Source organism: Novosphingobium sp., assembly GCF_036803765.1.
Lineage (GTDB): Bacteria > Pseudomonadota > Alphaproteobacteria > Sphingomonadales > Sphingomonadaceae > Novosphingobium.
On the sequence record NZ_DAIRTS010000021.1, the window covers coordinates 1 to 56,238 of the forward strand.

A 56,238-nucleotide genomic window follows, 5' to 3' on the forward strand; every position below is an offset into this window, starting at 1 on the left:
CCCCCATGGTGGCCCGCCCCCCGGCCGCGCCGGGATGATCGGGAACCAGACGCACCGTGCGGATTGCCACATTGAACGCCGCCTCGCTAGTGGCCGGGCCATCCTCGCGGCCCGGCACGTCGATATGCCCGATCGCGCCGCAATAGAGCCCGCGCGCATCGCGTTCGACCTCGTCGATCAGTTCCATCGCGCGGATCTTGGGCGCGCCGGTGATCGAACCGCAGGGGAAGATCGCGCGCAGCAAGTCGCGCACGTCCGCCCCCGGCTGCAACTGCGCGCTGACCGTCGTCACCATCTGGTGCACGGTGGGATAGCTCTCGATCGCGAAGGGATCGCGCACCCGCACCGTGCCCGGCACCGCGACGCGCGCGATGTCGTTGCGCATCAGGTCGACGATCATCAGGTTCTCGGCGCGGTCCTTGGCATTGCCGGCGAGCGCGGCCTTGCGCGCGGCATCCTGTGCCGGAGTGTCTCCGCGCGGCGCGGTGCCTTTCATCGGCTTGACCGTGACGCGGTCACCCTCGAGCCGGAAGAACAGCTCGGGCGAGACCGAAAGGTGCCAGTGCGCGCCGTCCCACAGCACCGCACCATGCCCCCCACGCGAATCGCGGCGCAGCGCGGCATAGATCGCCAACGGATCGCCGCTCCACGAACCGGCCAGTTCGAAGGTCAGGTTGGCCTGATAGATATCGCCGGCGCGGATCGCCTCCTGCACTCTATCGAAAGCACGGGCATAGCCGGCGGGCGTCATCTGCGGGTCGAGCGGACCGAGCCGCCCGGCCCCGCTCGCCTCGCGATCGAGCCAGCGTTCGGCGTCGGCTGCAGGCATCCGCGTCATCTGTGCAAAGCGCGCGAACCAGACCAGCGGCCCCGCCGCGCCGCTGCGCTTGTCGGCCAGCCCCTTGAGCCGCGGCTCCAGCGCCAGCCCTGCCTCGTAAGCGATCGCCCCCGCCCACCAGCCGGGCGTGGCGCCGATCTGCGCCAGCGCGGCGTCCACCTCGTCGGCGCGGCGGGCGATCACCAGGTCCTCGACGCCCTCGTAGAGGCGGGCAAAACCGTCATGCCCCTCGCGGGCATCGTCGAGCAGCAGGAAGGGCGCGCGTGTCATCGTCGTGGCGCTTTAGCGGCAAGCCGAGGCGGATGCAAAAAGCCCTCGCGGGCAATCGCTGGGCGTCCTAAACGGGGCGTCAACCACGCGGCGCCAACCACGCGACGCCAACCATACGACGTATATCGGACGGGAGCAGACGGGCATGGACGATATTTTCCTCGGGCTGGGCGCCAAGGGCGAGCGCGAGGCGCTGCTGCTGTCGCGCGCCAACCGCCATGGCCTGGTGGCGGGCGCGACCGGCACGGGCAAGACCGTCACGTTGCAAGGCATGGCCGAGCAGTTCAGCCGCGCCGGGGTGCCGGTGTTCCTCGCCGACGTGAAGGGCGATCTTTCGGGCATCGCCATGCCCGGCAACCCGACGTTCAAGCATGCCGCCAGCCTCGAGCAGCGCGCAAAGGACCTCGGCATCACCGACTACGCCTATGCCGACAATCCGGCGGTGTTCTGGGATCTCTATGGCGAGCAGGGCCACCCAATCCGCACGACGATTTCGGAAATGGGGCCGCTGCTGCTGGCGCGGCTTATGGGCCTCAACGAGACGCAGGAAGGCGTGCTGACGATCGCGTTCCGCTATGCCGACGACAACGGCCTGCTGCTGATCGACCTGTCCGACCTCCAGGCCGTGCTCGCCGCCTGTGCCGAGAACGCCAGCACGCTGGCCACCAGGTACGGCAACGTCACCAAGGCCAGCGTCGGCGCGATCCAGCGCCAGCTGCTCGGCCTCGAAAGCCAGGGCGCGGACCGCTTCTTTGGCGAGCCGGCATTCGAGATCAACGACTTCCTGCGCACCGACGAGAACGGGCGCGGCATGGTCAACGTGCTCGCCGCCGACAAGCTGATGCAGAGCCCCAAGCTCTACGCCACGTTCCTGCTCTGGCTGATGTCCGAGCTGTTCGAGGCGCTGCCCGAAGTGGGCGATCCCGAGAAGCCCAAGCTGGTGTTCTTCTTCGACGAGGCCCACCTCCTGTTCGACGATGCGCCCGATGCGTTGATGGACAAGGTCGAGCAGGTGGTGCGCCTGATCCGCTCCAAGGGCGTGGGCGTCTATTTCGTCACGCAGAACCCGATCGACATTCCCGAGAAAGTCGCTGGCCAGCTCGGCAACCGCGTGCAGCATGCCCTGCGCGCCTTTACCCCGCGCGACCAGAAGGCGATCCGCGCCGCAGCCGAGACATTCCGCACCAACCCCGAACTCGACACCGCCACCGCGATCACCGAGCTCAAGGTCGGCGAGGCGCTGGTCTCCACGCTCGATGCCGAAGGGGCGCCGGGTGTGGTCCAGCGCACGCTGATCGCCCCGCCGCGCTCGCGCCTCGGCCCGGTCTCGCCGGCCGAGCGTGCCGCAATCCAGGCATCGAGCCCGTTCGGCGGCAAGTACGACACCGCGGTCAACCGCGAGAGCGCCGCCGAAGTCCTGGCCCAGAAGGCTGCCGACGCCGCCGCCGCCGCGCAGCAGGTCGAGGAAGAGGGCACCGCCGCCCAGCGTGCGCAGCCACGCCAGTCGCCCTCGCTGTGGGGCAAGGCGGGCAAGGCCGCGATCGGCGCGGTCGCCTCGTCAGCCGGCGCGGTGATCGCCGCCGAACTGACCGGCAAGAAGTCGCGCGCCTCGCCGGTGGCGAGCGGCGCCTCGGCGATTGTCGGCTCGATCGCCACGAGTCTGGGCGGTGCCGCCTTCGGCCGATTCGCGCGCGGGCTGCTTGGCGGCCTGTTGCGTTAAGCTTGCTTGATGACCTGGGCCTCGTGCCAGACGACGGCCTGGGCTACCTTGATGCAGTCCATCCCCGCGTCATAGGTCATCGACGGCGATCCATAGAGCCGCCAGCCCTGCGCCAGCGCCTCCGACACGCGGTCGCAGAACGCGCGGTCGTCGCGACCGGTGAGCAGGCGATAGATCGGGCGGTCTTCGGGCGTCTGGTGCATGGCGGCAGGATAGCGCAGCGATGGCGCGGCGCAAGCGGCCCCTCCACCACCCGCTGCGCCGGCGGTCCCCCTCCCCGCCTGCGGCAGGGAGGATCGTTGGGATCCTCCCCATCTTGATGGGGAGGTGGCAGCGCGCCAGCGCTGACGGAGGGGCGAGGCCCTGCCCTGCTGAGGCGTTGCCCAGCTTAAGCCAGAGACCCCGCAGCCGCCTCCAGCGCATCGGCCAAAGCCTCGGGCATGGACAGATAGGGGCTGTGGTCCGCTGGCAGCGTGACAACTTGCGCGCCGGGTGACATCGCGATCATGCGCTGCTGGCTGGCGATCGGGATGGTGCGGTCCTCGGTGCAGGCGACGTAAGTACGCGGCAGCGCGCCCCAGCGTTCGGGCGTCACGGCAATCTTTTCGCTGCGCGGGCCGTGCGGTTCGGTGAGCAGCCGCGGCAGGATCGCGGCCACATCGTCGGAGGGCGACAATTGCGCGAAGACCGCGCCGGCATCGCCCGTGGTGTCGATCTCGGTCCCCGCGCCGTCGGCGACCTTGAGGATGATCGCGTCGAACGCCGGGTTCGGGCCTTCCATCTCCTTGAACTCGGCCCGCGAGACCCCGGCGGGGAGCATCATCGCGCAGATGTAGACGAGCGCGTCCATGGCATCGGGGTGGGCTTCGGCGGCAGTGCTCACCACCAGCCCGCCGCGGCTGTGCCCCGCCAGCACGACCGGCACGTCGAGCCCCAGTTGCTTGCGCAAGTCTGCACAATGCTGCGCAGCAAAGTCACCCCAGCCTGCCAGAGTCACCGCCGCCAGTTCCTGCGCGGTGCCACCCATGCCGGGCAGCGTTGGCGCAATGACGGTATGGCCGCGCGCCTCGAGCAGAGCGGTCACCTTGTCGAAACACCAGCCCCCGTGCCACGACCCATGAATCAGAACGAAACCTGCCATATTCCGAAACTCTTGCCTCCTTCAGCGCACGTGCCCGGTCCAGGTGCGAAGACCCGGCGCCGTGCGGTCCTCGCCCGCCAGCGCCGCTGCCACGCCCGGCCGCGCGGTCATCCGCTCGCGCCAAGCCACCAGGCGCGGCGCCCGCGTCGCGATGTCCAGGTCGGGGAACATGCGTTCGACCATCATCCCGCAATGCGCATAGAAGTTGATGTCCGCAAGCGTATAGGCATCGCCCGCCAGCCACGCGGTCTCGGCCAGCTGGCGCTCGACCTTGTCGACGGCATAGGCGATCTTGTCGGTGGCATTGGCGAGATCCGCCTCGGAAAAGCCCGAGCGCGCGGTCGCCCACTTCTTGCGCTGGTCGGGCAAGGGGATATTGGCGAGCAGCGCCTCGAACTCGCCGTTCTCGATGTTGCGCGCGATTACGCCGACCATGCGGTGCCAGCCGTGCATCGAGACGTAGTTCATCACATGCTCGTCGACGAACTTGTTCCAGTAGCGCATCCGCGCCGCCCCGACCGCATCGCGCGGACGCAGCGGGCCATCGGCCGGCTGGGCATCGGGGAAGACATCCTCGAGGTATTCGTTGATGACCGTGGTGTGCGTGATGATCGTGCCGTCGTGATCGAGCACGGGCACTTGACCCTCGGGATTGACCGCCACGAACCACGGCTGGTGCTGCTCGAACTTGTGCAGGTCGACATAGCGGCTGGTGTAGTCGAGACCCTTTTCCTTGAGCGGGATCATCGACTTGAGCGAGTTGGCCACCGGTTCGGCATGGTAATAGGTCAGCGCCATGGCGATTGCCTCTTGGGGTTCAGAGCGAAAGGGTGCCGAGCAGGCCGCCATCGACGGCCCAGCTCTGCGCGGTGACGTGCGCTGCCGCATCGGACAGCAGGAAGGCGGCAACCTCGGCCAGTTCCTCGGCGCTGCCGGTGCGGCCCTGCGGCACGCGCGCTGCCATCGCCGCCATGGCATCGGGCGGCAGCGCGTCGAGCATCGGCGTCTCGATGAAGCCGGGCACCACGCAGTTGCAGCGCACCCCGAACGGGGCAAGCTCCAGCGCGACACCGCGCGCGAGGCCGAGCACCGCGTGCTTGGAGGCGACGTAGGCGGCGTTCATTGCCATGCCGCGTTCGCTGGCGAGGCTTCCGGTCACCAGGATCGCCCCGCGCCGGCGCGCCTTCATCGCCGGGGCGACATGCGCGATGGCGTGGAACACCGAGGTCAGGTTGACGGCGATAACCTGGTCGAAGGCCTCGTCGGCATAGTCCTCGACCGCGGCAAAGGTGCCGCCGGTCCCGGCGTTGCAGAACAGGCCGTCGATCGGCCCGCGCTGCGCCACCGCCGCATCGAGCGCCGCCAGCAGCTGCGCCTTGTCGGCGACGTCGGCCGCGGCCCAGCCGGCCTGCGCACCGAGCGTGATGCAGGCCTGCTGCAGCAGTTCGGCGCGGCGGGCGATCAGCGTGACCATGCCGCCCGCCGCCACCACGCGCGCGGCGGTGGCCCTGCCTATGCCGGTGGATGCGCCGGTGATGACGACGTGGCGGCCGGCAAAGTCCATCGCCTGGTCAGCCAAGACCCAGCAGCTTGACCGCGTTGTCCTTCATGATGCCGGGCAGCACCTCGTCGCGGAAGCCGACCTGGCGCGCGGCCTCGAGCCACTTTTCGGGACGGATCAGCGGGAAGTCGCTGCCGAACAGCATCTTCTTCTTGAGCTGGGTGTTGGCGTACTGGATGATCTGCGGCTGGAAGTACTTGGGGCTCCAGCCCGACAGGTCGATGTAGACGTTGTCCTTGTGCAGCGCCATCGACAGGCTCTCGTCGACCCACGGCCACGAGGGATGCGCGAGGATGATCTTCATGTCGGGGAAATCGACCGCGACATCGTCGACCAGCATGGGCTGGCCGTACTTCAGCCGGATGCCACCGCCGCCGCGCATGCCGGTGCCCATGCCCGAGTGCCCGGTGTGGAAGATCGCGGGCAGCTTGTAGTGGGCGATCACCTCGTAGATCGCGTAGCCGACCTGTTCGGCCGGGTGGATGTTCTGGCAGATGTGGTGGAACTTGAAGCCCTTGACCCCGTAATTCTCGATCAGGTCGCGCGCCTCGCGTGCGCCGTACTTGCCTTTGTGCGGGTCGATCGAGGCGAAAGGAATGCAGACGTCGTCGTTCTCGGCGGCGAATTCGGCGATCTCGTAGTTCGACACGCGCTTTGCACCGATGCCGCTCTCGCAATCGACCGTGAACAGGCAGAACGCGATGTTCTGGTCGCGATAGATCTGCGCGATCTCGGGCATCTTGGGCCGCTCGCGCGGGGCGCGGAAATAGCTCGAGGCGGCATCGAAGAACTTGCCCATCACCGGGTCTTCGGGATCGTGGCAGGAGACCTCGGCATGGACGTGCACGTCGATGGCGGTGATCTTGTCGAGGTCGATGGGCATGGGTCCTGGTCCTTGGGGTACTTGAAGTCGTCGTTCCCGTCCGTCGCCCCGGGCGTGTGACCCGGGGCGACGAAAACAGGGAAAAGGTCGTTCTAGAGCTGAATGATGACCGTCTTGGTCTCGAGATAGGCCTCGATGCCCTGGCGGCCCTGTTCGCGGCCGAGGCCCGATTCCTTGTAGCCGCCGAACGGCAGCGCGGTGTCGATCATGGCGTGGCAATTGCCCCACACGGTGCCCGATTTGATCTTGGCGGCCAGCTTGTGCATCGTCGCGACATCCTTGGTCCAGATGCCGGCGCCAAGGCCGAAGCAGGTGTCGTTGGCCATGCGCGCCACTTCGTCGAGATCCTCGAAACGCTGCGCGACGACCACCGGGCCGAAGATTTCCTCGCGCACAACGCTCATCTGCGGGTTCACGTCGGCCAGGATCGTCGGGTTGACGTAGTAGCCGCCATCCGCCGCCGGAGCGTCGCCACCCATGACCACGCTGGCGCCGTCACGCTTGCCGGCCTCGATGTAGCCCATCACGCGCTCGTGCTGTTCCTTGCTGACCAGCGGCCCCATGTGCGCCTCGGGGTCGAGCGAGGGGCGCGGGCTCCAGAACGGGGCCGTGGCGGCCATGCCCTCGAGCACCTGGTCGAACACCGACTTGTGCGCGAACAGGCGCGAGCCGGCGACACAGACCTGGCCCGAGTTGAAGAAGATCGCGCCCGCCGCACCCGGAGCAGCCTGCGCCACGTCGACATCGGGCATGACCACGACCGGGCTCTTGCCGCCGAGTTCGAGCGTCACGCGCTTCATCGACGCGGTGGCGTTGCGGTTGATCAGCTTGCCGATCTCGGTCGAGCCGGTGAAGGCCACCTTGTCGACGTCGGGGTGCTTGACCATCCGGTCGCCCGCGGTGTGGCCATTGCCGGTGATGATGTTGATGACGCCGGCGGGGAAGCCGGCCTCGACCACGAGGTCGGCCAGCTTGAGCGCGGTGAGCGAGGTCTGCTCGGCGGGCTTGAGCACCAGGGTGCAGCCTGCCGCCAGGGCCGGCGCGATCTTGAGCGAGGCCATCAGCAGCGGGAAGTTCCACGGCACGATCTGTGCGCAGACGCCCACCGGCTCGCGCACGGTATAGCTGAACACCTGGCCGCCGGGCATGGTATAGGGCTGGGTCGTCTCGCCGGCCACCTTGCTGGCCCAGCCGGCCATGAAGCGCAGCTGGCTGATCGCGCCGGGGATGTCGATCGCACCGGCCATCGTCTTCGGCTTGCCGTTGTCGATCGCCTCGAGTTCGGCGAACAGGTCGGTGTTGGCCTCGAGCAGGTCGGCCAGCCGGTTCATCGTGCGATCGCGCACCATCGGCGGCAGGCCCGACCAGCGGCCATCGTCGAACGCGGCGCGCGCGGCGGCGACCGCCCGGTCGACATCGCGGTCGGAGGCGTCGACCACATGCCCGACGATCTTGCCCGAGGACGGATCCTCGACCTCGATCACGGCGTCATGGCTGCTGTCCACCCACTCGTTGTTGATGAACAGCTGGGGCTTGCGCGCCAGGAATGCGCTGGCAGCGGGCGAATAGGCGCGCTGTTCGCGCGAAATGGTCGTCATCTCGTTCATGGCCGACTCCTCTCCGGTATTCTGTAATGCATCATAACATTTTTTAGCATGGTCGCCAGCGTCAATTGCGCGAGACACCCTTGCCGATGCGCTTGCCCATCTTGGCCTCGAGCGCCTTGTCCTCGTTGGCGCGGCTGATGAGGTACTGGCGGATCGCCTCGGCATCGTCGGCGGTCAGCACGCTTTTGAACGAGACCATGCCCGCCTCGTGCAGCGCGCCGTCGAGCACGATCATCTTGAGGCCCTCGGCCGAACCGATCGCGCCCGAATGGCGCAAGTCCGGATTGACGCCGCCCGCCACCGCGGCATCGCCGTGGCAGACATTGCAGTAACGGCCATAGAGCGCGCCGCCATGCGCCACCTGCTGCGGGGTGCCCGTCAGCGGCGGCGGGTCGAGCGGCCCGGCGTTGCTGGGCGGCGGGGCAGGAAGCTGGCCCTTGGCGCCGAGCTTGAATACCAGCAGGCGGCTGATGTTGCGCGAGGCGCCGCCCTTGTGCGCGAGGATGCCGGTGGCCACGTCCCAGACGCCGCCCCAGCCGACCATGACGGCCACGTATTGTTCGCCGCCGATGCTGTAGGTCATCGGCGCGGCGATGATCCCGCTCTGCGCCTCGAACGACCACAGCTTCTGGCCCTTGTCGGCGCTGTAGGCGACGAACTGGCCCTGGGCATTGCCCTGGAACACGAGGTTGCCGGCGGTGGACAGGATGCCGCCGTTCCACGGGCTGACCTGATCGACCTTCCAGGCGGCCTTGTTCGCGACCGGATCCCACGCGATGAGCGCGCCGGTGGTGCCAGCCATGGCGCCGGCCTGGACCTCGGGGATCGGCGGCATCGCGGTCGAGTAGCCGTCGATCCCGGTCTGGAACCCGATCGCGCTCGATTTCCAGTCCTTGGCCGCAGCATACGGGAATCCGGCGACATTGGCGGGAATGTAGAGCAGCCCGGTCCTGGGGCTGAAGCTCTGCGGCTGCCACGAATGCGCCCCGCCCGCGCCGGGCATGCCGATGAACGGCTTGTCGCCCTTTTCATAGCGCGCCTCGGGGTTGATCGCAGGCCGCCCGGTCTTGGGGTCGATGCCCGTGGTCCAGTTGACCGGCACGAAGGGCGCGGCCTGGATGAACTGCCCGGTCGCCGCATCGAGCACGTAAGCATGCCCGTTCTTGGGTGCATGCAGCACGACATGGCGTTGCCGGCCGCCGATCGTCAGGTCCGCCAGCGTGATCTGCGCGTCGGAGTCGAAGTCCCAGCGGTCCTCGGGCGTTTCCTGGAAATGCCAGGCATAGGCCCCGGTGTCGGCGTTCACCGCCACGATCGAGGAGGTGTAAAGCGCGTCGCCATTGCGGCCGGTCGGCGCAGGGTTCCACGGCTCGGCATTGCCGGTGCCGAACAGCAGCAGGTTGGTCTTGGGATCGTAAGTGATCCCGTCCCACACCGTGCCGCCGCCGCCCAGCGTCCACCAGTCTCCGGTCCAGGTCTGGGCGGCCGCCTCCATGGCCTTGTTCTCGAAACCCTTTTTCGGGTCGCCGGGAACGGTGTGGAACTTCCACACCTCGGCCCCGGTGTTGGGATCGTAGGCGGCGATATAGCCGCGCGCCTTGAACTCGCCGCCACCCGCGCCGATCACGATGCGGCCCTTGACCACGCGCGGCGCGCCGGTGATCGAATAGGTCTGGCGCTGCGGCACCACCACCTTGTCGAACACCACGCGGCCGGTCTTCTGGTCGAGCGCGATCAGGCGCCCGTCGAGCGTGCCGACGTAGATCTTGTCGCCATAGAGCGCGGCGCCGCGATTGACCGCATCGCAGCAGGCATCGACCAGCGTCTCGCGCGGGACCTTGGGGTCGTATTCCCACAAGACCTTGCCGGTGCGCGCGTCGTAGGCCTTGACCATCGACCAGGCGGTCGTCGTGTAAAGCACGCCGTCGTGCATCAGCGGGGTGGCTTCCTGGCCGCGCGCGGTGTCGAAGTCGACCGACCAGGCGAGGCCGAGCTGGCCGACGTTCTGCGCGTTGATCTGCTCGAGCGGGGAGAAGCGCTGCTCGCCCTGGTCGCGGCCGTAGCTCAGCCACTCACCCTCGGGCGCGGTGGCCAGCAGGGCATCGGTGACGCCGGCCACGGCCATCTTTGCGGGCGTTCCAGCCTCGCCCTTGCCGCACGCGGCGATGGTGAGGGCCACCGCCGCTGCCGACACCAGCCCGAGGCTGGCCATGAACCCTTTGCGCATCCCGTCATCCTCTCCATGGACCCGCCTGTTGTTCAGGTCGGGCAATCGTCGTGTCGGTACTTTTCCTGCCAGCCCTAGTTGGCCAGCCTAGGCCGGCCAGTGTCGTCCGCGTTCAGTTCACCATGCGATCGCTGTTGCCCCAATACTTCGCGCGCAGGGCCTTCTTGTCCATCTTCCCCGCCGCGGTGCGCGGGATTTCGCTGACAAACTCCACCGACTTGGGCGCCTTGACCCCGCCCAGCCGGCCCTTGGCGAAGCTGATGATCCCGGCAGCGTCGATCCCGTCGGCAACGACGACGGCGTGGACCTGCTCGCCCCACTTTTCATGCGGGATGCCGAACACGCAGGCCTCGCGCACCTCGGCCAATTCGGTCACGGCCGCCTCGACCTCGGCGGTGAAGACGTTGAAGCCGCCCGAGACCACCATGTCCTTCTTGCGGTCGACGATATAGAGATAGCCCTTGTCGTCGAACTTCCCGACGTCGCCGGTGTGGTGCCAGCCGAACTTGCGGATCTCGGCGGTTTCCTCGGGCTTTTCGAAGTAGCTGTGCGTGACCAGCGCGCCGCGGACGCAGATCTCGCCCGCCTCGCCCGCCGGAACCTGATTTCCGTCGTCGTCGAGCAGCGCGACCTTGATCGAGCGCGTCGGCTTGCCGCACGAGGCCAGCTTCTCGGGCGCCTCGCGGGCGAAACGCGCCACGTCCTCGGGCGGGAACCAGGCGACGATCATCGGGCATTCGACCTGGCCATAGGACTGGCACATGCATGGCCCGAAGATTTCCACCGCCTGGCGCAGCTTCTCGGGCGAGCAGGGGGAGCCGACGAGGATGAAGATGCGCAGGCTCGCATAGTCGTGGTCGCCGATCGCGGGCGAGGCCAGCAACTGGTACAGCGCCGTTGGCGGCAGGTACATGTGCGTGACCTTGTAGTCCTCGATTGTCGCCAGCACGCGCTCGGCATCGAAGCCGGGCAGGATCACCTGCGTCGCCCCCAGGCTCAGCGTCGACAGCGCGATCGGGCCGGCCGCATGGGTGATCGGTGCCGAGACCAGCGCCACCGGGCTGTCGGTGCGCCCGCCCATGCCATCGGCGGCGGTCTCGATCATCGTGCCCCAGCCGAGGTTGGTGACGTTCGCGCCCTTCGACGGGCCGGTCGTGCCGCCGGTGGGGAAGATGCCGACGAGGTCGGACAGGTTGCCGAAGGCGTCGATCTCGGGTTCGACGAAGTCGGCGGCAGTGACATCCGCCATGAATTCCTCGAGGCTGGGATCATCGCCCATGCGCCGGTCGAGGCAGACGAAATGCTGCATCACCGGGCACAGCGCCTTGAGCTGCGCGACCTCGTCGGCCTTGCTCGAGTGATAGACCAGCCACTTGCAGCGCACGTAGTTGATATAGGCGGCATTGGCGTCGATCGCGTTGCGCGTGTTGACCGGGATCCACTTGCCATTGGCGCGCCACATCGCCAGCAGCACGACCAGCAGCATGCCGTCGTTGGGGCCATAGAGGCCGAGCAGGTCCTGGTTCTCGAAGCCGTGCTTCTGCATCGCGGCGGCGATGCGCTCGCTCAGCGCCTTCGTTTCCGCGAAAGTCAGCTTGAGGCCGGTCTCGGTATCGACCACCGCCAGCCGCTGGGGATCGCGGTCATGACCCCGGTCGAAGTAATCGATGGCACGCATGGTCTCTCCTCGTCCGACTGTGGTCCGGATCGGGAGATGGGCTGGCCACCAGGGCCTCAAAGCACGGTATCCACGTGGACGAACCGGCGCACCTCTCCCGATTCCGGTTGCCCCGGTATTTGTTAGCAACACATACTAAATCGCTATCCGGATCGGTCAAGGGGCGCTCGCGCGGCGTTTCACGTTTGCTGCACTATAAGGCAAATGCGAGCGGTATCGCGCGCACTTGAGCGCATGACTTTCAGGATGAGGGCGAATGGAGGCGCCAGCGTGCTTCGACAAGCTCAGCACGAACGGCCAGGATCAGTTTCTCCTCCCAACTCCGTTCGCCCTGAGCCTGTCGAAGGGCCCATCCGGCGCGCCCTCGCCCTCTCACCCGCGCGACAAGGTCCAGCGGAACAGATTGCGCCGCCCCGACAGCGGCGCCGTGACGCGCTGGTCTTCGGCGCGGCGCAGACCCGCACCCCGCGCCGCACCGCGCAAGGCGCACCAGTCCGCCCAGCCGGTCAGACCCGCGACCGATCCGCCCTCGAGCGCCGCCAGCCGCGCCCGCAGCGCCAGCGGGCCGAGCGCGAGGTCGTGGCGGGTGGCGAGCGGGTAACCGCTTGCGAAGGCCCGGCTCTCGGGCACCCGGCTGTCGAACACCACCAGCGCGGGCAAGGCCGTGGCGGCAGCGCGCGCCGCGCCGGGCATGGCGCCGACACCGGCGGCCAACGTCCCTGCGCGCAGCAGCCCGCGCCGGTCGATCACGCCGCGCATCAGCCCGCCTTTCCGAGATACTTGGCGACGGCATCGAGTTCCGTATCGGTGATGTCGACGCGGGTCTGCACCGGCATCGCGCCCTTGCCGTTGCGCACCACCGCCTTGACGTAGTCGGCGGTGAGGTCGGTGCGGTTGGCAAGCAGGCCCTGGTCGGGGCTGCGGCCCATCATCATCTGCTGCTTGGTGACGAGATTGGTGCCCATGCCGCCGGCCAGGTGGCAATACCCGCAATGGGCCTCGAACAGGACGCGGCCATCGCCACCGGCCTTCAGGCGATCGCCAGCCGGATAGGCGGGGCGGAGCTGGTACGGCGGCGGCGGCCCTGGGGGCGGACCATGCGGAACAGGCGCCCCGGCCTGGGCCAGCGCGACCGAGGCACCGAGCACCAGCGCGGCGGCGGCGACAACCAGGCGGCTCATGCCTTTCCTCCCTTGGCCGATGCGGCGCCCTGGGCTGCGGAATAGCGCTCGCTGGCATAAGCCGCAGGCCAAACGCCCTGCTTGCCAGGCGCGATGATGCCGTTGGGATCCAGCGCGGACTTCACCTTCTCGTCGAAGCGGCGCAGCGCGTTGTTGTTGAAGTTGAAGGTGTCCATCACCGGGTCCATCCAGCCGAGGTGCGTCCGGTACTCGCCGTATCCGGCCTTGGCGGTCTCGGCGATCAGCGCGTTGAACAGCGATTTCATGTTCTCGACCATCGGCGCGTCATCGCGGTCGTACATCAGCATGTTGATGTTGTTGGCAAAGCGCCCGCCGATGGTGAAGCTGGCGTAGAAGTCGACATCGTGGTCGGCGATGATCTTGCGGCTGCGCTTGAGCTGGCCCAGCACGTGCGCGCTGGTTGCGGGCACAACCGGCGAGAAGCCCATGTGCGCGCCGCGCCCGCCGATCCAGTCCGACATCTGCAGCGGCACCGCGGAGGGCACGCCCATGGTGATCTCGTACTGTCCGATCGCATCGCCCTGGCGCCACCAGTTCTCCTGTGGGGCTGCGGCCAGGTGGCGCTTCATCGCCGTCTTGACGATCTCGGCCCTGGCCTTGATCACGCTTTCCTCGCCATAGAGGCGCAGCGCCACCTGCCAGTAGCCCAGCTTGTACTGCTTGAGCAGCTCGGCCACGCGCCATTCGGGGATCGCGCCGGGCTTGTCCCAGAAGTCGTGGCGCTGGCCCTTGAGCACCATCTTGCCCAGCCAGCTGGGGATGAACACGTTCTGGTCGATCAGGCCCGAGATCTTGAGCGGCGCGATCGTGTCGACCACCCAGCCGATGTCGCCTTCCTCGGGAATGTCGAAGATCAGCTCGAGCGAGGCCTCGGGCGCGGGCTGGAGCCACAGGCCGGCCTTGGTCACCATGCCGAGGTTGGATTGCGTGAAGGCGAGGTCGAAGGTCGGGCCATAGCTGAACGGAAAGAGATGCCAGGCGGGGTTGTTGTCCATCGCCCCCATGCCCGTGCGCAGCAGGTCACCGTCAGGCAGCACCACTTCCATGCCGCACAGGTTGCGCGCGTGCAGGCCATAGGGCGTGTAGCCGATGCCGTGGTCGAGCGCGTTGCCGATGACCGAACCCCAGCCATTGCCCGGCACGCTCATCCACAAGGGATGCTTCTCGCGCAGGATCGCATCGTGGAGGTCGAAGAACCCGACGCCCGGCTCGAGCACGCAGGTCGCCAGCTTGGGGTCTATGTCGAGGATGCGGTTCATCCGCCCGAGATCGAGCACGATGGCGCCGGCCATGCGCGGCGCGGCGGTGCCGTAGCCCAGGTTCTTGCCACGCGAGACCGGCCAGAGCGGGGTCTTGTACTCGTTGGCGAGCCGCACGATCGCGCGCACTTCCTCGACACTGGCGGGCGCGACCGCGGCGGAGGCGGCCCACTGCCCGGCATCGCCCGGGGAATAGATGTCGGAATAGGCGTCGCGGTCGCTGTCGCTGGCCATGACCCAATCCTTGCCGACCACGCCGGCATAGGCTTTGAGCGCGGCCGCGAACGTCTGCGGACTGACGCGCGGCGGCAGGTGCAGTTTCACCGGCAGGTTCTCCCAAGGCGACTCCCCCTGTGCGAGGAAGTTCTTTCTAACAATTGTTATTGTTTTGCCGTGAAGCCACCGCGCCGTCAAGCAGGCTTTCGCTTTTTGGCCGGGTTGAATTTTCAGGTCGCCAGGCCGCCTGTGCTTCCCTATGGTGCGCGGCAGGGGACCAGGAACAGCCAAGAGCGCCACGCCTGGACCATGACCGACCGATCCCGATACCACCCTGCCCGCACGCTCGCGCTGGCACCGCTCGTGCTGATGGCCGCCGCGTGCGACCGCCCGCCCCCTTCCGCGATCGGCACCGTCGCGGCGGCGCCCGAGGCGGGCTTTCTGCGCGGCGATGCGCCCGACGATCCCGCCTTGTTCGCCCGCGCGCTGTTCAACGATGATGGCACGACCGGGGCCGTGCCCGCCAACGGCGACTTGCGCGAACGCTATTTCACTCCCGAACTGGCCGGCCTGCTCGCCGACACGGTGCGCGACGACCCGACCAAACTGCAGTCCGACCCGCTGTGCCTCTGCACTTCGCCCACCGCGCTCAACCAGACGATCGCGATCGCCTGGCCCGATCGCGACCATGCCTTGGCGCGCGTCACCGTCACGCGCCAAGGCGTGCCCGATGGCGCCACCGCCCGCCTCGTCCTGGTGATGGCGCGCGGCCCCGAAGGCTGGCGCGTGGCCGACGTGCGCTACCCGGACAGCGGAGAGAGCTTGCGCCAGATCCTGGCCAAGGCCAACGGCGACGACCTGCAATTGCGCGCGCCGGACTGAAGGGCTGCGTGGCGGAAGCGTGCTTCGACAAGCTCAGCACGAACGGAGGTTGTTTCTGAATCCAGGAACGCCTCGCTGATCGCCCCCCGTTCGCCCTGAGCCTGTCGAAGGGCCCCTCGGTCACAAGCCACCGTCACGTCAGCGCGTAATACTTCACGTGATTGCCGTCCGGTCGCCGCTCGCCGACGCCAATGAAGATATGCCGGGTCAGCCAGTCGTGCGGCCCCTCGCTCGTCTCGAACGTGGGCTGCGCGCGCAGATAATATTCCGCGTGCGGCACCGGCGCGCCTCCGGCAAAGGCCCAGGCGCGCAGGCGGTCCATCACCCCCGGCTCGCGCCCCCACAGGAAGCCTTTATTCTGCATGTAGATCAGCGTGCCGTCATCGACCTCGAGCACGTAGCGCGCGTCGAACACCGCGGTGTCGTCAGGCCGGAAGAAGGCATAGTCCCCGCCTGAATTGGGCACCGCGCGCCCTTTCAGGCGCGGCCCCTCGAACGTGCCCTCGTCGACATAGACCGCGCTGCGCATTCCGCCCGAGGGCAGGTCGGGGATCATCTGCACCCGCGTGAACCGAAGCGTGCAGGCAAAGGCAAACTCCAGCCGGGGATTGTCGAGCGTCGAGAAATCCATTGCGATCGGTGGCCTTCAATAGTTGGAGAGGATCGTCAGGCTGGGCGCGTCGAGCGGCTTGCCCGCCTTCTGCTTGGCCAGTTCGTCGGCGCGCGTCTTGCCCTGCAGGTCGATGAGGTAGGCGTGGATCGCGTCGGCGTCACCGGGCGAGAGCACGTCGTCCCAGCGTGGCATCCCGCCCGGCAGCAGCGCCCCCTCGAGCACGATCTGGCGGAATGCCTCGTGCGTGCCCGGCTGCATCCGCCGGAGATCGGGCGCCATAGAGCGATGGATATTGGCATGGCAGATCGCGCAATTGGCAAAGAACAGCCCCTGCCCGCGCGCGATCGTCTCCGCCGTCACGCCCGCGGCCTGCACAGGAGCGGGTGGTGCCACCTCCAGCGGGGGCAGCAGCGGCGGCTGGGGGACCGGCTTGCCGCCGAGGCGGAACACCAGCAAGCGGTTCTGGTTGCCGCGCGCATAGGCCGCCGAATAGCGCGGGGTGAAGCTCCACCCGCCACCGCCCCACCCGGCCTGGACCGCGATATATTGCACGCCCTTGATGCTGTAGGTCATCGGCGCGGCCATGATCGGGCTGCCGGTGTCGATCGCTTTCAAGACTGCACCGGTCCGGGCATCGCGCACCACCAGCTTGCCCGAGAGCGAGCCGTGGACGAGCAGGCCCGAGGCCGTCGCCAGCACCCCGCCGCGATCCTGCCAGCCCTCGCTGTCCACCGCCCAGACGGTGCGTCCGGTCAGCGGGTCCATGGCGCGGAACTGGCTCTTGCCGGGATTGCGCACCGCCTCGGCGTAGGCGGGCAGCGCCTTGACCGCCGCGGCCATGGGCGGCGGCAGCGTCTCCACCGCCTCGCGCACGTCGGGGGTGAAGATCAGCGCGGCATCGTTGTTGAGCGCACGGGCGCGATAGGGCTTGGCGCCCGGCGTCATGAAGATGAGATTGCCGATGTCGGCGACCGAGCCATAGTAAAGCCCGGTCTGCGGGCTATAGGCCGCCGGAAACCAGTTGCGCGCACCGACGGTCGAGGGAAACACGATCTTGGGCCCGTCGGTATAGTCCGAGGCCGCGGGATCGAGGATCGGCTTGCCCGTCGCCGGGTCGATCCCCTTGGCCCAGTTGACCCGCGCGATGGCATTGGCCCGCAGCACCTTGCCGGTGCGGCGGTCAAGCACATAGAGGAAGCCGTTCTTGGGCGCGTGGATGATGACCCCGCGATCCTTGCCGTCGACCTGCATGTGCGTCAGGATCATCGGCTGGGTCGAGGTGAAGTCCCAGTTGTCGCCGGGCGTCTCCTGGTAATGCCAGACCATGCGTCCGGTCCCGGGATCGAGCGCGACGAGCGAGCCGAGGTAGAGGTTGTCGCCACCTGCGGGGGACCGCTTCGACCGGGCATAGGGCCCGCCGTTGCCGGTGCCGACCAGCACGTAGCCGGTTTCGGGGTCGTAGTTGATCGCATCCCACGGCGCGCCGCCGCCGCCGATATCCCAGCGGCTTTTCGGGTCCCAGGTCTTGAGCGCCGCGTCCAGCTCGGGCCGCTCCTGCGGGCCCAGCGCCGGGTCGCGCGGCACGACATGCCAGCGCCAGCGGATCGCACCGGTGCGCAGGTCCATCGCCGTGACATAGCCGCGCACGTCGTATTCGGCACCGCCCATGCCGATCACCACCACGTCGCCCGCCACTTCGGGCGCGCCGGTCGAATTGTCGCCGCGCTTGCGATCCTCGATGAAGTCGGTCTTCCACACCACGGCGCCAGTCCTGGCATCGAGTGCATAGAGCCACCCGTCGAGCGCGGCGATCAGCACCTTGCCCTGCGCGACCGCGAGGCCACGGTTGACCATGTCGCAGCACGCGGTGCGATTGCGCTGCATGTCGACCTCGGGCTCGAACCGCCACAGCTCGCGCCCGCTTGCCGCATCGAAGGCATAGGCGCGGCCGGCATTCCCCGCGACATAGAGCACGCCATCGACCATCACCGGCGTCGCCTCCTGCCCGCGCGCGGTGCCGAGATCGGCTTCCCATGCGAGGCCCAGCGTGCCCACGGTCTGCGGGTTGATCGCGGTCAGCTTCGACCAGTGCGTCTTGCCGGCATCGCCACCGGGCGCCGGCCACTGCGCACCGGCGCCCTGGTTCAACGGCGTGGCGGCGGGGAGCGCCAAGGCTGCGAGCGTTGCGAATGCGAGCGTGCGCCAGCGTGCTTCGACAGGCTCAGCACGAACGGGGGTGGGGGCGATTCCACCAAAAGAACTGCCTGCATCGATCCCGTTCGCCCTGAGCCTGTCGAAGGGCCGAGCCGCGCGCGCGCGTGCTTCGACAAGCTCAGCACGAACGGAGGTGGGGGCGATTCCATCAAAAGAACCGCCTGCTTCGATCCCGTTCGCCCTGAGCTTGTCGAAGGGCCCCTCGGCCAAGCGCCACACCCGCTCCACAAAGCGACCGACCGAGAAATACCCCATCACAGCGCATCCCATGGGGAGGGCATGCGATAGGGCACGGTGATGAAGTTCGCCTCAATCTGTTCGATCATGCCGTGGTCGATCTTGAACAGCTCGGCGATGTAGAAGCTGTGCGGGCGGCGCACCGGGCTTTTCACCGTGCGGCCGTCGGTCAGCTGGTATTCGTCGATCCGGCCCGAATGGTCGATGAAGCCGAACGCCAGCACCAGCCCGCGCTCCTCGTCGACCAGCGGGAAGCGCCGCGCGCGCAAGGCGTCGTCGTAGCGGTAATTGCCCATGCGGAACTGTTCTTCGCAGCCCAGCGCCGAGACAGGAACGATCTTGGCGAATTCGGGGTTGCGGGTGGTCTGAACGCCGTTTTCCACGCGCTGGCAATCGGGGTGGAAGCGCGTGTGGATCGTGCCGTCGTTCTGCTGCAGCGTGTCGAAATAGCCGTTGGACAGACGCACCATCTCGGCCCGGTCAACCGGTTGTTCGGCCTCGCGGTGCAGGATCGGCTTGTCCCAGTAGCGCGGGTTCTCGAACTTGATGCCGCTGTCGCTCTGCCGCACGATCAGCAGCTCGGCCTCGGCCACCTGCCCGGCCTCGTCCAGCCGCAGCCGCACGGTCAGCGCCGATTCCTCGATCGCCTCGACCAGCGTGCCGAAATAGCCGACCTGGCGGGTGCGCGTGTCGGCGAAGCGCAACTGGTAGTCGCCCAGCCGGATGACCGTGCCCCAAACGCCATCATCGGTCGCCAGCATGACGTTGTTTTCGGAAAAAAGCGCGCCGGGCGCCCAGTTCACTGCCGCCGGATTGCCGGTATCCAGCGCGGCCAGGAACGCATCGAGCGCAGCATAGAGGGCCTCGCGGTCCATTCTCTCTCCCTTTTCGTCATGCAGACGCCAACAAGTCTTTGACGCGGTTATGCGTCCGGCATATCCTATCAATTGTTAGAATAAAAGGGGAGAGTGACCCATGGCCCGGACCGAGGCCGAACAGGCCCTGCACGACCGCGTGCTGGCGATGTACCGCGAGGTGCTGATCGCCATGGATAGCACCGCCGTCGATCGCTACATCGCGCCCGACTACATCCAGCACAGCTCGCTTGCGGAGCCCGGCGTCCCGGCGCTCAAGGCGTTCCTGGATCGCGTGCGCGCCGAATCGCCCGATGCGCGGCAGACCATTCACCGCAGCTTCGTCGACGGCGACCATGTCGTGGTGCACACCCATGTCGAGCGGTGGCCGGGCGATCCGGGCCTTGCCGTGGTCGACATCTTTCGCTGCGCGGGCGACATGATCATCGAGCACTGGGACGTGATCCAGGACGTGCCGACCGATCCCGTCAACCGGCACTCGATGTTCTAACCCTGGAAAGGCACGCCATGCGCTTTACCGACAAATGCGTCGTCATCCTTGGCGGCAACGCCGGGATCGGGCTGGCCGCCGCGCGCCAGTTCGCCGCCGAGGGAGCGCGTCTCGCGTTGACCGGGCGCAATGCCGAAACGCTGCACGCCGCAGCCGAGGAACTGGGCGCACTGGCCGTGCGCGCCGACATGGGCGACGTGGGCCAGACCCGCGCGGCATTGGGCGAGATCGAGGCCGCGCTCGGCGGGATCGACGTGCTGTTCGTCAACGCCGGGGTCGGTGGCTTCGCCATGGCGCCCGACGTGACCGAGGCGTTCTGGGACGAAATCCACACCGTCAACCTGCGCGGTGCGTTCTTCGCGATCCAGCAGGCGCTGCCGCTGATGCGCGATGGTGGTGCGATCGTCATCACCGGCTCGATCGGATCGGTCGCAGCGGTGCCGGGCAATGTCGCCTATGCCGCCGCCAAGGCCGGCCTGCGCGCGATGGCGCGGATCGTCGCCAAGGAATTGCTGCCGCGCCGCATCCGCGTCAACCTCATCAGCCCCGGCCCGACCGACACCGAGATCTTCAAGCGCGACGCCACGCCCGAGGCGATCGCGGGGATGAAGGCGATGTTCGCCGAAGTCGTGCCTCTTGGCCGCATGGGCACCGCCGAGGAAGTGGCCAGCGCCGCGCTGTTCCTGGCGAGCGCCGAGGCCGCGTTCATCAACGGCGTCGATCTCTATGTCGACGGCGGGTGCCTGGAGCTGGGGTAGCCGTCGACGGGGCCGCTCACCCCTCCAGCATGCGCAGCACGCGCTGTTCGAGGTCGTTGACCGCGAAGGGCTTGGTCAGGACGTTCATGCCGGGCATCAGGTTGCCATTGCCGATCACCGCGTTCTCGGCATAGCCGGTGACGAACAGCACCGGGATGCGCGGGCGCAATTCGCGGCCGGCCTCGGCCAGCTGGCGCCCGTTCATCCCCCCGGGCAGGCCCACGTCGGTCACCATCATGTCGAGGTGGCAATCGGAACGCAGGATCACCAGCGCCGAGGCGGCATCGTCGGCCTCGAGCACGGTGCAACCCAGGTCCTCGAGCGCAGTGACGATCAGCATGCGCACGATCGGCTCGTCATCCACCACGAGGACCGTGCCCCGCGAGGCGCCGGCCGACGGATCGGACGAGGCCACGGCATGCGCGGCCGGATGCTCGGGCTCGGCATGGCCGTAGTAGCGCGGCAGGTAGAGGCACACGGTCGTGCCGACGCCCTCTTCGGAATAGATGCGCGCGTGGCCGCCCGACTGGCGCGCGAAGCCGTAGATCATCGACAGGCCCAGGCCTGTGCCCTGCCCCAGCGGCTTTGTGGTGAAGAACGGATCGAACGCCTTGGCGATGACGTCGGCCGACATGCCGACGCCTGAGTCCGACACGCAGAGCGAGAGGTACTGCCCGGCAGGAATGTCGTGCACGGCGGCGGCCTGGGCATCGAACCAGCGGTTGGCCGTCTCGATCGTGATCCGCCCGCCGTCAGGCATCGCGTCGCGCGCATTGATGCACAGGTTGAGCAGCGCATTTTCCAGCTGGCTGACGTCGACCAGCGTGGTCCACAGCCCTGCCGCGCCGACCACCTCGACCGCGATCTCGGGTCCCACGGTCCGGCGGATCAGGTCCGCCATGCCGTCGACCAGTTCGTTGACGTCGGCCGGGTGGGGATCGAGCGTCTGGCGACGCGAGAAGGCCAGCAGGCGATGCGTGAGGGCGGCGGCCCGGCGGCTCGCCGACTGGGCCATCGCAAGATACTTCTCGACTTCGGCGAAGCGTCCTTGCGCCAGCCGCGTGCCGATCATTTCCAGCGCGCCCGAGATGCCCGCGAGCAGGTTGTTGAAATCGTGGGCAAGGCCGCCGGTCAGCTGGCCGACGGCCTCCATCTTGTGGGCCTGGCGCAGCTGCTCTTCGGCGCGCATCAGTTCGGAGGTGCGCTCGGCCACCCGCTGCTCGAGCGTTTCGATCAGGCGGCGCAATTCGTTGGTGACGCGGTCGCGCTCGGCCTCGAGCGCGCGGCGCCCTTCGAGGTCGATCAGGACCCCGGGGAAGCTGATCGGCGTGCCGTCCTCGTCGCACTCCACCCGGCCGACCGCCTCGATCCAGCGATACTGGCCATCGGCGCCGCGTACGCGATACTGGTTGCGGAACGGCCCGGGTTGCGCAAACGCGGCCGCGACGGCCGCGGCCTGTCCCTCGCGGTCGTCGGGATGGATGTTGGCCTCGAGCGCCGATCGCTCCAGCACCGTCTCGGCTTCGCCGGCGATGCCGAAGGCGGCGCGAAATCCATCGTCACCCGTCAGCACGTCGCTGCGCAGGTCCCAGATCCAGGTGCCCACGATCGCATTGGCCGACAAGGCGAGTTGCACCCGCTCGACGTTTTCGCGCGCGATGGCCTCGCTGCGGCGCATCGCCGCCTCGGCGGCCTTGCGCGCCGAAATGTCGCGGAACAGCACCGAGACCTGGCGATCCGCCTCGCTGCCGACGCGTCGGGCCGACACCTCGATATAGCGGCGGGCGGTGACGAACTCCTGCTCGAACCGGATCGGCTCGCCAGACCGCAATACCTTGCCGTAGAGGTCCAACCACACCTCGGCCTCGTCGGGGGCGATGTCGCGCAGTGTCTTGCCGATGATCCCGGAAATGCCGGTGTGTCGCTCGTAGCCCGAATTCGCCTCGATGTGGCGATAGTCGCTCAGCGGCCCATGCTCGCCATCGAAGAACTCGATGATGCAGAACCCGTCGTCGATCGCCTCGAACAGGGCGTGATAGCGGCTGGCAAACGCATCGCCCGCCCGCAACCTCAGGACTTCCGCCTCGAGTTCCGTGCGCGACAGCGCGGTCAGGGATGTATCAGACACTGTGCAGCCCATTCATCTAACGGCGCAATCCTGTGCGCCTGCAGCATGTACAAAAGATACGCGCCGGGCCGCCAATGGTGCCCGGCGCGTTTTCGGGGCTGTCGAAACGGCCTTCTCCAGACCTTACAGATATTTGCCGTAAAGCCCGAGCATCCGGCCCCAGGCGCGGTCGGCCTGCGCGAGGTCGAACACCGGCGCGTCGATCGTGCACCAGCCGTGCTGCGCGGGATAGACCTCGACCTCGGCCGGGCGCCCGGCGGCCATCGCGGCATCGCGCAAGGCGGTCTTGTCGGTCGGCGCGCGCGCGTCGTCATTGCTGGCGATGGCGAAGAGGTAGGCGGCCTTGGTCGCGGCCAGCAGCTTGTGCGGGCTGTCGGCCTGATCGTTGACGAGGTTCGCACCATGGAACGAGGCGGCGGCGCCGACGCGCGCGGGGCGGGCATGCGCGGTACGCACGGTGAAAGGGCCGCCCATGCAATAGCCGCAGGTGCCGACCTTGCGGCGGCCGTCGACTTCGGGCTGCTTGTCCAGCCAGTCGACGAACAGGCCGCCATCGGCCTCCACCCTCGCGGTGGTCAGCGCCTCGATCATCGGCTTGAGTTTCGCCTGCCCCTCGGGCGTGCGCCATGCAGCGAAGCTCGGCAGCACCGGCGCCGGGCTGCTGCGATAGTACTGGTTGATCGCCAGCACCGCATAACCGGCCGCCGCCAGGCGGGTCGCCATCGTCTTGTAGGCATCGCGCAGGCCGCCGATATCGGGCCACATCAGCACCGCGGGATGGCGACCCTTGGCCGGGGCGACGAAATAGCCGTCCGCCTTGCCGTCGGACGTGGTGATGGCCACGTCGCGGGCCTTGGTTGCGAGCCCGCCGGGCGCCGCGGCCACGCAGCCCGGCGCCAGCGCGAGCGTCGCCGCGCCTGCGCCGATCGCGGCAAAGGTACGCCGGTCGAGCGCCATGGCCTGCTTGAGGTCCTGTTCGGTCAGATCATCACACATGGCGCCGCATCCTCGTTACCTGCCCCGTCCGCGACGGGTTGTAGGCCAGACCCCGCGCGCGCGCCAGTCGCCCGGGGGTGTGAATTTGCCCCGACCAGGTCGTAAACGACCTAGGTCAGATCCGCGAGGCCGACCTGCACGCCAGCCTCTGCCTGTGCCATCGCCGCGCGGCGCAGGCGCTCGATCTCGGCGCGCGCCGGCGGGACCGGTTCGTCGGGCAGGGCCGCGACGCTGGCCTCGTAGATGCCGCGAAAGTCGTCGGCGAATTCGGGATGCGTGAGGATCAGGGCATCGCCGCGGTCCATGCCGCGCACGATCTTCTGCCCGACCTCGTAGGGGTCCATCCCGGCCTCGAACGCCGTGCCGAATTGCCGCAATTCGGCCTCGGATACGGCAGCGAAGCCGCTCTGCGCAAAGCTGTCGGGCCGCTTGAGCGCGGAATCCCAGGCGTTGGTCCGGGTCAATGCCGGGCAGCACAGCGAACAGCCGATGCCGTGCGGCGCCAGGTTGTAGCGCAGCGATTCGGTCAGCCCGCGTACCGCAAACTTGCTGGCGGTGTAGATGCCCGCCTGCGGCCCCGGCAGGAAGGCGGCCATGCTGGCGACGTTGACCACCGCGCGGCGCCCGCGGGCAGCCTTGATTGCGGGCAAGGCGGCGACGAGGCCATTGGCCACCCCGCCGAAGTTCACCCCCATGATCCAGTCGTAGTCGTCGTGGCTGGCCAGATCGGTATCGCCGAACACGCTGACCCCGGCATTGTTGACCAGCACGTGCAGCGCGCCGAAATGCGCGACGGTCTGCGCGACGACCTCGGCCCAGCGGGCACGGTCGGTCACGTCGAGCGTCAGCATGAGCGGCGGCGCGCGCCCTTCGGCCGCGAACTGCGCGGCGACCGCCTCGGCCTGCGCAGGGTTGCGGTAGGTCAGCGCAATCCGCAGCCCCGCGTCGTCGAGCGCGCGGGCCACGCCCAGCCCGATCCCGGTGCCGCCGCCCGTGACCAGCGCCACTTGGCCCCGCCAGCCCTCCACTGGCGCGCCGGCGCCCTGCGATGCGTCTGCCATGCTTCGTTTTCCTCTCGCCTTATCGTTCACAATTGTTAGTGTGCCATACAAACATGGCCAATGGGAGAGTCGAAAATGAGCGATGCCGAGCAGCGTCTCGCCGCCCTGGAAGCGCGCGTCACCGCGATCGAGGACGTCAACGCGATCCGCCGCCTGCAATGGGCCTATGGCTATTACATCGACTACAACCGGCCCGAGGAAGTCGCCGGGCTGTTCGCCCGCGACGGGGCGGTGGTGTTCCTGTCGGGCGAGTACCGCGGCTACGAGGGGATCATGCGCCTCTACGGCACCTGGTTCCAGAACCTGTTCACCGGCGGCCGGCGCGGCCCGGTCAAGGGCCTGCTGCTCGACCACTTCCAGTTGCAGGACGTCATCACCGTCGCGCCCGACGGGCACACCGCCAAGGGCCGCTTCCGCGGCATCCTGGCCGGCGGCTGGCACGATGCCATCCTCGATGCCAAGCCCGAGGGCATGCCCCAGCAGTTCTGGGAATCGGGGATCTACGAGAACGACTACGTCAAGGAAGATGGCGTCTGGAAGATCCGGCGGCTCGACTACATGATGCAGTGGCAGGCCGACTACGAGACCGGCTGGGCCAAGACCACCGCGCATCTTCAGCCGGCGGTGCAATGCTATCCTGAAAATCCCATCGGTCCCGACGTGATCCTGCCCGAGACCGAGGTGCGCGAGACCTGGCCGCACCGCCAGGAAGTGCCGATGAGCTTCGCCCACCCCGTGCTCGCCGCGGCCTTTGCGGTGGGTGACTTCACCCCGATGCAGAAATCCTGGCCCTGACTCGGTCCAGAGCACCGGCGTCCCAGCACGCCGGCGGGACGATCCATCACGTCCCCGCCGGCGGCTCCCAGTTGGTCATGCGTACCAGCAGCCGTGCGGCGGCGCGCCGGAAGGCGGCGCGATCGCGCTGGCCAAAGCCCGAAAACAGGTTGCGACTCACCTCTGCCATGGCCGGGACCGAGCGCGCGTACATCGCCTGCCCGGCGGGGCTGAGGCGGAACGGCTTGCGCCGCCGGTTGGCGAGATCCTCGCCCGGCTCGACCAGCCCTTTCTGGTGCAGCGCAACAAGCGCGCGGCTGACGTTCATCGGCTGAATCCCCATGATCGCCGACAGCTCGTGCCCCGCCAGTTCGCCCTCGCCGCCCAGCGCCAGGATGATGCGCAGGTCCGTGGGACCGAGATCGAGCGGTTCGGCCACCCCTGCGCGCATCGGTTCGGAGACGAATGTCGCCAGTTTCAAGAGGTCTACGAGCAGGGCGGCATCGTCGTCGACGCCATCGAGGGCATTGCGCGGGGGTTCGGCATGCGCGGGCTCGGCACGCGATGGGGGGGAAGCGGGTGAACGGGTCGGCATCGCGCCTGTTTATGCGCCTTGGGGGCATGCCCGCAAGCCTTTCGTCCCATGCTGCAATGCACTGCGAATCGCCCGGATTCCGCGCAGTTTTCTCGCACCTCAGCTACGATCGCGCTTGTGTTCCGATTGCATCACTTGTTATTATCGTGACGACAACGCAAACGCCCCCTTGCGCTCTCGTAGTTAGTATGTCTAACTAACAAACATAACGGTTCCGGAAAAGGACCGCATCAGGAGAGGGGCTATGGCCAACACGATTCCCAACACGCAATTCGTGCGCCTTTTTGCCGCCGGCAGCGCGGCGGCAATGGCACTGGCATTGGCGACACCCGGCCATGCCGAGGAAGCCGCGCCGCAGGATACCGCCGCCCCCGCGCCCCAGGCCGCCGCACAGGATGCGGCTGCCCCCAGCGACCAGGGCATCCGCGAAATCGTCGTCACCGCGCAGTTCCGCAACCAGCGCCTGCAGGACACCCCGCTCTCGATCACCGCGGTCGACGCCGGCCTGCTCGCCGCGCGCAACCAGACCGACATTTCGCAAATCGCGGCGCAGGCGCCCAACGTCCAGCTGACCCAGATGGGCGGCGCGTTCGGCTCCTCGATGGCCGCCTACATCCGCGGCATCGGCCAGTACGACTTCAACCCCGCCTATGAACCGGGCGTCGGCATCTACGTCGACGACGTCTACTACGCCACGCTGACCGGCTCGGTGATGGACCTGCTCGACCTCGACCGCGTCGAGGTGCTGCGCGGCCCGCAGGGCACGCTCACCGGGCGCAACTCGATCGGTGGTGCGATCAAGCTGTTCTCGGTCAAGCCGCAGCCCGAGGATTCGGGCACGATCGAGGCCGTCTACGGCTCGCGCGACCGCGTCGACCTGCGCGGCAGCCTCAACTTCAAGATCGCCGATGGCCTCTCCGCGCGCATTTCGGGCGTGTACAAGCGCCAGGACGGCTACGTGAACATCGTCGACTTCGGCTGCAAGAACCCCGGCAACGCGCTCGGCATCAAGTCCGGCGCCAACGTGCCGACCGACTGCATCACCGGCAAGCTCGGCGAAAAGAACTACTCGGGCCTGCGCGGGTCGCTGCGCTACAATCCCAACGACAAGATCGACTGGGTGGTCACCGGCGACTACACCTATGAAAACCGCTCCAACGCGGCCAGCGTGATCTCGACAATCGACACGACCAAGACCGATGGCATCGACTTCCGCTGCGGCCCGCGCTGCACCTATGCCAGCTGGTACCTCGATGCCGGCGGCCAGGCGGGGCAGGCCTATACGATGCCGCGCAACACCCTGTTCAGCGGCTGGGGCGTGTCGAGCAACCTCACCGTCGGCCTGACCGACGATCTCAAGCTCGTCTCGATCACCGCCTACCGCAAGTACAAGCAGATCTTCGGCACCGACGACGATTTCACGCCCGATCCGAACCTCGCCGGCGGTGGCTACAACGACCTGCGGTTCCACTTCTTCAGCCAGGAACTTCGCCTCAACGGCAAGATCGGCGACTTTGCCGACTTTACCCTCGGCGGCTTCTACAACGACCAGACCTCGGTCTACTTCACCCGCCAGGACATCCGCTACATCGGCCACGGCGCGCCGTTCCTGTTCCTGCAGTTCCAGGGCAACGACCCGGTCAACGCCAACAGCAAGGCCGCATTCGGCACCGTGTTCCTGCACCCGACGGAAGGCATGACCATCACCGGCGGCCTGCGCTACACCAAGGAGCACAAGGACTACACCTTCGTCCGCAAGAACTGGAGCGGCGGCAAGCTGACCGACATCTTCGGCGTTGGCGCGCTCGATGGCACGGTCGCCAACTACAACGGCAGCCGCGTCGACTGGCGCCTGTCGGTCGACTACCGCTTCAGCCCCGAAGTGCTCGCCTATGCGACCGTCAGCACCGGCTTCAAGGGTGGCGGTGTCACCGCGCGTCCGTTCTCGCGCAACCAGGCGGTCAACGGCACCTTTACGCCCGAGACGCTCACCGCCTACGAAATCGGTCTCAAGACCGACCTGTTCGATCGCAAGGTGCGCCTCAACCTGTCGGGCTTCGTCAACGACTACAAGAACATCCAGCTGCCGTTGGCCGACTGCTCGGTCCTTGACGGCGTGCCGATCGGCACCGATCCGCTGCCCTGCGCCGCGATCGGCAATGCCGGCGACGGCAAGATGTGGGGCGTCGAGGCCGAACTCAGCGCGCATCCGGTCGAGGGCCTCGACATCGATGGCACGCTCAGCTGGATCGACGGCGAGTGGAAGCGCATCGGCGTGACGGTGGGTCGCTCGATCCAGCTGGCCGACCCGATCGTGACCCCGCACTGGCGCGGCAGCTTCGGCATCCAGTATCGCATCCCGGTCGAGGGCCACGGCTCGCTGACCCCGCGCTTCGACCTCGCCTATACCGGCAAGCAGAGCATCGGGCGTCTCTCGGGCACCCGCCCGCTCGACTACAACCCGTCGTATGCCGTGGGTAACGCGCGCATCACCTGGAAGAACGAGGGCGAGGATCTCGCGGTCTCGCTCGAGGTGCAGAACCTGTTCGACAAGTACTACTTCCTGCCGCTGCGCTTCCAGGCGCTCTATGCCTCGGCCGGTACCGCCTACAGCAACGTCGGCCGCCCGCGCGAATGGGCGCTCAGCGTGTCGAAGAAGTTCTGATCGTCGGCGAGATCGCCAACATGATCGGTTGAAAAGGGGAGTGGCCTGTCACGGGCCGCTCCCTTTTTGTTTGGCTGTTTGCGCGAATGGCTGGGGTCGTGAGGCACGGGCTGGCCCTTCGACAGGCTCAGGGCGAACGGCGGCTGGCTTGGACTTTCCCATCCCCGTTCGGGCAAAGTTTATCGAGGGCCTAGGCTGGCTTACCTTTTCCACCCCGTTCGGGCTGAGCCTGTCGAAGCCCCATGCCGACGGGCGCAGCGTCGCGCACTTGAACAGGCTCAGCGCGAACGGTGATTGGGAAAGAGCCGCATAAGTTTCATTCGTTCGTCCCCAGCCTGTCGAAGGACGCTGACACCGCCCCGGCGACGACGATCCCACTTGCGCAATCAATAACAATTGTTATCGTCAGGCCATGTCCAGCACCCTCCTCCCCACTGGCCTCCCCACCGGCGTTGCCATCGCCCATCCCGACCGCCTCTACATCGGCGGGCACTGGATCCCGGCTCAAAGCGGCCGGCAAATCGAGGTGGTGTCGCCCGACACCGAACAGGTCGTCGCCCGCGTCGCCGAGGCGGACGAGGCCGACATGGATGCGGCGGTCGCTGCCGCGCGGGACGCCTTCGATCGCGGCCCCTGGCCCACGACTTCGCCCGCCGAGCGCATCGCGGCCTTTCGTCGCATGCTCGACCATCTGCGCCCGCGCGCGGACGAACTGGCGCGGGCCTGGACGGCCCAGATTGGCGGGCTCGCCAGCTTCGCCGGGCCAATGCACCAGGGTGCGCTCATGGCGCTGGACGGGATCGCCGGCTTTGCCGAGCGGTTCGCCATCGTCGAGCAGCGCGAAACCCACGCCGCGGCCGCCGCGCTCGTCGTGCACGAACCAGTCGGTGTCGTCGCCGCGATCGCGCCGTGGAACGGGCCCTTCGGGATCATGGCCAACAAGGTCGCCTATGCGCTGCTGACCGGCTGCACCGTGGTGATGAAGCCCTCGCCCGAAACCCCGCTCGAGGCCTACATCATCGCCGAGGCGGCAGAGGCGGCGGGCCTGCCGCCGGGCGTGGTCAACCTCGTCCCCGGCCATCGCGAGGCGGCCGATCATCTGGTCAACAACCCGGGTATCGACAAGGTCACGTTCACTGGATCGACCCTGGCCGGAAAGCGCATCGGACAGGTCTGCGCCGGGCGGGTCGCGCGCTGCACGCTCGAACTCGGCGGCAAGTCCGCGGCGATCGTGCGCGACGACTTCGCCATTGAGGAGGCAGCGCGCCTGCTCGCCGGCACGATCACCATGATGAGCGGCCAGGTTTGCGCCATGCTCAGCCGCGTCATCGTGCCGCGCGCGCGCCACGATGCACTGGCCGAAGCGATCGCCGCCGAAATGCGCAAGGTCGTGATCGGCCACAGCGACGATCCGGCTGCCCGCCTCGGCCCCGTCGCGATGCAGCGCCAACTGGAGCGGATCGAGGGCTACATCGCGCAAGGCCGCGCGAGCGCGGATCTCGTCACTGGTGGTAGCCGCCCTGCCCATCTCGAGCGAGGCTACTTCATCGAGCCCACGCTCTTCGCCAACGTCGACAATGCCAGCACCATCGCGCAGGAGGAAATCTTCGGCCCCGTGCTGTCGCTGATCCCCGTCGCCGATGAGGAGGAAGCCATCGCGGTGGCCAACGCCAGCGCTTATGGCCTCAATGGCTCGGTGCTGACCCACGATGCCGAGGCCGCATACCGGATCGGTCGGCGCATCCGTACCGGCGGCTTCGGCCAGAACGGACTGCGGATGGATTTCGGCCTGCCGTTCGGCGGCTTCAAGCAGTCCGGCATCGGCCGCGAGGGCGGGCCGGAAGGCCTCATGCCGTACCTCGAGACCAAGACCATGCTGCTCGACGGTCTGCCCTCCACCTGGTGACGTTCGAGCGGCACGACGGACATTGCAGAATTGCCATGTTGCGCAGCGCAGTTGCCGCTTGAAAGCAGTGCTGCACTGCGGCAAGTCGATGGCCCATGGATAGCCACACCCTAACCGCCGTCATTCTCGGCATCGTCGAGGGACTGACCGAGTTCCTCCCCGTCTCCTCGACCGGGCACCTGATCCTTGCCACCGAACTGCTGGGCTTCAACGCCGGCGAGTGGGAAGTATTCAACGTGGTGATCCAGTTGCCCGCGATCATGGCGGTCGTCGTGCTCTATTGGCGCACGTTCGTCGACGTCGCCGCCGGTGCGCTGCGCCGCGATCGGGACTCGCTCCATTTCGTGCGCAACGTGCTCGTGGCCTTCATCCCCTCGGCCATTCTCGGCGTTCTGCTCAAGAAGAAGATCGACGCCCTGATGGAGACGCCCTCGATCGTTGCCGCAGCGCTGGTCGTCGGCGGCATCCTGATCCTGGTGATCGAGCGCCTGGCCAGGCAGGGCGAATACCAGCCGGTCAGCAAGCTCCCGCTGCCCAAGGCCCTGGCGGTGGGCGTCATGCAGTGCCTCGCCATGGTGCCGGGCATGTCGCGCTCGGCCTCGACGATCATGGGCGCGTTGACCATGGGCATCAACCGCAAGACCGCGGCCGAGTTCAGCTTCTTCCTCGCCGTGCCGACGATGTTCGGCGCCACGGCCAAGCAGCTGTGGGACAATCGCCACGAGCTGGCCAGCGGCGCCACTTCGGTTGGCTGGACCGACATCGCGGTGGGCAGCGTCGTCTCGTTCGTGGTGTCGCTGGTCGTGATCCGGTTCTTCGTCACCTACATCGGCCGCCACGGTTTTGCGCCGTTTGCCTGGTATCGCATCATCGTCGGCGGTGCGGCGCTGGTCTGGCTGCTCGGCGCCTGAGCGCCGGCCGGCCGGCAAGTCCCGGAAAGAATTGGCTGCAACAAACTGCACGATCGAGTGCAGCAAAAGTTCCCGCACCGTCCGTCGCAAGTAGTCGGAACCAAAGCCCCTTGGCCGGATTATCCCGGACAGACAGCCATTCATGGCAACATATAAGGGGTTTTGCGTCATGGGTCTCATCATTCTTCTCATCGTCGGTGGTATTCTCGGCTGGCTCGCCAGCATCGTCATGCGCACCGACGCTCAGCAGGGCGTGTTCCTGAACGTCGTGGTCGGCATCGTCGGCGCGCTGCTCGGCGGCTTCCTGCTCACCCCGCTGATCGGCGGCGGCTCGATCACCAACGGCATCTCGGCCGGTAGCCTGATCGTCTCGTTCCTCGGCGCGATCATCCTGCTCGCCATCGTCAACCTAGTGCGTCGCGGTTCGGTTCGCTGAACCCGCACTTTTCCAGCCACGCCTTCAACAGGGAGAAATTACACATGAAGAAGACTTTCATCCGCAGCGCGCTGCTCGTTCCCGTCGCAGTGCTGGGCCTCGGCCTCGCCGCTTGCCAGAGCAAGCAGGAAGACGCTGCCGACAAGACCGCTGAAGGCGTGGCCGAATCGTCGGATGCCGCTGCCGACGCCATCGAATCGCAGGCCGCCGATGCGACCGGCGCCGCTGCCGACAAGATGAACAGCACGGCCGACGCCGTCCGCGCCGAAGGCAAGGACAAGGCCGCTGCCATCAAGGAAAACGCGGAAAAGATGGAAGACGCCAAGAAGATGTAAGCGTCTCGGGTGGCCCAGCGCCACCCGAACCCATCGAGACGGGGCGCCCAGGCACAGGCCGGGCGCCCCGTTTTGTGTTGCACTTCGCGGACATCGCGCTTGACTCAGCCCACCATCTGCCGCAAGGGCGACCACCTGTCAGGGCGGCGCGCGCCGCCCGTTTTATTTTAGCTGCGGCGCGCAGACGCCTAGAAGGAATTCAGGACCAAGCCCATGGCAAAGCCCACTACCGTCAAGATCCGCCTGGTTTCGACCGCCGACACCGGTTTCTTCTACGTCACGAAGAAGAACCCGCGCAACACCACCGAAAAGATGTCGTTCCGCAAGTACGACCCGGTGGTGCGCAAGCACGTCGAGTTCAAGGAAGCCAAGATCAAGTGATCTGAGCTTCGCTCGCGAATACCAGGAGGCCGGGGCAAGTCCCCGGCCTTTTTGCATCTGCGCAAGACGCGCGGATAGGACGCGCCGGATGCTGCGGGGCGGGAACCGCAGGGTTCACGGCCAGTTCAACGCCCGCTATCCAAGGAGTGGCGATGACACGCTTGCACAAGACTCTCGGCGCCGCGCTGGCGCTTTCGCTCGTCCTTCCGGCCGCGGCCGCCGTGTCGGTGACGCCGGCGGCCGCCCAGGCTGCCCCCAATCCCGACGTCGACCGCGCGGTCGCCGCGCTGCGCGCGATCAGCACGATGCGCGCCGACTTCGTCCAGACCGATCGCAACGGCCAGCGCCTGACCGGCGTCATCACGCTGCAGCGCCCCGGCAAGATCCGCTTCCAGTACCAGCCCGGCGTTCCGTTCCTGATCGTGTCGGATGGCGCCGCGCTGACCATGATCGACTACGAGGTCCGCCAGGTCTCGCGCTGGCCGATCCGCAACAGCCCGCTTGGCGCATTGCTTGATCCCAACAAGGACGTCGCGCGCTTTGCGCGCCTGCTGCCCACCGGCAGCCCAGACGTGCTGAGCATGGAGATCAAGGACCCGCGCCATCCCGAATACGGTACACTGACCATGGTCATGGTGCGCAAGGCCAGCGCGCCAGGCGGAATGCAGCTCGACAGCTGGGTCGCTCTCGATTCGCAGAATCACCGGACCACCGTGCGCCTGTCGAATCAGCAGTACGGCGTCAGCGTGCCTGCCAACACCTTCCGGTACAACGACCCGCGCCCCAATCTGCGTCACTAAAGCACAGCCTATCGCGCCACAAACTCGTTTCGGCTTCGTTTATCCCGCCTGCGCGACGATTTGCGAAGAACCAGATGGGTCCGTTCATCGAGCAGCAAGCGGTGGGGGTCTAGACCGATTTCAGACGAGAGGGACAAGGCGGGTTTCCCCCCTGTTGCCCGGCCTGATAAGGTCTCTTGCGTCGATCGCGTGACGAACGCACATGGAACCCTCGGACCATTGCCCCCGGTCCGAGGGTTTTCCCTTGTTTGGCGAAGCCCCCTCGCCCAAGGGTGGCGACATGATCGACATTCCCATTCTCTTCGAAGACGGCGAAGCCCTCGTCATCGACAAGCCCGCCGGGCTGCCGCTCGACCGGCCGCGCGCGGGCGGCATCTCGCTCGAGGACCGTCTCGATACGCTCAAGCTCGGCTTCCTGCGCGAACCGCAGCCGGTTCACCGGCTCGACCGCGACACCTCGGGCTGCCTGCTGCTGGCGCGCAACCCCAAGGCCCTCAAGCGCTTTTCCGCCGCGTTCGAAGCCAGGCAGGTCGAGAAGGTCTACTGGGGCGTCGTCGCCGGCGAAATCGAGGGAACGGCCGGCACGATCGAGCTCAACCTTTCCAAGATCAGCAGCGCGGCTGCCGGCTGGCGCATGATCGCCGCCAAGAAGGGCAAGCCTGCCGTCACGCACTGGCGCGTGCTGGCCCGCCTGCCCGGCCGCACGCTGGTCGAGTTCCGACTCGAGACCGGCCGCACGCACCAGATCCGCGTCCATGCCCTCACCGGGCTGGGCGCGCCCCTGCTGGGCGATCCGGTCTATGGCGACGGCAAGGGCGCGGCCCGCACGCTGCTCCACGCCACGCGCCTCGCGCTCCCGCGCGAGGGCAAGGAGCCGATCGTGGCCGAGGCACCGATTCCCGCCGACATCCTTGGGCTGGGCTTCACTCTGTGACCGACACGCCCGAGGCGATCGTGGCCCGTGCCATGGGCCTCGTGGCGGAAAGCTTCATTGCCGCGGCCGGCCCCGGCGGACAGAACGTCAACAAGGTGGCGACGGCGGTCCAGCTGCGCATCAACGTCTACGCATTGCGCTTGTCGCCGCCGGTGTTTCATCGGCTCAAGGAGCTGGCGGGCAGCAAGTTCACCGCCGGCGGCGAGATCGTGCTGACCGCGCGGCGTTTCCGCACGCAGGAGGCCAACCGCGAGGACGCCCGCGCGCGCCTGGCAGATCTGCTGCGCGATGCCTGCAACCTGCCGGAAAAGCGCGCGAAGTCGCGCCTCAACCGGATCGGCAAGGTGCAGCGCCTGCAGGGCAAGAAGATCCGCAGCGCGGTCAAGGCGGGCCGCGGCAAGGTGCGAATGGACTGAAGACATTCGATATCCTCCCCATCCCATGGGGAGGTGGCAGCGCGCCTGCGCTGACGGAGGGGCGCGGCCATAAGCAGCCGGCCCCTCCACCACCGCTTCGCGGCGGTCCCCCTCCCCGCCTTGCGGCAGGGAGGATCAATTCTGGTCAGACCATCTCTTCGGGGCGGACCAGACGGTCGAACGTCGGCTCGTCGACCAGCCCCAGCGCCAGGCCGGCCTCGCGCAACGTCTGCCCGGTGGCATGGGCGTGCTTGGCGATCTTGGCGGCGTTGTCGTAGCCGATCTCGGGGGCAAGAGCGGTCACCAGCATGAGCGAGCGCTCGACCAGTTCCTCGATGCGGCGGGTGTTGGGCTCGATCCCCTCGACGCAGCGTTGCGCGAAGCTTTCCATGCCGACCGCCAGCAAGTGGACCGAGCGCAGCACCGCCGCGCCGATCATCGGCTTGAATACATTGAGTTCGAGATGCCCCTGCATACCGCCCAGCGTCACCGCCTGGTGATTGCCGATGACCTGAGCGGACACCATCGTCAGCATCTCGCATTGCGTCGGGTTGACCTTGCCCGGCATGATCGAACTGCCCGGCTCGTTGGCGGGCAGGTCCAGCTCGCCCAGCCCCGAGCGCGGGCCCGAGCCGAGCAGGCGGATGTCGTTCGCGATCTTGGTCAGCGCCACCGCCAGCGTCGCGAGGGTCGCCGAGAACTGCACCAGCGCATCATTGCTGGCCAGCGCCTCGAACCGGTTGGGCGCCGGGGTGAAGGCATGGCCGGTCAGGCCGGCGAGTTCGGCCGCCATCGCCTCGGCAAAGCCCTCGGGCGCATTGAGGCCGGTGCCGACCGCAGTGCCGCCCTGCGCAAGCCGCAACAGGAACGTCTCGGCCTGTCCCAGCCGCTCGCGCGCATCGCGCAATTGCTGGACATAGCCCGAGAATTCCTGCCCCAGCGTCAGCGGCGTGGCGTCCTGCAGGTGCGTGCGGCCGATCTTGACGATGCCCTGCCATTCGCGCGCGGCGGTATCGAGCGCGCCGGCCATCAGGTCGAGGGCGGGCAGCAGGTCCCGGTTGAGCGCCACCACCGCCGCGACGTGCAGTGCGGTGGGGAAGCTGTCGTTGCTGGACTGACCGCGGTTGACGTGATCATTGGGATGCACCGGGCTCTTGCCACCGCGCGTTCCGGCCAGCGCCTCGTTGGCACGCCCGGCGATGACCTCGTTGACGTTCATGTTCGACTGCGTGCCGCTGCCGGTCTGCCAGATTACCAGCGGGAACTGATCGTCGTGTCGCCCGGCCACGACTTCGGCCGCGGCCTGCTCGATCGCATCGGCCAGCGCGGCATCGAGCCCGTGCGCGCGATTCACCCGCGCGGCGGCCTGCTTGACCAGCGCCAGCGCGTGGACGATGCCGATCGGCATGCGCTCGCCCGCGCCGAACGGAAAGTTCTCGATCGAACGCTGGGTCTGCGCGCCCCAATAGGCGTCCTCGGGCACGGCGATGGTGCCGATGCTGTCGCTTTCGGTGCGGGTATTCATCGGAGGGTCCTTTCACGGCGGCAAGGCTGTGAAAGCCCCGCCTGGATTAGGCTGCGCCGGGGGAGACGCGGCGATAAAGCGGATGAGCGGCGATATCCGTGCCCGCCTGCCGGGCCAGCAGCGCCAGCGCCGCGTGCGGGCCGCGCTCGGCCAGCCGATCGATCGCCGCCTCGGGCGGGACGCCGGCCTCGCGCGCAAGGTCGCGGATCGCACGCGCCATCGCCACGAACTCGCGTTCGCTGTCGTGGGCCACGTGCCATTCCGCCGAACGCGGGAACGAATGGTGCATATCCATGCCGGGTCTCCTGCCGTTGTTGCCGCATGACGGCTAACATCGGCAGGCTCGGGACTGCCTTAAGCGGACCTGCGGCATCGCCCTCAGGCAACAGCGCGGGGGCGGAGGACAGACGCGCAAGCATTGCGACCGGACCTGGCGAGGCGGAGCCTGTGGCGGGGCTGGATCGGCACGCCCGGCATAGCTGCCCTTCGACAAGCTCTGGGCGAACGGAGGAGTGCGGGAAACCGCTCCACCCCGTTCGGGCTGAGCCTGTCGAAGCCCCAAGCCGGCACGCCCGGCGCCCGCGCCCTTCGACAAGCTCAGGGCGAACGGGAGGCGCGGATACATTGGCGAGAGCCCGTTCGGGCCGAGCCTGTTGAAGCCCGGTGCCGGTCTCCGTTTCGCGAAAGCCTCTCGATCCGACGCATAGGTATTCCGGCTTGCGCAGCCACGGAATTGGTCGATCACGTCGCACGCGCGGCTGCTCCTTGACGCTTTGCCTGCCCCTTGGTGATGCCTTCACCAGATGGCCACGGCCTTGACCAAGGACAAGACCGCCGCGACAAACACAAGCCATGCCAAGGCATGGCATGACAAAGACAAGCCATGTCGGGACATGGCATGAGACCACCGGGGGGATGGACGACGTATGGGTACCAGCGAGATTTTCCTGATCGCACTGACGATCATTCTTGCGGTGCCGTGGCTGGTCTGGCGCCTGCTCGATCGTGACGATTATGCCCCGCTGGTCGTGGTCCAGATCGTGGGCGGCATTCTGCTGGGCCCCGGCGTGCTGGGTGCCGCGTTTCCGGGCTATTACGCCTTCGTTTTCAATCCGCAGGTCATCGGCGCGCTGAACGGCGTTGCATGGTGGGCGGTGGCGATGTTCGTGTTCATCGCCGGGGTCGAACTCGACCTGGGCGATGCCTGGGCCAACCGCCGCGAGACGGTGGTGACTGCCACGTCCGCGCTGTTGACGCCGCTGGCATTCGGCGCCCTTGCCGCCGCCGCGCTGCTGACCGTTCCGGGATGGATCGGGCCGAAGGGCGGCTATTTCCAGGTGCTCGCCGGCATCGGCATGGCCTGTGCGGTCACGGCGCTGCCGATCCTCGTGCTGCTGATGGAGCGACTGGGCATCTTTCGCGAGCCACTCGGCCAGCGCCTGCTGCGCTATGCCAGCATGGACGACGTGGCGATCTGGGGCGTGCTCGCACTGATCCTGCTCGACTGGCAGCGGATCGGACGGCAGGCGCTGTTCCTTGCTATCTTCGCGCTGGCGGCATGGGGCCTTCGCTGGGTGATGGGACGCGTGCGCGAGGACGACCGCTGGCACATCGCGCTGATCTGGCTCGCGGCCGTCGGTTTCGCCGCAGACTGGTCGGGCCTGCACTTCATGGTTGGCGCATTCCTGGCCGGCGCGGTGATGGATGCGCGCTGGTTCGACCAGGCCCGCCGTGACGGGTTCCGCAACTTCCTGCTACTCGCCGTCATGCCGGTGTTTTTCCTCTCGACCGGCCTGCGCACGCAATGGGGCCAGGTCGGCGGGCTCGGCCTGCCGGCGGTGTTCGGCGCGGCGCTGCTGCTTCTCGTCGCCTCGGTCGCGGGCAAGCTGATCGGTGTGCGCATCGCCGGGCGCGTGCTGGGCTGGGCCAAGGGAGAGGCGAGCGTGATCGGCTGGATGCTGCAGACCAAGGCGCTCATCATGATCATCTTCGTCAACGTGCTGCTCGACAAGAAGATCATCACGCCCGAGACCTTCACCGCGCTCCTGCTGATGGCGGTGATGAGCACGATGATGACCATGCCGGTGGTCCGCCCGCGTCTGGCCCGCCTGCGCGCCGGCTGAGATCGTACAGACCTGCACCGAATCTTGAGAATTGCCCGCCATGGTCACTGCCATGGCGGGTTTTCTTGTGTTGGCGGCATTGGTCGCGTGGCTGGCTTTCGTGGTCTGCGTGCTGCGCGCGCTGCGCCTCTTCGCCGGCTGGATGCCCGCCGCCGCGACGGTCTGGCGCAGCGACTATACCGAGAACCAGCAAAGCGACGACTTCTGGTCGATGGGCATGACGCTGTTTACCTTACGCGGCTGGAACTGGCGCGACGGTGACGACACCCGCTACATCGAGGACGAGATCCGCTTTCATGACCAGGACGGTGTCGAGCGCCGCACCATCGTGCACCGCTGGGTGCATCGCGGCTGGCAACCTTTGGGCGTCTACACCGTTTGGTACGATGCCGCCGACCCGGAAAAGGCAACGGTGCTGGGACCGTTTACCTGGGCGCTTTGGGCCGCGTTGTCGCTGGTCCTGGCCTGCGTCGCACTCCACGCCCTTGCCGGCATGGGAGGCGTGGCGGCGGTCATGGCGCTGTTCTCGTCACCATCATGACGACAATATCAAAACTCTTCTAAGATATATCTTGATAATCGCTCGCAAGACGGCGATAGTCTGTGCATGAGCGAATCACCCACCTTGCGCCGCATGCGGCACGAAACCCGCCGCCGTTCGCTGCGCATCGCGCAGATCGAGCGGCTGACCCCCAGCATGATCCGCGTCGTTGCCGGCGGCGACGATCTCGAGGGCTTCCACAGCGGCGCACCCGACGACCATGTGAAGGTCTTCGTCACCACTGCCGACGGGCAATCCGCCATGCGCGACTACACCCCGCGCCGCCACGATGCGGCGGCGGGCACGCTGACCATCGACTTCTTCGATCATGTCGGCGGCCCCGCCTCGGACTGGGCCCGCGCGGCCAAGGTTGGTGACACGCTGGAGATCGGTGGACCGCGCGGCTCGCAAGTGATCGAGGGGCCGATAGCGCACTGGCTGCTGATCGGCGACGAGACCGCCCTGCCCGCGATCGGCCGCCGCATCGAGGAACTGCCCGAAGGCGCCACGGCCACCGTGATCGGCGCCGTCCCCGAGGCAGCCGACGAGCAGGCGTTCGACAGCGCGGCGCACGTCGATGCCCGCTGGGTTCATCGCACCGATGCGACCGATCCCGCGCCGCTGCTGGCCGCAATCGCCGACCTGCAGTTGGAGCCGAACACCTTCGTGTGGATCGCCGCCGAGGCCGGCGTGGCGCGGGCGCTGCGCGACCACTTCCTTCAGGGCCACGGCCTCGACAAGGCGTGGATCAAGGCTGCCGGCTATTGGGTCGCCGGCCAGGCCGACTCCTCCGCCAAGGATCTCGAGCAGGGCTGAGCGCCTCAGCCGGGCATCGCTTCCCGCTCGCGCGCGCCGATCAGGTCGAACCCGGTCGGCGCCAGCCCGCCCCCGAAGCGATAACTCGAGGCGGTGATCGCACCGCGCATCGCGTCCTCGGAATAGATGCAAAGCCCCGGCTCGCCCTCGGCCGCGCCGACCGCGACCATCAGCGGGATCAGGTGATCCTCGCGCGGATGCGCGATGCGGGCGGAGGGCGCTTCCGACCAGCCGAGCAGCGCAGCCGTGCGCTCGGCCGGCGGCAGGTCTGTCAGCACATGGCGCAGCCAGCCGTCGAACGCTGCCGAGGGTTGCAGCGCGGTTTCGTCGAACCGGCGCAGGTTGTGATAGGTAAAGCCCGAGCCGATGATCAGCACGCCCTCATCGCGCAGGGGCGCCAGCGCGCGCCCGAAGGCGATGTGCGCAGCCGGATCGTAGTCGGCGCGCAGCGAGACGCTGAGCACGGGCACATGCGCGTCGGGCCAGATCGGCTGCAGCATTGAAAAGGTGCCGTGATCGAACCCGCGCTCCGGGTCGCGGTCCATCGCGATGCCCGCCGCGGCCGCCAGTGCGACCACGCGCTCGGCCAGTTCGGGGGCGCCGGGCGCCGGATAGCTGATGCGATAGGTATGCTCGGGGAAGCCGAAGTAATCGAACACCATCGGCGGCTGCGCGGCGGTAGACACCGTGAAGCGCGGCTCCTCCCAATGCCCGGAAACCACGAGAATCGCGCGCGGCGGCTCGGGCAATTGTGCCGGCAGCGCCTTGAGCGAGGCTTCGAGCCAGTCGAAGCTGCGGCGGAACGGGCCGTCGAGCCAAGGCCATGGACCGCCCCCGTGCGACAGGAAGAAGACCGGCTGCTGCATGTTCGACATCCTTTTGCGCCTGCGCGTACATGGTGGTGATACGCCAAGGCGCGGCGCCCGCCAGCGTGAAAAATCACGACATCCTGTCAGAAAAAACGGAACGAGCGGATGGCCTTGGCAAATGGCCAAACCGTAATGTTTTGACCACGCCGCAGGCAGGGTACCGGCTGTAGAACGGCCCTCGACGGTGAGCAGCCTCGGATCCGCAACGTGACGGTCCCCTGTTCGGCTCCGCCAGGGGCTGCCCACCGTCACCGCGCCGGACCCAAGCGACGCCCCATGACGCGCCTTCTTCCGGTGTCCTTCGTCGACACTTGCAGAACGGAAGGCAAACGCCGTGTCCCGCCCCATCTTCTTCGATCCCACCGGCCGCCGCCGTCGCACGACGCGGCGGCTTGCGTTCGTCGTGCTGGCCCTGCTCGTGGCCACCTGCGTGATCTTTGCGACCACGGTGGCGACCGTCGCGCCGGGCGAGCCGCTGGCATTCGGGCAGGAGCGCATGGCCCCCGCGCCGCTGAAGGCGCAGGTCAGCCGCCTGTCGCACCGCCTGTCGGCGCTGTTCGGCCGCCACGGCACCACGCCGGCGCGCCAGCAGGGCGCCCCCGTGACGATCGGGTTCTACCAGGCCGAGAGCGACGAGAGCGCGGGCGCGCTGCAGCGCCATGTCGGCCAGCTCGACTGGGTCGCCCCCACGCTGATGCAGATCGATCATGCGGGCCACCTCACCACGACCGACGATGCACCGATGCGCCGCATCATCGCCGGCGCGCTGCACCGTCCGCTGGTCATGCCGCTGCTGCAGAACGTGCGCGATGGGCAGTGGGACGGCACCGGCACCGCCGCCGTGCTCGCCGATCCGGCCAAGCGTACCGCGCTTGCCGCAGCGGTCGATGCCTCGCTCGATGCCTCGCACGATGCGGGCGTGATGATCGACTTCGAAAACCTGCCCACCAGCGCGATGCCGGGCCTGCGCCAGTTCGCCGCCGACCTTCACGCGCGCCTTGCCCCCAAGCATCGCCTGGTGTCGATCACCCTGCCCGTGGACGATCCCGCATGGAATCCGCGCGCGCTGGCGGCGGTGACCGACAAGATCGTGCTCATGGCCTATGACGAGCACTGGGAGGGCGGCACCGCCGGCCCCATCGCGTCCAACGGCTGGTTCGCCAGCCACGTCGCCGACCTGCTCAAGGGCGTTCCCGCCAGCAAGGTCATCGTCGCGCTCGGCAGCTATGCCTACGACTGGCACGAGGGCCATGCCGACGCACTGACGGTCGAGGAAGCCTGGCTCGCCGCGCACGACAGCGGCACCGTGCCTACCTGGGACAAGACCAGCGGCAACAGCGGCTTTGCCTATACCGACGATGCCGACGACAGCGACGGCACGCGCGCGGTGCGCCACGACGTGTGGATGCTCGATGCCGGCACCAGCTGGAACCAGATGCTCATGCTGCGCCGCATGGGGATCGGCTCGGTCGCGCTGTGGCGGCTGGGCTCGGAAGATCCTGGTTTCTGGCCCACGCTGCAGGCCTGGCACAGCGGGTCGAACACCCTGCCCGACCTGTCGCGCATCACCCAGAGCAGCAATGCCGACGTCGAGGGCAATGGCGAGATCCTGCGCGTCACCGCGACGCCCAGCGCCGGCACGCGCCAGCTCGCCACCGATCCCAGGCTCGGCCTCGTCACCGACGAACGCTACGCCACGCTGCCCACGCCTTATGTCGTGCGCCGCACCGGCGACAAGCCCAAGCTGGTCGCGCTGACCTTCGACGATGGCCCGGACCCGACCTGGACGCCGCAGATCCTCTCGGTGCTCGAGCGGTTCCACGTGCCCGGCACCTTCTTCGTGATCGGCGAAAACGGCGTCGCCAACCGGGGCCTGCTGCAGCGCATGGTCGCCGACGGCGACGAGATCGGCAACCACAGCTACACCCACCCCAACATGGCCAACAGCACCGAGACCGCGATCAAGCTGGAGCTCAACGCCACCCAGCGCCTGATCGAGGCCTATACCGGCCGCTCCACCCGCCTGTTCCGCGCCCCCTATTTCGGCGACGCCGAACCGACCACGGCGGACGAACTGGTCCCGGCGCTGATCGCGCAGCAGCAGGGCTATACCGTCGTCGGCCTCCACGCCGATCCCGGCGACTGGATGCGCCGCCCCGCCGACCAGGTCGTGCAGATGACGGTCAGCGCGGTCGATAGCGGCAATGCCGAACGCTCGGCCAACGTCATCCTGCTTCATGACGGCGGCGGCAACCGTTCGCAGACTGTCGCCGCGCTGCCCCGCATCATCCAGCAGCTGCAGGCGCAGGGTTATCGCTTCGTACCCGTCTCGACGCTGGCCGGCCTGCGCCGTGACGACGTCATGCCCCAGGTCGAGGGCTGGAACCTCGTCGCGGTCAAGCTCGACATCGGCATCTTCGCGCTGCTCGCGGCCGCGCTGTCGACGCTCAACTGGACGTTCTTCTTCGCCATCGCGCTGGGCACGCTGCGGGCGGTCGGCCTCACAGGCCTCGCGCTGTTCCCGCAGCGCCGCATCGGGCTGCCCTGGCACGGCAAGGACGAGGCCCTGCCTGCCTACAACCCGCGCGTCACCGTCATCATCCCGGCCTACAACGAGGAGCGCGTGATCGAGGCCTCGGTGCATCGCATCCTAGCCAGCACGTATCCCGAGCTGCAGGTGATCGTGGCGGACGACGGCTCGAAGGACCGCACCAGCCCGATCGTGGCCGAGGCCTTCGGCACCGATCCGCGCGTGCGCCTGATGACGCTGGTCAACGGCGGCAAGGCCAGCGCGCTCAACCGGGCGCTGGCGGCCGCGGACGGCGAGATCATCGTCGCGCTCGATGCCGATACCCAGTTCGAGCCCGAAACGATCGGCAAGCTGGTGCGCTGGTTCGAGAAGCCCGAGATCGGCGCCGTTGCCGGCAATGCCAAGGTCGGCAACCGGGTCAACCTCGTCACGCGCTGGCAAGCGGTCGAATACGTGACCGCCCAGAACATCGAGCGCCGCGCGCTGACCCGGTTCGATGCGATCATGGTCGTCCCCGGTGCCGTGGGCGCCTGGCGGCGGGCAGCGCTCGACGATGTCGGCGGCTATCCCGAGGACACCCTGGCCGAGGACCAGGACCTGACCATCGCCATCCAGCGCAAGGGCTGGAAGATCGCCTACGACGAGGACGCGGTGGCCTGGACCGAAGCCCCCGAGACCCTGCGCGCGCTCGGCAAACAGCGTTTCCGCTGGGCCTTCGGCACACTGCAGTGCCTGTGGAAGCACCGCGCGATCCTGAGCCGGCGCCGCCCCTCGGGCCTCGCCTATGTCGGCATGCCGCAGGCCTGGCTGTTCCAGATCGCCTTCGCCATCGCCTCGCCGCTGATCGACCTGGCGCTGGGCATCTCGATCGTCGGCACCATCGTGCGGGTCATGCAGCATGGCTGGGCCCAGACGCAGACCGACGTGCTGCGCATGGGCGCCTACTGGCTGGCCTTCACCACGATCGACCTCGCCTGCGGGCTGGTCGCCTTTCGCCTCGACGTGCGCGAGCGGCGCCTGCCCCCGCTGCTGCTGCTGAGCCAGCGCTTCGTCTATCGCCAGCTGATGTACGGCGTCGTGATCCGCGCCGTGGGTGCAGCGCTCGCCGGGCTGGGCATCGGCTGGGGCAAGCTGGAGCGGACCGGGCGCGTCAGCACGCCGGCCGTCGCGGCGAGCTGAGGAGCAACAAGCGGGACCCCGGGTCTTCGCCCGGGGTGACGGGGGGTTTGCATCTTACCCCCGTTTTCGTCACCCCCGGACTTGATCCGAGGTCCCGCTGTTCTTGTTGCCTGCCGAACGCGCCCCCGGCACGCGGGGATAAACGAGAAAGGCCCACGATCACTCGTGGGCCTTTCTACCTATTCTATGCTGCCAACCTGCGCTGTTCAGACCGCGGCGTCGTCCAGCACGGCGCCGCGCAGGGCGGCAATGCCGAGGCCCTTTTCCGACGAGGTCACGCTGACCTCGGGATGCGCGGCAATGTGCTTGCGCGCCACGGCCTTCGTCGCCTCCACGACCTCGGCCAGTTCCTCGGCCTTGATCTTGTCGGCCTTGGTCAGGACCACGCGATAACCGACCGCAGCCTCGTCGAGCATCTGCATCATCTCGGCATCGACCGGCTTCACGCCGTGGCGGCTGTCGACCAGCAGCAGCGTGCGCTTGAGCACCACGCGGCCGCGCAGGTAGTCGCGCACAAGCTTGCGCCATTGCTCGACCACCTTGGGCGGGGCCTTGGCAAAGCCGTAGCCGGGCATGTCGACCAGGCGGAACAGCGTGGGCTGGCCCACCTCGAAATAGTTGAGCTCCTGCGTGCGCCCCGGCGTGACCGAGGTGCGCGCGAGCGACTTGCGGCCGGTCAGCGCATTAAGCAGGGAGGACTTGCCGACGTTCGAGCGGCCGCAGAACGCGATCTCGGGAAAGTCGGGATCGGGCAGGAACTTGAGCTGAGGGGCGGACTTGAGGAACTCCACGCGGCCGGAGAAGAGCGCGCGCGCACGCTCTTCCAGGGCCATCAGGCGCAGGCCTTCCTCGTCGGGGCCGGTGACGCTCACTTCTTCTTCGGCTTCAGCGGCGTGGGCGCAGTGCGTGCGGCGACGCGGTCGATGGTCTGCTGGTCCTTGCTGGCCTGGGCCTTCAGCTGCGGGTGGCGGCTGTAGAGGTAGCGCTGCTGGCCGATCGTCAGCAGGTTCGAGGTGATCCAGTAGAGCAGCAGGCCCGAGGCGAACGGCGCCATGACGAACATCATCATCCACGGCATCAGGCCCATGACCTGCTGCTGGGCCGGGTCCATCGCCGCCGGCTGCAGCTTGAACTGCGCCCACATGGTGATGCCCAGGATGATCGCCAGCACGCCGATCGCGAGGAAGCTGGGCGGCGTGAACGGCAGGAGGCCGAACAGGTTGAGCACGTGCAGCGGATCGGGCGCGGACAAGTCCTTGATCCACAGCACGAAGGGCTGGTGACGCATCTCGATCGTCAGCACCAGCACCTTGTAGAGCGCAAAGAACACCGGGATCTGCAGGAAGATCGGCAGGCAACCGGCCAGCGGGTTCACGCGCTCTTCCTTGTAGAGCTTCATGATTTCCTGCTGGGCCTGCGCCTTGTCGTCCTTGTGACGCTCCTGGATTGCCTTCATCTTGGGCTGGAGCGCGCGCATCGCCGCCATCGAGGCGAACTGGCGCTGGGCGACCGGGAACATCATGCCGCGCACCAGCAGGGTGAGCAGGATGATGGCGAGGCCGAAGTTCTTGACCGCCTTGAACAGCGAATCGAGCAGCCAGAAGATCGGCTTCTCGAACCAGCGGAACCAGCCCCAGTCGATCGACAGCGAGAAGTTGGCGATGCCCTGCTTCTCGTAAGCCTCGAGGACGTTGTTTTCCTTGGCACCGGCGAACAGGCGCAGCGTCTGCGTCTGGGTCTGGCCAGGCGCGATCGTGGCGGCGGGCCAGATCAGGTCGGCGGCGAACAGCGTGTTGCCGAGCGAGCGGAAGTCCGCGGTCGGCTTGGCCGTGCCGGCAGCCGGCACCAGCGCCGAAAGCCAGTAGATGTCGGTGAAGCCGATCCAGTTGGCCTGGCCCGCGGGCGTGACCGAACCGGTCTTGAGCACGTCGGAATAGTTGTTCGAGAAATTGACCGTGCCGTCGAACGCGCCGATCGGGCCCGAGTGGACCTGCCAGGTATCCTGGCTCATCGTGCGGTCGGTGCGGTTGATGCGCGCGAACGGCGTGATCGAGGCCGGCGCGGCGGCGGCGTTGGTCACGCTCTGCGCCACGGTCAGCATGTAGTTTTCATCGATCGCGTAGCGGAGCACGAAGGTCTGGCCGGTGGGGTTGGTCCACTTCAGCGTGACCGGGGTGGCGGGCGTCAGCTTGCCGCCCTCGGCGGTGAACACGGTCTGGCCGTTGGGCGCGGCGACGCCGTTTTGGCCGAGCCAGCCGATCTGCGCGAAATGCTGCGCCGGGGTGCCGGCGGGCGAGAACAGGCGCACCGGCGGGCTGGCCTTGTCGATCGTTTCGCGGTGGCGGACGAGCGTGAGGTCGTCGACCACGCCGCCGACGAGGTTGATCGAGCCCTTGAGGCCCGGTGCATCGATCGGCACGCGGTTACCCGCGCCCAGCGCCTGCGCCAGGTCCTGCTTTTCCAGCGCGACGTCGCCGGGCGCCTGGAGGCCGCCTTCACGGCTTGGCTTGGCCGGGGGGCCGGCCGTGGTGGTCGCATCGCCCGCGGGCACGGCCGGGGCCGAGGCGGCCGGCTTGTGCTTGGGCTGCGGATAGAAATAGGCGATGCCGTAATCCCAGCCGATCAGCAGCAGGCCTATGAGGACCACCGCCAGGATCAGGTTGCGCTGTTTCTCCACTGTGCCTCGCGTTTCGTCTGTTCAAACTGTTGGGAAGGGTATTCGTGAGCGGTTGCCACACGGTCGCCGCGACGGGTTCCGTAATGGCGTCTGTTCAGGGCACCGGGTCATACCCGCTGCCGCCCCAGGGATGGCAGCGCAATAGCCGCAAGGCCGCAAGCCAGCTACCCTTAATCGCACCGTGCTTTTCCAGCGCCTCGATCGCGTATTGCGAGCAGGATGGGGCGTAGCGGCAGCTGGGCGGCATCATCCGCGACGGGCCGAGCTGCCAGCCGCGCGCGACGAGGATGAGCAGGCGCTTCATGGCCGGTGCCTCTAGCGACCGTGTGCCGGCTTGGGCTGGCGCTTGCCCGATCGGCCGGCGCCCGGCTTGCGCGGGGGATCGCCCTTGCCGGCGGCGGCGCGGGCCAGGGCCTGCGCCAGTTCGCTGCGCAGCAGGGCGAAATCGCGCTCGATCCCGTTTTCGCGGCCGATCAGCACGTGGTCGGCACCGGCGATGCCCTGCGCGGGCAGGCATTCGCGCAGCAGCGCCCGAAAGCGCCGCTTCATGCGATTGCGGGCGACCGCGTTGCCGATCTTCTTGGTAACGGTGACCCCGAAGCGCTGCGAGCCATCGGCGCGCGCGACGGGGTTCACCAAAAGCACGAATCCGGGCCTTGCGACCCGGATTCCGCGATTGGCGGCGAGAAAATCCGCACGCCGGGCAATCGTTTCCACGCGGGCACTGCGCCGGGGCAACGGCGGGGCCACGAAAGCCCCCGTCTCAACCGACATGATGCCCCGCAGGGACGCGATCAGGCCGAGAGCTTCTTGCGGCCACGAGCGCGACGGGCGCGCAGGACCTTGCGGCCACCGACGGTCGCCATACGGGCGCGGAAGCCGTGACGGCGGGCACGCACGAGGTTGCTGGGCTGGAAAGTGCGCTTCATGGTTCAGCTCTTCTTCTTGGTCTGTCTAGAACAGGTGTCTGGCGAATCGATGCAAAGCCACGCCGCCACAGGGGCGCCGGGCTGAAATCAGGGGTGGGCCGATAAGCGAGAGAGGCGCCTGCGTCAAGCAATTGCACGCAGGCGAGACCGTGCGGGCATAGGCCGGCGCGGGGTCCGCTTGCCCGGCAGGCGCCAATTGTCTACGCGATGGTGCCATGGTAGCCAAGGATACCGGGCCAGCCCCCCGCACAGGCCTCTTGAGTGCCCGGACGTTGAGCAGCGGCGGGCCGCGCCGTCGGTCCGCGTGGTTCACGCTCGGCCTGTTCGCGCTCCTCGCGCTGTCGCTGCTGGGCACCTTCTCGCTCATCTACGTCACGGTCGAGGCGGAACGCGACCAGCGCGATCAGGCCGCACGGACCAGTGCGGTGCTGGCCGCGCTCGACGGGATCGTGGCAGCCACGCTCAACGGCGAGACCGGGCAGCGCGGCTATTACATCACGTACGACCAGCGCTACCTCGCCCCGTTCGACAAGGGGCGCGCGGCCTACGAGGCCGAAATGCGCGCGCTGCGCCAGCGCATGGGGCCGGCAGCCGATCCCCAGCAGGCCGCGCTGGTCGACGAGATCGAGCGGCTGGGCGATGCCAAGTGGACCGAGATGGCCGGCACCGTCGAGCTGGTGCGCCGTGGCGAGGTGGTCGAGGCGCGGGTCCGCACCCTGTCCGATGAAGGCCAGTTGGCGATGGACGCGCTGCGCCAGGCCGTCGGCCGGCTGGAGCGGACCGAGCGCGCCCGGCTCGACGCCGCCACGCAAAGCGCCGCCACCGCCGAGGGCCGCGTCATGCCCTCGCTCGGACTGTTGTTCGTCATCATCATTATCACGCTCATCCTGGCGCTGTGGCAGGTGATCCGCGCCGCCCATGCCGAGGCCGCCGCCGCCAACGCCGCACTCATCGCCGAGGCGCGCGACCGCGCCGACCTCCTGGCCCGCGAGCTCAACCACCGGGTGAAGAACCTGTTCGCGGTGATCCTGGCGATCGTGAAGATGACCGCGCGCGGCGATGCCGCCGCCGCCCCCGCCGTCGATCGCATCGCCAAGCGCATCCACGCGCTCGTCACCGCGCACGATGTCACGCAAGGGCGATTCGACGGCGATGGGGAGGGCGAGGTCGACCTGGCCGATCTGGTCGCCAAGGTGATCGCCCCCTACCGCTCGGACAGCGAGCGCTGCGACATGGCCGGCGGCGCGCTGGTCGTCGCCGGGCGCCATGCCGTGCCGCTTGGCCTGGTGTTGCACGAGCTGGTGACCAACGCGGTCAAATACGGAGCGTGGTCAGCACCGGGCGGCGTTCTGGATGTGCGCTGGAGCCGCGAGGGGGATACCGTCCGCCTCGTCTGGCACGAACGGACCGCCGTACCCCTGACCATCCCCGAGGATGGCAAGCCCAAGCGCGAAGGCTTCGGCTCGGCCCTGATCCGCAGTTCGGAACGCCAGCTGGGCGGCACGATCGCCCGCCGGTTCGAGACCGACGGCATCGTGGTGGAGATTACGTTTCCCGCCCCTTGAGAGCGGGTGCGAGGCTGTGCCCCTCCGTCAGCACTTCGTGCTGCCACCTCCCCACGGTGTGGGGAGGACCAGTGTGATCCTCCCTGCGCAGCGGGGAGGGGGACCGCCCGCATAAGCGGGTGGTGGAGGGGCTACCAGACACCCCTCCCCGTCCCGTTCAGCCGACGAGCTTGGCGATCACCTTGCGCACGTCGTCCGCGAGATCGGGACGTTCGAGCGCCAGCGCGATCGTCGCCTCGACGAAGCCAGCCTTGCTGCCGCAGTCGAAGCGGCGGCCGGCGAAGGTGACGGCGTGGAACGGCTGCGTGCCGATCATCTTGGCCATCGCGTCGGTCAGCTGGATCTCGCCGCCGGCACCCTTCTCCTGGTTTTCCAGCGTGCGCATGACTTCGGGCTGCAGGATATAGCGGCCCGAGATGATCTTGTTGGAGGGCGCGTCCTCGCGCTTGGGCTTCTCGACGAGGCCGGTCACTTCGGTCAGCGAGTCCGACACGCTCGCGCCGGGCGCGATCACGCCATAGCTCGACACTTCGTCCTCGGGGACTTCGAGCACAGAAATGAGGTTGCCGCCGACCTGGTTATAGGCCTCGACCATCTGCTTCATGCAGCCGGGCGCGCCGACCATGAGTTCGTCGGGCAGGAAGATCGCGAAAGGCTCGTCGCCCACGACTTCGCGCGCGCACCATACCGCGTGGCCCAGGCCCATCGCCACCTGCTGGCGCACGGTGACGAGGTTGCCCGGCTTGATGCGGGTGTCGTCGAGCACCGAGAGGTCCTTGCCGCGGCCCTTCATCGTGTCTTCGAGTTCGTAAGCGGTGTCGAAATGCTCGACGATCGAGGTCTTGCCGCGGCCGGTCACGAAGATCAGCTGCTCGATACCCGCCTCGCGCGCCTCGTCGACGGCGTATTGGATCAGCGGACGGTCGACGATCGGCAGCATTTCCTTGGGCACCGCCTTGGTCGCGGGCAGGAAACGGGTGCCGAGGCCGGCAACGGGGAACACGGCCTTGCGGATCGGCTTGATGCCGGTTGCTTTGGTATCGCTCATGCTAAGTATCTTTCCCCTGGTCCGGTTGCAAAGCAGTTAAGCAGCGCGATTTTACATTTACAAGTTCCAGAACTGTTGCACAGGCCAATTTTGCTGCGGTGCAGCAGGCGGTAGCAGGGTGCACGCCGGCCCGGCCCTTCGACAGGCTCAGGGCGAACGGCGATTGTATGAACCACCGCCCACGTCCGTTCGTGCTGAGCCTGCCGAAGCACCATGCGCACCGCGTGCCAGCCTCAACCTTCGACAGGCTTGGGGTGAACGGGGAATGTTTGAACTCCAGCCCAATCCCGTTCGTACTGAGCTTGTCGAAGCACCACGCACAGCACCCGCCGATCATTCCCGCCCCTCTTGCTCCGGTCGGCAAACCCGCTAAACCGCCGCGATGGACAAGATCATCATTCGCGGCGGGAAGCGTCTTTCGGGTTCGGTTCCGGTTTCGGGGGCCAAGAATGCGGCCCTCACCCTATTGCCCTGTGCCTTGCTGACCGACGAGGCAGTGACGCTGCGCAACCTGCCGCGGCTGGCCGACATCGACGGTTTCCAGCACCTGATGAACCAGTTCGGCGTGTCGACCGCGATCGCCGGCGCGCGGCCCGAGGATTTCGGCCGGGTGATGACGCTGCAGGCAACGCGCCTGACCTCGACCGTCGCGCCTTATGACCTGGTGCGCAAGATGCGTGCCTCGATCCTCGTGCTCGGCCCGCTGCTCGCCCGCGCTGGCGAGGCCACGGTCTCGCTGCCCGGCGGCTGTGCCATCGGCAATCGCCCGATCGACCTGCACTTGAAGGCGCTCGAGGCCTTCGGCGCGCAGATCGAGCTGGCCGCCGGCTATGTTCGCGCGATCGCCCCCGATGGCGGCCTGCCCGGCGGGCGCTACAGCTTCCCGGTGGTCTCTGTCGGGGCGACCGAGAACGCGCTGATGGCCGCGGTCCTCGCCAAGGGCACCTCGACGCTGCACAACGCCGCGCGCGAGCCCGAGATCGTCGACCTGTGCAACCTGCTGGTCGCCATGGGCGCCGACATCGAGGGCATCGGTACGTCGGATCTCACCATCCATGGCGTGCCGCGCCTGCATGGCGCAACCTACATGGTCATGCCCGATCGCATCGAGGCCGGCTCCTACGCCTGCGCCGCGGCGATCACCGGCGGTGAAGTCACGCTGCAGGGCGCGCGCATCGAAGACATGGACACCACCGTGCAGGCACTGCGCGATGCCGGTGTCTCGGTCGAGGCGGTGCGCGGCGGCATTCACGTGGCGGCGGACGGCGACCTGCGCCCGGTGACGATCTCCACCGCGCCCTACCCCGGCTTCGCCACCGACATGCAGGCGCAGTTGATGGCGATGCTGTGCCTCGCCAAGGGCACCAGCGTCCTTACCGAGACGATCTTCGAGAACCGCTACATGCACGTGCCCGAGCTCAACCGCATGGGCGCGCGGATCGAGACCTCTGGCCGTACCGCCGTGGTCCACGGCGTCGATGCGCTGTCGGGCGCCGAAGTCATGGCGACCGACCTTCGCGCCTCGATGAGCCTGGTCATCGCCGGTCTCGCCGCCTCGGGCGAAACGCAGGTCCACCGGCTCTACCACCTCGACCGCGGCTACGAGCGGCTCGAGGAAAAGCTCGCGCTGCTCGGCGCGGACGTGGAGCGCGTCGGCAGCGAGTGATTTGGCCCCCCTTCCCCGCAGGCACCAAAGCCGCGGGGAAGGGTCTGGCCATTCCCGGTGACGGGAATCAGAAAGCGCGGAACATCACCAGACCGGCGCACAGGATCATGGCCGCAGCCACGGCCACGCCCTTGATCAGGTCGGACATCGTGAACCGATCGAGATGATCGGACCGGAAGCGGGCATAGCCGCGCCCGATCGTCTCGTTGCTGGCGATCATGCCGACGTCGAGGGCATTGGCCTCACGCTTGAAATAGGTGACGAGCATCCCGTGCTCCTGCGGGGTGACATCGGGATAGGCGGCCAGCAGCGCTTCGACGTGCGCACGGCGGGCGAGCGCATCGGCGCTCTGGGTCTGGATAGTCATCATGCAATTCCTGAAACATGCGTAGATCGCACCCTCGGGTGCGACGAGGATCACGGCATTTTCAGGCAGCAGGAGGCGCGCGCGGAGTTCCGGGCGAGAGAAGCGCAAGCGCGGAGAGCGGAGGGCCGGTGGCATGCGGCTTGGCAAGAACTTCGACCGGCGCGGCCATCGTCGGCGCGCACGCGTCGGCCTGCAAGGTCGGCAGCACCGGCACCGGGGGCAGTTCCACGCGGCAGGTGACGGTCGCCTGGGTGCGCGCGGGCGCCACCACCATTTCGACCGTATCGGCCGCGAAGGCCGAACCGCTGCGCTGGGTCAATGGCGCAGCGCCGGGCACCACCGCCGACACGGCGATGGTCAGAACCAGCATGATCGCCCAGAAGCGACCCGCCAATGCCCGGGGAAGTCGGCTCAACACCATGATGACATAGGGGCCGGGAACCCGGCGGGCAAGTTCACCGGCGCTCGAACCGCGCGATGCCGGCACCCAGGACATTGTTGCCAAGCGCGATGCGGTCGCCCGACCAGTCGGCCACGAACACCGTCGGGCGGTTCAGGCCCGGCACCAGCCGCGCGGTATTGCCGGTGATGGTCAGGCCATCGGCGCTGTGCTCGTGCCCTTCGGCGGCATTGGCGATGAAGGTGCTGTAGTTTTCCTTGTCGCGGCCCTGCTCGAACCAGTTGCCCGAGATGACGCCGCTGGCACCGATCGACAGGTCGATCATGTAGTTCGTGGTGTGGCCGCGGCTGTCGTCGAAGCTGGAATCGATCACCTCGATATGGCCGGCATGGCTCTTGACGTAATGGCCGCCCGTGCCCGCCTCGAAGCGGCTGCGGCGGATCACCACGCTGGCGTAGTCGCCGAAATAGAGCGAGTGGGCGCAGGACAGGCCGCGGTCGCAGCGACCCAGCCGCGTGAATGTCGACTGCTCGATCAGGACATGGCCGGCGGGAAAGTTGGCGGAGAGGATACCCTGCTCGCTGTCGCGAAACCATGACTGCCGCACGGTAAGATCGCCGCGTTCGAGCCGGATACCCGCCCCGTTGGCATCGAAGGCGCGCATGTTCTGGAAGATCAGGCCCTCGACGCGCATCGACTGCCCGCGCATCACCAGCGCGGCCTTCTCCTCGCAGACCTTGCCGTCAAACACGGTCTGGCCCGGCACGGCGGCAACATAGGTGACGTTGCCATGCGGCTGCACGCCGCAATCGCGCCAGGTGCCAGGCGCAATGCGGATCGTGCCGTCACCCTCGCCCAGCGAATTGATGGCATCCTGCAGCTTGTCGTATCCCTGCCCGGTTTCCACCACGGTATAAGGCGCCGCAGCGGCCGTGGGCTGCGCCAGCAGGGCACCCGCCGGTATCGCCGCCAGCATGGCGAACGCAAGGAGCATCAGGCGCTGCCGCATATGGCGGTGCCGGCTCAGGCGGGTTTCGATTTCTGTCAGCATGGCGTTTTTCCGGCTTAACCCATGTGGGTCAACCTATCGCAAAATGGTTGACTCTCTATTTAGGTTCCGCCTGGCAGCCCCGCGCAGACCTATGCACTTTCGACATGCAACGCTCAGAACTGGCGAATCACCTCGAGGAACCGGTCGCCGTAGGCGTCGCGCTTGCGCGATCCGACCCCGCTGATCGCCGCCAGATCGGCCAGCGACGCGGGCCGCGCCGCCGCCATCTCGCGCAGCACGGCATCATGGAAGACCACATAGGGCGGCACGTTGGCCTCCTGCGCGATTTCGCGGCGCAAGGCACGAAGGGCGTCGAACAGCGGATCGCCGACGGGGTTGAGCGCTGCTCCTGCGCCCCCGCGCCCACGCTTTCCGGCACTGCGTTCGCGCACCGGCGGGCGCACGATCTCGACCTTGGCCTCTCCCTTGAGGATGGCGCGCGCATCGCCGCCCAGCGCCAACCCGCCGTGGTCGGTCGGCACGAGGCTGCCCCGCGCCTGCAGCGCCCGCGCCAAAGCCTTGAGCAGCGGCGCCTGGTCCGACGGGACGATACCGAAGACCGACAGCTGGTCGTGGCCGCGCTGAGTCACGCGCTCGTCCGCGCTGCCGGTCAGCACTTTCTCGAGGTGCCCGAGGCCATAGCTCTGCCCGGTGCGATAGACCGCCGACAGCAGCTTCTGCGCCAGTTCGGTCGCATCGGTCAGCCCGGGCGGGTCGATGCAGTTGTCGCAGTTGCCGCAAGTCTGCGGCGGGTCTTCCCCGAAGTGACGCAGCAGCACGGCGCGGCGGCATGCCGGCGTCTCGACCAGCCCGGCCAGCGCATCAAGCCGCGTGCGCTCGCCCTGCCGGCGCTGTTCGTCGACTTCGGCGAGGCGCTGGCGCGCGCGGGCGAAATCGTCGGCGCCCCACAGCAGCAGCGCCACCGAGGGGTCGCCGTCACGCCCGGCGCGCCCGGTCTCCTGGTAATAGCCCTCGATCGACTTGGGCAGGCCGGCATGCGCGACAAAGCGCACATCGGGCTTGTCGATGCCCATGCCGAAGGCGACCGTCGCGACGATCACCATGTCCTCGCTAGCGACGAAGGCCGCTTGATTGGCGGCGCGGGTCTCGGCGGGCAAGCCGGCGTGATAGGGCAGTACTGGGCGGCCGCTGCCCGAAAGCTGTTCGGCCAGTTTCTCGACCTGGTTGCGCGTGGGGGCATAGACCACGCCCGGGCCGGGATTGTCGGCCATGAAGCGCGCGATCTGGCGCGCCGCGCTGTCGCGCGCGGCGATGCGGTACTGGATGTTGGGCCGGTCAAACCCGGCGACGATCAGGCCGTCTTGCGGAATGCCCAGCTGCTCGAGAATGTCGGCGCGGGTGTGCCGGTCCGCCGTCGCGGTCAGTGCGAGCCGCGGCACCTCGGGGAAGGCATCCATGAGCGGGCGCAGCAGGCGATAGTCGGGGCGGAAGTCATGCCCCCACTCGGACACGCAATGCGCTTCGTCGATCGCGAAGAGCGAGACGGGCGCCTTGCCCAGCAGTTCGCGGAAGTGGCCCTGGCTGGCGCGCTCGGGCGCCACGTAGAGCAGGTCCAGCTCGCCATTGCGGAAGCGCTCGATCGTCCATTCGCGATCGGTGTCGACACTGGTCAGCGCAGCGGCACGGATACCATTGGCGGTGGCCGAGCGCAGCTGGTCGTGCATCAGCGCGATCAGCGGCGAGACGACCACGCAGGTCCCCTCGAGCATCACCGCCGGCAGCTGGTATGTCAGCGACTTGCCCGCACCCGTTGGCATGACCGCGAGCGTCGACCGGCCTTCGAGAACGCGGCCGACGACCTGATCCTGCACCCCGCGAAAATCGGGAAAACCGAAGACCTGGGCCAGTCGCTGGCGCGCGGCATCGAGCATGGTCGGGGACGGGGCAACAGTCACGGGCGGCCTATGACAGATCGGCAGCGC

At 67.7% G+C, this 56,238-nt stretch carries 52 protein-coding genes; 20 read left to right on the forward strand and 32 right to left on the reverse strand.

Annotated elements, in window-relative coordinates; genetic code table 11:
• Positions 1-1,108, reverse strand: a 1,108-nt coding sequence (gene pabB / locus V7Q48_RS13610) for an aminodeoxychorismate synthase component I (RefSeq protein ID WP_333838800.1), incomplete at its 3' end; no start/stop codon positions are given.
• A gap of 145 nt (positions 1,109-1,253) precedes the next feature.
• On the opposite strand from pabB, the gene V7Q48_RS13615 reads away from it, so the two are divergent.
• Positions 1,254-2,828 (forward strand): helicase HerA-like domain-containing protein, encoded by a 1,575-nt coding sequence (locus V7Q48_RS13615; RefSeq protein WP_333838801.1) that lies wholly within the window; start codon positions 1,254-1,256, stop codon positions 2,826-2,828.
• Here V7Q48_RS13615 and V7Q48_RS13620 read toward each other — a convergent pair.
• The 11 genes from V7Q48_RS13620 to V7Q48_RS13670 all read right to left on the reverse strand — a co-directional run bounded on the left by V7Q48_RS13620 (position 2,825) and on the right by V7Q48_RS13670 (position 14,710).
• A complete protein-coding gene (locus V7Q48_RS13620; RefSeq protein ID WP_333838802.1) occupies positions 2,825-3,031 on the reverse strand; it encodes a DUF1737 domain-containing protein in 207 nt (68 codons plus the stop codon). The genes V7Q48_RS13615 and V7Q48_RS13620 overlap by 4 nt on opposite strands.
• A 185-nt stretch (positions 3,032-3,216) precedes the next feature.
• Positions 3,217-3,969 (reverse strand): alpha/beta fold hydrolase, encoded by a 753-nt coding sequence (locus V7Q48_RS13625; protein WP_333838803.1) that lies wholly within the window; start codon positions 3,967-3,969, stop codon positions 3,217-3,219.
• Positions 3,970-3,990: 21 nt separating this feature from the next.
• On the reverse strand, positions 3,991-4,767 hold the full coding sequence (locus V7Q48_RS13630; protein ID WP_333838804.1) for a glutathione S-transferase family protein: 777 nt from the start codon (positions 4,765-4,767) through the stop codon (positions 3,991-3,993).
• A 19-nt stretch (positions 4,768-4,786) separates the two neighbouring features.
• On the reverse strand, positions 4,787-5,548 hold the full coding sequence (locus V7Q48_RS13635) for an SDR family oxidoreductase (protein WP_333838805.1): 762 nt from the start codon (positions 5,546-5,548) through the stop codon (positions 4,787-4,789).
• Positions 5,541-6,413: an amidohydrolase family protein gene (locus V7Q48_RS13640; protein ID WP_333838806.1), complete on the reverse strand. Its 873-nt coding sequence runs from the start codon at positions 6,411-6,413 to the stop codon at positions 5,541-5,543. Before V7Q48_RS13640 ends, V7Q48_RS13635 begins: the two co-directional genes overlap by 8 nt.
• Positions 6,414-6,505: 92 nt before the next feature.
• Positions 6,506-8,020 carry an aldehyde dehydrogenase family protein gene (locus V7Q48_RS13645; protein ID WP_333838807.1) on the reverse strand — a complete coding sequence of 505 codons (1,515 nt, stop codon included), beginning with the start codon at positions 8,018-8,020 and terminating at the stop codon, positions 6,506-6,508.
• A gap of 61 nt (positions 8,021-8,081) precedes the next feature.
• A complete protein-coding gene (locus tag V7Q48_RS13650; RefSeq protein ID WP_333838808.1) occupies positions 8,082-10,247 on the reverse strand; it encodes a PQQ-dependent dehydrogenase, methanol/ethanol family in 2,166 nt (721 codons plus the stop codon).
• Between the two features lie 112 nt (positions 10,248-10,359).
• Positions 10,360-11,925 carry a class I adenylate-forming enzyme family protein gene (locus V7Q48_RS13655; protein WP_333838809.1) on the reverse strand — a complete coding sequence of 522 codons (1,566 nt, stop codon included), beginning with the start codon at positions 11,923-11,925 and terminating at the stop codon, positions 10,360-10,362.
• Between the two features lie 372 nt (positions 11,926-12,297).
• Positions 12,298-12,684 carry a hypothetical protein gene (locus V7Q48_RS13660; RefSeq protein ID WP_333838810.1) on the reverse strand — a complete coding sequence of 129 codons (387 nt, stop codon included), beginning with the start codon at positions 12,682-12,684 and terminating at the stop codon, positions 12,298-12,300.
• Positions 12,684-13,106: a c-type cytochrome gene (locus tag V7Q48_RS13665; protein WP_333838811.1), complete on the reverse strand. Its 423-nt coding sequence runs from the start codon at positions 13,104-13,106 to the stop codon at positions 12,684-12,686. The genes V7Q48_RS13660 and V7Q48_RS13665 overlap by 1 nt, the downstream gene beginning before the upstream one ends.
• On the reverse strand, positions 13,103-14,710 hold the full coding sequence (locus tag V7Q48_RS13670) for an FAD-dependent oxidoreductase (RefSeq protein ID WP_333838813.1): 1,608 nt from the start codon (positions 14,708-14,710) through the stop codon (positions 13,103-13,105). Before V7Q48_RS13670 ends, V7Q48_RS13665 begins: the two co-directional genes overlap by 4 nt.
• A 201-nt stretch (positions 14,711-14,911) precedes the next feature.
• Between V7Q48_RS13670 and V7Q48_RS13675 the strand changes: the two genes are divergently transcribed.
• On the forward strand, positions 14,912-15,484 hold the full coding sequence (locus V7Q48_RS13675) for a hypothetical protein (RefSeq protein WP_333838815.1): 573 nt from the start codon (positions 14,912-14,914) through the stop codon (positions 15,482-15,484).
• Positions 15,485-15,617: 133 nt separating this feature from the next.
• Here V7Q48_RS13675 and V7Q48_RS13680 read toward each other — a convergent pair whose 3' ends face one another.
• The 3 genes from V7Q48_RS13680 to V7Q48_RS13690 form a co-directional block, all read right to left on the reverse strand.
• Entirely contained in the window at positions 15,618-16,115 is a 498-nt protein-coding gene (locus V7Q48_RS13680; protein ID WP_333838816.1) for a DUF3237 domain-containing protein, read from the reverse strand.
• Between the two features lie 15 nt (positions 16,116-16,130).
• Positions 16,131-18,269 carry a PQQ-dependent dehydrogenase, methanol/ethanol family gene (locus tag V7Q48_RS13685; protein WP_333838817.1) on the reverse strand — a complete coding sequence of 713 codons (2,139 nt, stop codon included), beginning with the start codon at positions 18,267-18,269 and terminating at the stop codon, positions 16,131-16,133.
• A gap of 296 nt (positions 18,270-18,565) precedes the next feature.
• Complete coding sequence (locus V7Q48_RS13690) at positions 18,566-19,423, reverse strand: hypothetical protein (protein ID WP_333838818.1); 858 nt, start codon at positions 19,421-19,423, stop codon at positions 18,566-18,568.
• Between the two features lie 100 nt (positions 19,424-19,523).
• On the opposite strand from V7Q48_RS13690, the gene V7Q48_RS13695 reads away from it, so the two are divergent.
• Together V7Q48_RS13695 and V7Q48_RS13700 are read left to right on the forward strand one after the other, a co-directional pair.
• Entirely contained in the window at positions 19,524-19,913 is a 390-nt protein-coding gene (locus V7Q48_RS13695) for a nuclear transport factor 2 family protein (protein WP_333838819.1), read from the forward strand.
• A 17-nt stretch (positions 19,914-19,930) separates the two neighbouring features.
• Positions 19,931-20,671 carry an SDR family oxidoreductase gene (locus V7Q48_RS13700; RefSeq protein WP_333838820.1) on the forward strand — a complete coding sequence of 247 codons (741 nt, stop codon included), beginning with the start codon at positions 19,931-19,933 and terminating at the stop codon, positions 20,669-20,671.
• Between the two features lie 16 nt (positions 20,672-20,687).
• Here V7Q48_RS13700 and V7Q48_RS13705 read toward each other — a convergent pair whose 3' ends face one another.
• From V7Q48_RS13705 to V7Q48_RS13715, 3 genes are all read right to left on the reverse strand, one after another.
• Positions 20,688-22,799, reverse strand: coding sequence for a response regulator (locus V7Q48_RS13705; RefSeq protein WP_333838821.1), 2,112 nt, complete (start codon positions 22,797-22,799; stop codon positions 20,688-20,690).
• Between the two features lie 123 nt (positions 22,800-22,922).
• On the reverse strand, positions 22,923-23,795 hold the full coding sequence (locus V7Q48_RS13710; protein WP_333838822.1) for a dienelactone hydrolase family protein: 873 nt from the start codon (positions 23,793-23,795) through the stop codon (positions 22,923-22,925).
• Positions 23,796-23,905: 110 nt separating this feature from the next.
• Positions 23,906-24,856, reverse strand: coding sequence for an SDR family oxidoreductase (locus V7Q48_RS13715; protein ID WP_333838823.1), 951 nt, complete (start codon positions 24,854-24,856; stop codon positions 23,906-23,908).
• Positions 24,857-24,931: 75 nt separating this feature from the next.
• On the opposite strand from V7Q48_RS13715, the gene V7Q48_RS13720 reads away from it, so the two are divergent.
• Complete coding sequence (locus tag V7Q48_RS13720; RefSeq protein ID WP_333838824.1) at positions 24,932-25,651, forward strand: nuclear transport factor 2 family protein; 720 nt, start codon at positions 24,932-24,934, stop codon at positions 25,649-25,651.
• A 46-nt stretch (positions 25,652-25,697) separates the two neighbouring features.
• Here the strand turns inward: V7Q48_RS13720 and V7Q48_RS13725 are convergent, their stop codons facing one another.
• Positions 25,698-26,225, reverse strand: a complete 528-nt coding sequence (locus V7Q48_RS13725) for a MarR family winged helix-turn-helix transcriptional regulator (RefSeq protein WP_333838825.1) — start codon at positions 26,223-26,225, stop codon at positions 25,698-25,700.
• 244 nt (positions 26,226-26,469) lie between these two features.
• Between V7Q48_RS13725 and V7Q48_RS13730 the strand changes: the two genes are divergently transcribed.
• The 9 genes from V7Q48_RS13730 to arfB all read left to right on the forward strand — a co-directional run bounded on the left by V7Q48_RS13730 (position 26,470) and on the right by arfB (position 35,009).
• Positions 26,470-28,890: a TonB-dependent receptor gene (locus tag V7Q48_RS13730; RefSeq protein WP_333838827.1), complete on the forward strand. Its 2,421-nt coding sequence runs from the start codon at positions 26,470-26,472 to the stop codon at positions 28,888-28,890.
• A 412-nt stretch (positions 28,891-29,302) separates the two neighbouring features.
• Complete coding sequence (locus V7Q48_RS13735; protein WP_333838828.1) at positions 29,303-30,796, forward strand: aldehyde dehydrogenase; 1,494 nt, start codon at positions 29,303-29,305, stop codon at positions 30,794-30,796.
• A gap of 95 nt (positions 30,797-30,891) precedes the next feature.
• Positions 30,892-31,707 (forward strand): undecaprenyl-diphosphate phosphatase, encoded by an 816-nt coding sequence (locus V7Q48_RS13740; RefSeq protein WP_333838830.1) that lies wholly within the window; start codon positions 30,892-30,894, stop codon positions 31,705-31,707.
• Between the two features lie 169 nt (positions 31,708-31,876).
• Entirely contained in the window at positions 31,877-32,143 is a 267-nt protein-coding gene (locus tag V7Q48_RS13745; protein WP_333838832.1) for a GlsB/YeaQ/YmgE family stress response membrane protein, read from the forward strand.
• A gap of 44 nt (positions 32,144-32,187) precedes the next feature.
• The gene (locus tag V7Q48_RS13750) at positions 32,188-32,478 is read left to right on the forward strand and encodes a hypothetical protein (protein WP_333838834.1); all 291 of its coding nucleotides are present in this window, start codon (positions 32,188-32,190) and stop codon (positions 32,476-32,478) included.
• Positions 32,479-32,691: 213 nt separating this feature from the next.
• Positions 32,692-32,859 (forward strand): 50S ribosomal protein L33, encoded by a 168-nt coding sequence (rpmG, locus tag V7Q48_RS13755; RefSeq protein WP_054132393.1) that lies wholly within the window; start codon positions 32,692-32,694, stop codon positions 32,857-32,859.
• 152 nt (positions 32,860-33,011) lie between these two features.
• On the forward strand, positions 33,012-33,659 hold the full coding sequence (locus tag V7Q48_RS13760) for a LolA family protein (protein ID WP_333838837.1): 648 nt from the start codon (positions 33,012-33,014) through the stop codon (positions 33,657-33,659).
• A 280-nt stretch (positions 33,660-33,939) separates the two neighbouring features.
• Positions 33,940-34,593, forward strand: a complete 654-nt coding sequence (locus V7Q48_RS13765) for an RluA family pseudouridine synthase (RefSeq protein ID WP_333838838.1) — start codon at positions 33,940-33,942, stop codon at positions 34,591-34,593.
• A gap of 32 nt (positions 34,594-34,625) precedes the next feature.
• Positions 34,626-35,009: an alternative ribosome rescue aminoacyl-tRNA hydrolase ArfB gene (arfB, locus tag V7Q48_RS13770; RefSeq protein ID WP_333838868.1), complete on the forward strand. Its 384-nt coding sequence runs from the start codon at positions 34,626-34,628 to the stop codon at positions 35,007-35,009.
• A gap of 145 nt (positions 35,010-35,154) precedes the next feature.
• On the opposite strand, the gene fumC is transcribed toward arfB, so the two are convergent.
• Both fumC and V7Q48_RS13780 read right to left on the reverse strand, forming a co-directional pair.
• Positions 35,155-36,534, reverse strand: a complete 1,380-nt coding sequence (fumC, locus tag V7Q48_RS13775) for a class II fumarate hydratase (protein WP_333838839.1) — start codon at positions 36,532-36,534, stop codon at positions 35,155-35,157.
• Between the two features lie 46 nt (positions 36,535-36,580).
• Positions 36,581-36,829 carry a hypothetical protein gene (locus V7Q48_RS13780; RefSeq protein ID WP_333838840.1) on the reverse strand — a complete coding sequence of 83 codons (249 nt, stop codon included), beginning with the start codon at positions 36,827-36,829 and terminating at the stop codon, positions 36,581-36,583.
• A gap of 631 nt (positions 36,830-37,460) precedes the next feature.
• On the opposite strand from V7Q48_RS13780, the gene V7Q48_RS13785 reads away from it, so the two are divergent.
• The 3 genes from V7Q48_RS13785 to V7Q48_RS13795 all read left to right on the forward strand — a co-directional run bounded on the left by V7Q48_RS13785 (position 37,461) and on the right by V7Q48_RS13795 (position 40,014).
• On the forward strand, positions 37,461-38,657 hold the full coding sequence (locus V7Q48_RS13785) for a cation:proton antiporter (RefSeq protein WP_333838841.1): 1,197 nt from the start codon (positions 37,461-37,463) through the stop codon (positions 38,655-38,657).
• 52 nt (positions 38,658-38,709) lie between these two features.
• Positions 38,710-39,198 (forward strand): DUF3592 domain-containing protein, encoded by a 489-nt coding sequence (locus tag V7Q48_RS13790; RefSeq protein WP_333838842.1) that lies wholly within the window; start codon positions 38,710-38,712, stop codon positions 39,196-39,198.
• 66 nt (positions 39,199-39,264) lie between these two features.
• Entirely contained in the window at positions 39,265-40,014 is a 750-nt protein-coding gene (locus tag V7Q48_RS13795; RefSeq protein ID WP_333838843.1) for a siderophore-interacting protein, read from the forward strand.
• Between the two features lie 5 nt (positions 40,015-40,019).
• On the opposite strand, the gene V7Q48_RS13800 is transcribed toward V7Q48_RS13795, so the two are convergent.
• Positions 40,020-40,880, reverse strand: a complete 861-nt coding sequence (locus V7Q48_RS13800; protein WP_333838844.1) for a DODA-type extradiol aromatic ring-opening family dioxygenase — start codon at positions 40,878-40,880, stop codon at positions 40,020-40,022.
• Between the two features lie 337 nt (positions 40,881-41,217).
• On the opposite strand from V7Q48_RS13800, the gene V7Q48_RS13805 reads away from it, so the two are divergent.
• The gene (locus tag V7Q48_RS13805) at positions 41,218-44,592 is read left to right on the forward strand and encodes a glycosyltransferase (RefSeq protein ID WP_333838845.1); all 3,375 of its coding nucleotides are present in this window, start codon (positions 41,218-41,220) and stop codon (positions 44,590-44,592) included.
• A 206-nt stretch (positions 44,593-44,798) separates the two neighbouring features.
• Here V7Q48_RS13805 and yihA read toward each other — a convergent pair whose 3' ends face one another.
• The 5 genes from yihA to rpmH form a co-directional block, all read right to left on the reverse strand.
• Entirely contained in the window at positions 44,799-45,425 is a 627-nt protein-coding gene (gene yihA, locus V7Q48_RS13810) for a ribosome biogenesis GTP-binding protein YihA/YsxC (protein WP_333838869.1), read from the reverse strand.
• 35 nt (positions 45,426-45,460) lie between these two features.
• Entirely contained in the window at positions 45,461-47,269 is a 1,809-nt protein-coding gene (gene yidC, locus V7Q48_RS13815; protein ID WP_333838846.1) for a membrane protein insertase YidC, read from the reverse strand.
• A gap of 94 nt (positions 47,270-47,363) precedes the next feature.
• Positions 47,364-47,573, reverse strand: a complete 210-nt coding sequence (gene yidD / locus V7Q48_RS13820; RefSeq protein WP_333838847.1) for a membrane protein insertion efficiency factor YidD — start codon at positions 47,571-47,573, stop codon at positions 47,364-47,366.
• A gap of 11 nt (positions 47,574-47,584) precedes the next feature.
• Positions 47,585-48,043 carry a ribonuclease P protein component gene (gene rnpA, locus V7Q48_RS13825; protein WP_442947141.1) on the reverse strand — a complete coding sequence of 153 codons (459 nt, stop codon included), beginning with the start codon at positions 48,041-48,043 and terminating at the stop codon, positions 47,585-47,587.
• Between the two features lie 20 nt (positions 48,044-48,063).
• Entirely contained in the window at positions 48,064-48,198 is a 135-nt protein-coding gene (gene rpmH, locus V7Q48_RS13830; RefSeq protein WP_054123767.1) for a 50S ribosomal protein L34, read from the reverse strand.
• A gap of 215 nt (positions 48,199-48,413) precedes the next feature.
• Between rpmH and V7Q48_RS13835 the strand changes: the two genes are divergently transcribed.
• On the forward strand, positions 48,414-49,763 hold the full coding sequence (locus V7Q48_RS13835) for a sensor histidine kinase (protein WP_333838848.1): 1,350 nt from the start codon (positions 48,414-48,416) through the stop codon (positions 49,761-49,763).
• A 157-nt stretch (positions 49,764-49,920) separates the two neighbouring features.
• Here the strand turns inward: V7Q48_RS13835 and galU are convergent, their stop codons facing one another.
• Positions 49,921-50,811, reverse strand: a complete 891-nt coding sequence (gene galU / locus V7Q48_RS13840; RefSeq protein WP_333838849.1) for a UTP--glucose-1-phosphate uridylyltransferase GalU — start codon at positions 50,809-50,811, stop codon at positions 49,921-49,923.
• Positions 50,812-51,193: 382 nt separating this feature from the next.
• On the opposite strand from galU, the gene murA reads away from it, so the two are divergent.
• The gene (gene murA / locus V7Q48_RS13845) at positions 51,194-52,477 is read left to right on the forward strand and encodes a UDP-N-acetylglucosamine 1-carboxyvinyltransferase (RefSeq protein WP_333838850.1); all 1,284 of its coding nucleotides are present in this window, start codon (positions 51,194-51,196) and stop codon (positions 52,475-52,477) included.
• Between the two features lie 67 nt (positions 52,478-52,544).
• Here murA and V7Q48_RS13850 read toward each other — a convergent pair whose 3' ends face one another.
• From V7Q48_RS13850 to recQ, 4 genes are all read right to left on the reverse strand, one after another.
• Positions 52,545-52,844, reverse strand: coding sequence for a hypothetical protein (locus V7Q48_RS13850; RefSeq protein WP_333838851.1), 300 nt, complete (start codon positions 52,842-52,844; stop codon positions 52,545-52,547).
• A 61-nt stretch (positions 52,845-52,905) separates the two neighbouring features.
• Positions 52,906-53,259: a hypothetical protein gene (locus tag V7Q48_RS13855; protein WP_333838852.1), complete on the reverse strand. Its 354-nt coding sequence runs from the start codon at positions 53,257-53,259 to the stop codon at positions 52,906-52,908.
• Positions 53,260-53,299: 40 nt separating this feature from the next.
• Positions 53,300-54,295 (reverse strand): right-handed parallel beta-helix repeat-containing protein, encoded by a 996-nt coding sequence (locus V7Q48_RS13860; protein WP_442947142.1) that lies wholly within the window; start codon positions 54,293-54,295, stop codon positions 53,300-53,302.
• 113 nt (positions 54,296-54,408) lie between these two features.
• Positions 54,409-56,187, reverse strand: a complete 1,779-nt coding sequence (gene recQ / locus V7Q48_RS13865) for a DNA helicase RecQ (RefSeq protein WP_333838872.1) — start codon at positions 56,185-56,187, stop codon at positions 54,409-54,411.
• Between the last annotated feature and the right edge of the window lie 51 nt (positions 56,188-56,238).

Coding starts and splice junctions, on each gene's coding strand:
- V7Q48_RS13725 (WP_333838825.1), bottom strand. CDS start 26,225: ATGCCGACCCGTTCACCCGCTTCCCCCCCATCGCGTGCCGAGCCCGCG.
- V7Q48_RS13665 (WP_333838811.1), bottom strand. CDS start 13,106: ATGAGCCGCCTGGTTGTCGCCGCCGCCGCGCTGGTGCTCGGTGCCTCG.
- yihA (WP_333838869.1), bottom strand. CDS start 45,425: ATGGCCCTGGAAGAGCGTGCGCGCGCGCTCTTCTCCGGCCGCGTGGAG.
- V7Q48_RS13720 (WP_333838824.1), top strand. CDS start 24,932: ATGAGCGATGCCGAGCAGCGTCTCGCCGCCCTGGAAGCGCGCGTCACC.
- V7Q48_RS13745 (WP_333838832.1), top strand. CDS start 31,877: ATGGGTCTCATCATTCTTCTCATCGTCGGTGGTATTCTCGGCTGGCTC.
- V7Q48_RS13750 (WP_333838834.1), top strand. CDS start 32,188: ATGAAGAAGACTTTCATCCGCAGCGCGCTGCTCGTTCCCGTCGCAGTG.
- V7Q48_RS13695 (WP_333838819.1), top strand. CDS start 19,524: ATGGCCCGGACCGAGGCCGAACAGGCCCTGCACGACCGCGTGCTGGCG.
- V7Q48_RS13625 (WP_333838803.1), bottom strand. CDS start 3,969: ATGGCAGGTTTCGTTCTGATTCATGGGTCGTGGCACGGGGGCTGGTGT.
- V7Q48_RS13740 (WP_333838830.1), top strand. CDS start 30,892: ATGGATAGCCACACCCTAACCGCCGTCATTCTCGGCATCGTCGAGGGA.
- V7Q48_RS13675 (WP_333838815.1), top strand. CDS start 14,912: ATGACCGACCGATCCCGATACCACCCTGCCCGCACGCTCGCGCTGGCA.
- V7Q48_RS13645 (WP_333838807.1), bottom strand. CDS start 8,020: ATGAACGAGATGACGACCATTTCGCGCGAACAGCGCGCCTATTCGCCC.
- V7Q48_RS13690 (WP_333838818.1), bottom strand. CDS start 19,423: ATGGACCGCGAGGCCCTCTATGCTGCGCTCGATGCGTTCCTGGCCGCG.
- V7Q48_RS13790 (WP_333838842.1), top strand. CDS start 38,710: ATGGCGGGTTTTCTTGTGTTGGCGGCATTGGTCGCGTGGCTGGCTTTC.
- rpmH (WP_054123767.1), bottom strand. CDS start 48,198: ATGAAGCGCACTTTCCAGCCCAGCAACCTCGTGCGTGCCCGCCGTCAC.
- V7Q48_RS13765 (WP_333838838.1), top strand. CDS start 33,940: ATGATCGACATTCCCATTCTCTTCGAAGACGGCGAAGCCCTCGTCATC.
- V7Q48_RS13615 (WP_333838801.1), top strand. CDS start 1,254: ATGGACGATATTTTCCTCGGGCTGGGCGCCAAGGGCGAGCGCGAGGCG.
- V7Q48_RS13650 (WP_333838808.1), bottom strand. CDS start 10,247: ATGCGCAAAGGGTTCATGGCCAGCCTCGGGCTGGTGTCGGCAGCGGCG.
- V7Q48_RS13620 (WP_333838802.1), bottom strand. CDS start 3,031: ATGCACCAGACGCCCGAAGACCGCCCGATCTATCGCCTGCTCACCGGT.
- V7Q48_RS13860 (WP_442947142.1), bottom strand. CDS start 54,295: ATGCTGACAGAAATCGAAACCCGCCTGAGCCGGCACCGCCATATGCGG.
- V7Q48_RS13780 (WP_333838840.1), bottom strand. CDS start 36,829: ATGGATATGCACCATTCGTTCCCGCGTTCGGCGGAATGGCACGTGGCC.
- V7Q48_RS13730 (WP_333838827.1), top strand. CDS start 26,470: ATGGCCAACACGATTCCCAACACGCAATTCGTGCGCCTTTTTGCCGCC.
- V7Q48_RS13795 (WP_333838843.1), top strand. CDS start 39,265: ATGAGCGAATCACCCACCTTGCGCCGCATGCGGCACGAAACCCGCCGC.
- rpmG (WP_054132393.1), top strand. CDS start 32,692: ATGGCAAAGCCCACTACCGTCAAGATCCGCCTGGTTTCGACCGCCGAC.
- V7Q48_RS13660 (WP_333838810.1), bottom strand. CDS start 12,684: ATGCGCGGCGTGATCGACCGGCGCGGGCTGCTGCGCGCAGGGACGTTG.
- fumC (WP_333838839.1), bottom strand. CDS start 36,534: ATGAATACCCGCACCGAAAGCGACAGCATCGGCACCATCGCCGTGCCC.
- V7Q48_RS13710 (WP_333838822.1), bottom strand. CDS start 23,795: ATGTGTGATGATCTGACCGAACAGGACCTCAAGCAGGCCATGGCGCTC.
- yidD (WP_333838847.1), bottom strand. CDS start 47,573: ATGAAGCGCCTGCTCATCCTCGTCGCGCGCGGCTGGCAGCTCGGCCCG.
- V7Q48_RS13640 (WP_333838806.1), bottom strand. CDS start 6,413: ATGCCCATCGACCTCGACAAGATCACCGCCATCGACGTGCACGTCCAT.
- V7Q48_RS13835 (WP_333838848.1), top strand. CDS start 48,414: ATGGTAGCCAAGGATACCGGGCCAGCCCCCCGCACAGGCCTCTTGAGT.
- rnpA (WP_442947141.1), bottom strand. CDS start 48,043: ATGTCGGTTGAGACGGGGGCTTTCGTGGCCCCGCCGTTGCCCCGGCGC.
- murA (WP_333838850.1), top strand. CDS start 51,194: ATGGACAAGATCATCATTCGCGGCGGGAAGCGTCTTTCGGGTTCGGTT.
- V7Q48_RS13630 (WP_333838804.1), bottom strand. CDS start 4,767: ATGGCGCTGACCTATTACCATGCCGAACCGGTGGCCAACTCGCTCAAG.
- V7Q48_RS13680 (WP_333838816.1), bottom strand. CDS start 16,115: ATGGATTTCTCGACGCTCGACAATCCCCGGCTGGAGTTTGCCTTTGCC.
- arfB (WP_333838868.1), top strand. CDS start 34,626: ATGGGCCTCGTGGCGGAAAGCTTCATTGCCGCGGCCGGCCCCGGCGGA.
- V7Q48_RS13715 (WP_333838823.1), bottom strand. CDS start 24,856: ATGGCAGACGCATCGCAGGGCGCCGGCGCGCCAGTGGAGGGCTGGCGG.
- galU (WP_333838849.1), bottom strand. CDS start 50,811: ATGAGCGATACCAAAGCAACCGGCATCAAGCCGATCCGCAAGGCCGTG.
- V7Q48_RS13735 (WP_333838828.1), top strand. CDS start 29,303: ATGTCCAGCACCCTCCTCCCCACTGGCCTCCCCACCGGCGTTGCCATC.
- V7Q48_RS13700 (WP_333838820.1), top strand. CDS start 19,931: ATGCGCTTTACCGACAAATGCGTCGTCATCCTTGGCGGCAACGCCGGG.
- V7Q48_RS13850 (WP_333838851.1), bottom strand. CDS start 52,844: ATGACTATCCAGACCCAGAGCGCCGATGCGCTCGCCCGCCGTGCGCAC.
- V7Q48_RS13800 (WP_333838844.1), bottom strand. CDS start 40,880: ATGCAGCAGCCGGTCTTCTTCCTGTCGCACGGGGGCGGTCCATGGCCT.
- V7Q48_RS13655 (WP_333838809.1), bottom strand. CDS start 11,925: ATGCGTGCCATCGATTACTTCGACCGGGGTCATGACCGCGATCCCCAG.
- recQ (WP_333838872.1), bottom strand. CDS start 56,187: ATGCTCGATGCCGCGCGCCAGCGACTGGCCCAGGTCTTCGGTTTTCCC.
- V7Q48_RS13760 (WP_333838837.1), top strand. CDS start 33,012: ATGACACGCTTGCACAAGACTCTCGGCGCCGCGCTGGCGCTTTCGCTC.
- V7Q48_RS13785 (WP_333838841.1), top strand. CDS start 37,461: ATGGGTACCAGCGAGATTTTCCTGATCGCACTGACGATCATTCTTGCG.